General features: G+C 36.2%; 41 protein-coding genes, 1 rRNA gene, 1 pseudogene and 1 riboswitch (1 of these 44 running past the window's edge). Of the genes and pseudogenes, 20 read left to right on the top strand and 23 right to left on the bottom strand.

Translation table 11 applies throughout. The features are described 5' to 3' along the window. From DHW03_RS15170 to DHW03_RS15140, 5 genes are all read right to left on the bottom strand, one after another. On the bottom strand, window positions 1–230 hold the 5' end (the start) of the coding sequence (locus DHW03_RS15170; RefSeq protein ID WP_109926699.1) for a sensor histidine kinase. The gene continues 832 nt to the left of window position 1, outside the view; 230 of the gene's 1,062 nt are visible here — the first part of the coding sequence; its start codon is at window positions 228–230; the stop codon falls past the left edge of the window. Between the two features lie 523 nt (window positions 231–753). After that, window positions 754–1,434 carry an ATP-dependent Clp protease proteolytic subunit gene (locus DHW03_RS15165; protein WP_109926698.1) on the bottom strand — a complete coding sequence of 227 codons (681 nt, stop codon included), beginning with the start codon at window positions 1,432–1,434 and terminating at the stop codon, window positions 754–756. 333 nt (window positions 1,435–1,767) lie between these two features. Continuing rightward, window positions 1,768–2,331, bottom strand: coding sequence for a sigma-70 family RNA polymerase sigma factor (locus tag DHW03_RS15155; protein ID WP_109927209.1), 564 nt, complete (start codon window positions 2,329–2,331; stop codon window positions 1,768–1,770). A 146-nt stretch (window positions 2,332–2,477) separates the two neighbouring features. Continuing rightward, window positions 2,478–2,927: an NAD(+)--rifampin ADP-ribosyltransferase gene (arr, locus tag DHW03_RS15150; RefSeq protein WP_109926696.1), complete on the bottom strand. Its 450-nt coding sequence runs from the start codon at window positions 2,925–2,927 to the stop codon at window positions 2,478–2,480. A 926-nt stretch (window positions 2,928–3,853) separates the two neighbouring features. Then, window positions 3,854–4,330, bottom strand: a complete 477-nt coding sequence (locus tag DHW03_RS15140) for a GNAT family N-acetyltransferase (RefSeq protein WP_109926694.1) — start codon at window positions 4,328–4,330, stop codon at window positions 3,854–3,856. A gap of 1,770 nt (window positions 4,331–6,100) precedes the next feature. Here DHW03_RS15140 and DHW03_RS15125 point away from each other — a divergent pair. From DHW03_RS15125 to DHW03_RS15100, 6 genes are all read left to right on the top strand, one after another. Then, window positions 6,101–7,288 carry an aspartyl protease family protein gene (locus DHW03_RS15125; protein ID WP_165825436.1) on the top strand — a complete coding sequence of 396 codons (1,188 nt, stop codon included), beginning with the start codon at window positions 6,101–6,103 and terminating at the stop codon, window positions 7,286–7,288. A gap of 17 nt (window positions 7,289–7,305) precedes the next feature. Further along, window positions 7,306–8,055, top strand: a complete 750-nt coding sequence (locus tag DHW03_RS15120; RefSeq protein ID WP_109926690.1) for a hypothetical protein — start codon at window positions 7,306–7,308, stop codon at window positions 8,053–8,055. A gap of 107 nt (window positions 8,056–8,162) precedes the next feature. Beyond that, on the top strand, window positions 8,163–10,664 hold the full coding sequence (locus DHW03_RS15115) for a DUF5916 domain-containing protein (protein ID WP_109926689.1): 2,502 nt from the start codon (window positions 8,163–8,165) through the stop codon (window positions 10,662–10,664). 159 nt (window positions 10,665–10,823) lie between these two features. Next, the gene (locus tag DHW03_RS15110; RefSeq protein ID WP_109926688.1) at window positions 10,824–11,630 is read left to right on the top strand and encodes an AraC family transcriptional regulator; all 807 of its coding nucleotides are present in this window, start codon (window positions 10,824–10,826) and stop codon (window positions 11,628–11,630) included. Window positions 11,631–11,795: 165 nt separating this feature from the next. Then, window positions 11,796–12,359, top strand: coding sequence for a Crp/Fnr family transcriptional regulator (locus DHW03_RS15105; RefSeq protein WP_165825435.1), 564 nt, complete (start codon window positions 11,796–11,798; stop codon window positions 12,357–12,359). A gap of 52 nt (window positions 12,360–12,411) precedes the next feature. Next, window positions 12,412–12,978 (top strand): hypothetical protein, encoded by a 567-nt coding sequence (locus DHW03_RS15100; protein WP_165825434.1) that lies wholly within the window; start codon window positions 12,412–12,414, stop codon window positions 12,976–12,978. Between the two features lie 972 nt (window positions 12,979–13,950). Here the strand turns inward: DHW03_RS15100 and DHW03_RS19450 are convergent. The 12 genes and pseudogenes from DHW03_RS19450 to DHW03_RS15040 all read right to left on the bottom strand — a co-directional run. After that, window positions 13,951–14,271 (bottom strand): annotated as a pseudogene (locus DHW03_RS19450) (class I SAM-dependent methyltransferase); the annotation flags it as partial. A 173-nt stretch (window positions 14,272–14,444) separates the two neighbouring features. Next, window positions 14,445–17,060 (bottom strand): phosphoenolpyruvate synthase, encoded by a 2,616-nt coding sequence (gene ppsA / locus DHW03_RS15090; RefSeq protein ID WP_109926685.1) that lies wholly within the window; start codon window positions 17,058–17,060, stop codon window positions 14,445–14,447. Window positions 17,061–17,206: 146 nt separating this feature from the next. Further along, a complete protein-coding gene (locus DHW03_RS15085; RefSeq protein WP_109926684.1) occupies window positions 17,207–17,662 on the bottom strand; it encodes a MarR family winged helix-turn-helix transcriptional regulator in 456 nt (151 codons plus the stop codon). Between the two features lie 195 nt (window positions 17,663–17,857). Then, window positions 17,858–19,081, bottom strand: a complete 1,224-nt coding sequence (locus DHW03_RS15080) for an MFS transporter (protein ID WP_109926683.1) — start codon at window positions 19,079–19,081, stop codon at window positions 17,858–17,860. Window positions 19,082–19,253: 172 nt separating this feature from the next. Further along, a complete protein-coding gene (locus DHW03_RS15075) occupies window positions 19,254–19,808 on the bottom strand; it encodes a cupin domain-containing protein (RefSeq protein WP_109926682.1) in 555 nt (184 codons plus the stop codon). Between the two features lie 59 nt (window positions 19,809–19,867). After that, entirely contained in the window at window positions 19,868–21,538 is a 1,671-nt protein-coding gene (locus tag DHW03_RS15070; RefSeq protein WP_109926681.1) for a serine hydrolase domain-containing protein, read from the bottom strand. Window positions 21,539–21,651: 113 nt separating this feature from the next. Continuing rightward, window positions 21,652–21,924 carry a type 1 glutamine amidotransferase family protein gene (locus tag DHW03_RS15065; protein WP_109926680.1) on the bottom strand — a complete coding sequence of 91 codons (273 nt, stop codon included), beginning with the start codon at window positions 21,922–21,924 and terminating at the stop codon, window positions 21,652–21,654. A gap of 354 nt (window positions 21,925–22,278) precedes the next feature. Next, the gene (locus tag DHW03_RS15060) at window positions 22,279–22,482 is read right to left on the bottom strand and encodes a hypothetical protein (protein ID WP_109926679.1); all 204 of its coding nucleotides are present in this window, start codon (window positions 22,480–22,482) and stop codon (window positions 22,279–22,281) included. Between the two features lie 11 nt (window positions 22,483–22,493). Continuing rightward, on the bottom strand, window positions 22,494–23,519 hold the full coding sequence (locus DHW03_RS15055; RefSeq protein WP_109926678.1) for an aldo/keto reductase: 1,026 nt from the start codon (window positions 23,517–23,519) through the stop codon (window positions 22,494–22,496). Between the two features lie 117 nt (window positions 23,520–23,636). Beyond that, window positions 23,637–23,987 carry a YciI family protein gene (locus DHW03_RS15050; RefSeq protein WP_109926677.1) on the bottom strand — a complete coding sequence of 117 codons (351 nt, stop codon included), beginning with the start codon at window positions 23,985–23,987 and terminating at the stop codon, window positions 23,637–23,639. 56 nt (window positions 23,988–24,043) lie between these two features. After that, the gene (locus DHW03_RS15045) at window positions 24,044–25,012 is read right to left on the bottom strand and encodes an alpha/beta fold hydrolase (RefSeq protein ID WP_109926676.1); all 969 of its coding nucleotides are present in this window, start codon (window positions 25,010–25,012) and stop codon (window positions 24,044–24,046) included. A gap of 43 nt (window positions 25,013–25,055) precedes the next feature. Then, window positions 25,056–25,382, bottom strand: a complete 327-nt coding sequence (locus DHW03_RS15040) for a nuclear transport factor 2-like protein (RefSeq protein WP_205941017.1) — start codon at window positions 25,380–25,382, stop codon at window positions 25,056–25,058. 1,191 nt (window positions 25,383–26,573) lie between these two features. Here DHW03_RS15040 and DHW03_RS15035 point away from each other — a divergent pair. From DHW03_RS15035 to DHW03_RS15015, 5 genes are all read left to right on the top strand, one after another. Beyond that, the gene (locus DHW03_RS15035; protein ID WP_109926675.1) at window positions 26,574–28,022 is read left to right on the top strand and encodes a glycosyltransferase; all 1,449 of its coding nucleotides are present in this window, start codon (window positions 26,574–26,576) and stop codon (window positions 28,020–28,022) included. Between the two features lie 284 nt (window positions 28,023–28,306). Further along, window positions 28,307–28,591: a class I lanthipeptide gene (locus DHW03_RS19690; protein ID WP_109926674.1), complete on the top strand. Its 285-nt coding sequence runs from the start codon at window positions 28,307–28,309 to the stop codon at window positions 28,589–28,591. A 168-nt stretch (window positions 28,592–28,759) separates the two neighbouring features. Further along, entirely contained in the window at window positions 28,760–29,959 is a 1,200-nt protein-coding gene (locus DHW03_RS15025; RefSeq protein WP_109926673.1) for a lanthionine synthetase C family protein, read from the top strand. Window positions 29,960–29,963: 4 nt separating this feature from the next. Beyond that, window positions 29,964–33,047 (top strand): lantibiotic dehydratase, encoded by a 3,084-nt coding sequence (locus tag DHW03_RS15020; protein ID WP_109926672.1) that lies wholly within the window; start codon window positions 29,964–29,966, stop codon window positions 33,045–33,047. Between the two features lie 6 nt (window positions 33,048–33,053). After that, complete coding sequence (locus DHW03_RS15015; protein WP_109926671.1) at window positions 33,054–35,240, top strand: peptidase domain-containing ABC transporter; 2,187 nt, start codon at window positions 33,054–33,056, stop codon at window positions 35,238–35,240. Between the two features lie 600 nt (window positions 35,241–35,840). On the opposite strand, the gene DHW03_RS15010 is transcribed toward DHW03_RS15015, so the two are convergent. Beyond that, on the bottom strand, window positions 35,841–37,133 hold the full coding sequence (locus DHW03_RS15010; RefSeq protein WP_109926670.1) for an HlyD family secretion protein: 1,293 nt from the start codon (window positions 37,131–37,133) through the stop codon (window positions 35,841–35,843). Between the two features lie 103 nt (window positions 37,134–37,236). Between DHW03_RS15010 and DHW03_RS15005 the strand changes: the two genes are divergently transcribed. The 3 genes from DHW03_RS15005 to DHW03_RS14995 all read left to right on the top strand — a co-directional run bounded on the left by DHW03_RS15005 (window position 37,237) and on the right by DHW03_RS14995 (window position 42,207). Further along, window positions 37,237–38,505, top strand: coding sequence for a hypothetical protein (locus DHW03_RS15005; protein ID WP_165825433.1), 1,269 nt, complete (start codon window positions 37,237–37,239; stop codon window positions 38,503–38,505). Further along, a complete protein-coding gene (locus DHW03_RS15000) occupies window positions 38,498–39,286 on the top strand; it encodes a glycosyltransferase (protein ID WP_109926668.1) in 789 nt (262 codons plus the stop codon). The genes DHW03_RS15005 and DHW03_RS15000 overlap by 8 nt, the downstream gene beginning before the upstream one ends. A 1,691-nt stretch (window positions 39,287–40,977) precedes the next feature. After that, on the top strand, window positions 40,978–42,207 hold the full coding sequence (locus tag DHW03_RS14995; protein ID WP_109926667.1) for a cation:proton antiporter: 1,230 nt from the start codon (window positions 40,978–40,980) through the stop codon (window positions 42,205–42,207). Window positions 42,208–42,385: 178 nt separating this feature from the next. Here the strand turns inward: DHW03_RS14995 and DHW03_RS14990 are convergent, their stop codons facing one another. After that, window positions 42,386–43,954: a DEAD/DEAH box helicase gene (locus tag DHW03_RS14990; protein ID WP_240618554.1), complete on the bottom strand. Its 1,569-nt coding sequence runs from the start codon at window positions 43,952–43,954 to the stop codon at window positions 42,386–42,388. A gap of 148 nt (window positions 43,955–44,102) precedes the next feature. On the opposite strand from DHW03_RS14990, the gene DHW03_RS14985 reads away from it, so the two are divergent. Together DHW03_RS14985 and DHW03_RS14980 are read left to right on the top strand one after the other, a co-directional pair. After that, the gene (locus DHW03_RS14985; RefSeq protein WP_109926665.1) at window positions 44,103–44,423 is read left to right on the top strand and encodes a hypothetical protein; all 321 of its coding nucleotides are present in this window, start codon (window positions 44,103–44,105) and stop codon (window positions 44,421–44,423) included. Between the two features lie 80 nt (window positions 44,424–44,503). Continuing rightward, window positions 44,504–46,003: a DUF4394 domain-containing protein gene (locus tag DHW03_RS14980; protein ID WP_240618553.1), complete on the top strand. Its 1,500-nt coding sequence runs from the start codon at window positions 44,504–44,506 to the stop codon at window positions 46,001–46,003. 68 nt (window positions 46,004–46,071) lie between these two features. Here the strand turns inward: DHW03_RS14980 and DHW03_RS14975 are convergent, their stop codons facing one another. Both DHW03_RS14975 and DHW03_RS14970 read right to left on the bottom strand, forming a co-directional pair. Next, window positions 46,072–47,505: a SusD/RagB family nutrient-binding outer membrane lipoprotein gene (locus DHW03_RS14975; protein WP_109926663.1), complete on the bottom strand. Its 1,434-nt coding sequence runs from the start codon at window positions 47,503–47,505 to the stop codon at window positions 46,072–46,074. A 10-nt stretch (window positions 47,506–47,515) separates the two neighbouring features. After that, window positions 47,516–50,689 carry a SusC/RagA family TonB-linked outer membrane protein gene (locus DHW03_RS14970; protein WP_109926662.1) on the bottom strand — a complete coding sequence of 1,058 codons (3,174 nt, stop codon included), beginning with the start codon at window positions 50,687–50,689 and terminating at the stop codon, window positions 47,516–47,518. Between the two features lie 360 nt (window positions 50,690–51,049). Then, window positions 51,050–51,154, bottom strand: a riboswitch (SAM riboswitch). A 134-nt stretch (window positions 51,155–51,288) separates the two neighbouring features. Here DHW03_RS14970 and DHW03_RS14965 point away from each other — a divergent pair. The 4 genes from DHW03_RS14965 to DHW03_RS14950 all read left to right on the top strand — a co-directional run bounded on the left by DHW03_RS14965 (window position 51,289) and on the right by DHW03_RS14950 (window position 55,568). Continuing rightward, window positions 51,289–52,554: a peroxiredoxin family protein gene (locus tag DHW03_RS14965; protein WP_109926661.1), complete on the top strand. Its 1,266-nt coding sequence runs from the start codon at window positions 51,289–51,291 to the stop codon at window positions 52,552–52,554. A 127-nt stretch (window positions 52,555–52,681) separates the two neighbouring features. After that, on the top strand, window positions 52,682–53,866 hold the full coding sequence (locus tag DHW03_RS14960; RefSeq protein ID WP_109926660.1) for a glycosyltransferase family 87 protein: 1,185 nt from the start codon (window positions 52,682–52,684) through the stop codon (window positions 53,864–53,866). Further along, on the top strand, window positions 53,863–54,795 hold the full coding sequence (locus DHW03_RS14955) for a glycosyltransferase family 2 protein (RefSeq protein ID WP_109926659.1): 933 nt from the start codon (window positions 53,863–53,865) through the stop codon (window positions 54,793–54,795). The genes DHW03_RS14960 and DHW03_RS14955 overlap by 4 nt, the downstream gene beginning before the upstream one ends. Continuing rightward, window positions 54,795–55,568, top strand: coding sequence for a polysaccharide deacetylase family protein (locus DHW03_RS14950; RefSeq protein ID WP_109926658.1), 774 nt, complete (start codon window positions 54,795–54,797; stop codon window positions 55,566–55,568). Before DHW03_RS14955 ends, DHW03_RS14950 begins: the two co-directional genes overlap by 1 nt. Before the next feature lie 13 nt (window positions 55,569–55,581). Here DHW03_RS14950 and DHW03_RS14945 read toward each other — a convergent pair whose 3' ends face one another. Then, window positions 55,582–57,291: a S8 family peptidase gene (locus tag DHW03_RS14945; RefSeq protein ID WP_449577886.1), complete on the bottom strand. Its 1,710-nt coding sequence runs from the start codon at window positions 57,289–57,291 to the stop codon at window positions 55,582–55,584. Window positions 57,292–57,550: 259 nt separating this feature from the next. Continuing rightward, window positions 57,551–57,662, bottom strand: a 5S ribosomal RNA gene (gene rrf / locus DHW03_RS14940). Window positions 57,663–57,671: the final 9 nt, after the last annotated feature.

Raw genomic sequence — 57,671 nt, 5'->3', positions numbered from 1 at the left:
AGGCTAAACCTTTGAATTTTTAGCGCCTTCTCCACAAAAAGATACAACAATGAATAGGTAAGCACGAGCTTAACAGGCAGCAAAATCAAGGTTACCCTGATGGCTTCAAGCACAACTTCGCCCTGTCCAATTTCTGGTAGCAGGGGCTTAATCCATGTATATTCTAAAAGGCTACTGTGAATTATATAAACAATCCAAAAGGCTAAATGCCTGTAAATCCGACTTTTCACACTCGTAAATTCGGTTTTTTTAAGTTAAAGTTAAAATTAAAATACCAATGACAGCTTTAAGTGTACAAACAACGTGTTAAAACGTTTAAATGAAAATAATTTACTAGCCCGTGCTTGTAAATAGGATAAAACAAAATCTTTCCAAGATTATATACATCTCTCAGGTCATCTCAATTTGCAGATTCAAGGCCATATGGATTATCATTTCGTTATTGCTATACTAAGGATTTGAGATATGGCGATAATAAATGCGCTTTACCCACCCTACCCTAATTTAGTTGAAATGGGCCTTATTCCAACCAAATAGAAAATCAAAGGACCTATCCAATGGATAATGTGCGGGAGAATGGCCAAACTGATACCATCAAGTTTGTTATTGATACTGGATAGTGACATGCATTTTCTATGCAAATGAAAGGTGATAAAACTATCCGTAAAAAAACGATTAAAGTAAATTTGAGAAATGCACCTATGAAGCTAAATAGAGATCCATATTGGGAGACAATCATTTTATAGGCTGAGATTATTTCGACAGAATCTCGTCAATCATACCGAAGTGCTTGGCTTCTGTTGAGTTCATCCAATAATCCCGGCTAGCCGCATCATTTATTTTCTCATATGTCTGTCCGCTATGGTTGGCGATGATTTCGTAAAGTTCTTTTTGAAGCTGGAGAACCTGTCTTACGGAAATCTCCATGTCCATTGCCGTGCCTTGGGTTCCACTGGAAGTCTGATGGATCATCACCCGTGAGTGTTGCAAGGCTGACCGCTTGGTTGCTGCACCAGCGCAGAGCAATACAGCCCCCATGGACAATGCAATTCCCGTACAAATCGTAGCCACATCGGGTACTATATACTGCATGGTATCATAAATCCCAAGTCCGGCATAGACAGACCCACCTGGGGAGTTTATGTAAAATTGTATATCTTTTTCGGGATCAACTGACTGTAAAAATAGCAACTGTGCCTGGATCACGTTGGCATTGCGTTCGTCCACGGCTTCACCTAAAAAAATTATCCGGTCCATCATCAAGCGGGAAAATACATCCATCTGCGCTACATTCAATTGCCTTTCCTCTGTGATGTATGGGGTCATAGCTACAGGTAGTGCCAAGGTACTATTGCGGGATATGTAAGCTTCTGTATACAAGCTGTTGATATTGTGATGTTTTAACGCATATTTGCGAAATTCGTTCTTTTCCATATGGTTATAGAAGTTAAAAAATAGGCATGGGTGTCCCATACCGTAGAATAGTTTAAATGAATGTACAGTGGTTTTTAACTTATTTACTTCGTGAAGATCCTCATAATCCAATTACGGAAATTTCGGTGTCTTTTATATGAGAAGAGTTGCTGATGTATCTGTTGGATTTCCTTTCTCAACTTTTCCCTTCCGTAAACATTGACAAGCTCATACGACTTTTCCTGCCAATAGATGCTTTCATCCAGTTCTGGCTGCAGTATAACCCTTGCCTGCATCAGGATCTTTTCCGCTTCACCCGGATTTGATAAGAGGAACTGTTCTATGATTATTAGTTCATTCAAGGATGTCTGCATAGTGGATAGATTTTTTCTTTACGGTGTGTTTCACCTTTTCTAAGCACTTGAATTTTTGGGCTGTAGCAGACCGTGCTCCGGAAAACCCAAATTCCAGGGCTAATTTGTCCATTGGCATTTTTTCGTAGTAAAATGCGTTAAGTAGATCCATGCATTTTTTACCAGAACTTTGGAGTAACTTAAACAAGCTTGAAGAGCATATCTGTTTATCATCAGGACTGCCAAAAGAGATATTCTCCTCGAATTCCGCATCTAGGGCATCGATTGAAGCTGTGGCCAAATACTTGCGAAGCCGTTTGTTCCAAAGATATCTTGTTATGCCGAAAACATACGTCTTTTCGCTGTACTGTAAAATCAGTTGCCCCTCCATTCGCTTTTCATAATAGATTATAAGTGCATCCTGAAAGACATCACGAGCTTCCTCAATTGAGCCGCCCGTTTTAGCAACATATTTTGCAACAAGTGGAAATGCATCCTTATACAATGCCTTAAGCCAGGCATCACGATTGTTCCCTGGCAACTCTGTTTTTTTTGCTATGGCCATACTAACCTGTTTTTTAATAGTATGTGGGAGTTTTAGTGCAAATATCACCATTTATTTTTTTTATTCATTTAAATATTGATGAACAGCATAATGAGCGATCGAGTAGTAGAACTTTCATCTCTTTTTCGCTACCCATGCCTGATCGTTTACTCATCGTTTAATGAGTCAATACCCTGCTCCCTTAACTTGTCCAAAGTTTGTTTCATGCCCTCAACCTGTTCCCTAGGATGTCCATGCCAATGCTTGACCTCACCAACCACCCTGAACGGATATTGTGAACGATAGGATTTTGTTGGGTTACCAGGAAACTTTTTGTCGGTTAGGTCAGGATCATCCTCAATCGCTCCCGTTGGCTCTACAAGGTAAATTCTTTCAGATCCTTCGGCCAGGGCAAGTTCCGCACCCCAGATGGCAGCATCCAGAGTTGCCGAAAGGAAAATATACTTTGCTCTTTTTTGTTTTCCAAAGTTCGAGAAAAAACCGGGTTCAATTAAATCCCCAATGTCCCTGTGGATCTTTGTGCCATGAAAGTAAGTTTGTGAAAAAGGGGTTGGGCCCTGACTTTTTTGGTTGTTAATTTCTTTTTTCTTTTCCATTGTTCTTGTTTTTTGATTTGAATCTTATCTTTTTCAATTAAGGGTCTTAGGTATTGATAATCTGGTTTGCGAAAGAATCTTATTTTATTTTCCCAATCCATGAAAGTTTCATTTGGCTCATCCGGTCCGAAAGATAGCTGATTCTACTTTACCTGGAGCGATCCCAATAACATAAGTAAGGTGATTTGATGATCGCTCAAAAATGAAGTATTCCAGAACCAAAAAAACCTAGGATGCATTCAAATTTTATGGTTATGGGAGCAATGGAAAGCATACCCGTTTAATAAAGATGAAATATGCTTTTCTTCCAATTTTATTGTGACCTTAAGATCAACTGACTGCAGTCTGACTACCGCAGCCAGCAGGAAAATCATGGTCTGTAAGTCACAAAAAGAACTTTTATTCATTTTAGTTCAGATTTTTTAAGCAAAAATATAGTTGTTAACTTTATTTATATTGTATAAAATCGCCAGATCCTCACCATCGCTTTTGAAAAAAAAATGTTCTGTCTAATCCTGAGCGTATCTTCAAAGGTAAATTTTTTGCTGTCAATTTGTTCCATGGAAACCCAGGTCATTAGTATAAAAAATGCACTAAGACCGTTTATCACTACTATTTCCTTATTGAAAACCGCTCTATGGGCCAGTCTACAGACCTTCATCCCAGGTATTATTCGGGTAAACGACACGTCCTGTTGAGTTGAAATTGAATGGATCCATTAAGGCGCTTTGGTTCTGTTTTCATCTCCATGCCAATGGCTCCCTGTTCATGCTGGATTTAGAAACCCTGACTAATTCCTGCTTGGGCCCGGAAGAAAATTAAGACTTGAATGGAGTATTGTATGCTACAATTCCGAGTATAATCTGTTATCTTCTGGGAGTAGGATATAAATCTAAGTGGAAACGCTTTTGAAGTCGGATTGCTGATCATATTTCTTTGCGCAGAATTGTGTCAGAATCGTCAATGTGATATTTTTCAAAACCCATTTTTTCCACCACCCTTATTGCCCGCAGATTTCTTGTTTTTGTATGCCCTATTATTGTTTTTATTCCTAAATCATCCTTAGCAATTTTAACCAATAAGTTAAAGGCAAATCTCATGATCCCTTTACCCCAGTAACCAGGGTATAGAGAACCTCCAATAGAAATTTCTTTTAACTCCATATTCCAGTGATGAAGTGCACAATCACCAATAATAGATTCTGGTTTATCTTTTAATCTTATTGTAAAGATAAATTCACACGCATCGATGACTCGCTTTGTAAACTCTTCTGGGGTTTCGTCTGGTCGAAATGGACTTTCAGAAAAATTCGCCTTCAATTCGAGTTGTCTATAGATACCTGAAAAAGCAATTGCATCACTTAGTGTTAATGGTTTAAGTACGATATGTTCTTCGTTATACATTCAGTAAAATAATAATGCTATATATTTGATCCCAGTTTTAATGGCATCATCGAAAGCTATGTTTTTCATCACCATAAATATAAATACAATTTAAAATATCTTGTTCTGAAAGTAGGTTTTTATATCTCTTAGCAAATGCACGCTCACAACTGAGGAGTGTTCGCGTTTGGGTTTTATATTTAGTCCTCGATTCTAGTCTTGACTTATTTTTCTAACAAAGTCAAAGGAACTTTTAGCTCCCTAATCTATTCGTCAGCAAGCTTTGCTGAAAGCCGCTCCCAGTTATGTTTTTAAATGATTTTTCGCATTTTTGGGTTAGTGATACAAGCACGCATAACCTTGGGTTAATTGTAATTCTGAATAATTTCCCATTATATTGTGATCGGACTTCTAGGTTCATGCGCTCATCTAAAACAATGTACTTTATTATTAATTTGAATAAGTGCACTAAAAAAGTACTTGAAATTGGCATAATGCCCAAATTGTTCATTGTAGCTTTAGTTAATTACTTTTGTATCCTGATCATGTACCAACTTCCATATTCTTTCCACTTTAAAAAATTAAAACCAAATAAGCATTTGTTAAAAAGATTACTGTTCATCTGTTTTAAACTTAGCGTACCTATACTTTACATTGGCCTAACCAACCATACATTCTGAATAGTATTGAGAACCTCCAAATGTATTTGCCATAAACTATCTTGAAACCAGATTTTGTGCATTTTTTTAACTTGGCCTTTTGATTTAGAAACTAACCATCTGGAAAAGTCAAGATAACACTGTCACCGACAGTTTCCAATATTCCGTTTAGATCCCTATCCAACACAGCTTTTTGATGCTTATTTAAAGTTAATATGAAACCGGGATTTTTTTTATCGACTTTCAGCATGAAGGCAAATCAAAATCATCAGGAACAAAATTAGGAGACCTTTTATTATCTTAAAATTTATCACTTCAAAAATAGGCCTTTCGATTAATGGCGGATTGTAAAAAACCGCCATGTTCCAAAGAAATGACATATACAGATGATACCTCACCTTAAATACATTTCAATCATTTCACTACGCAAGGAGAAATACCGAATTTTCTTTGAACGTTGAAAAATATTGGTCAGAAGAATTTCCAATATCCTCTGAGAATTGTTTCATGATAAACCTTTTTTCATAAGCATGTTTTTTGGCCTGATTTATCTTGTAATCATGTAGAAAGCCAAAAACTGAATTATTGAATACCTCCTTGCACCCATTTTTAGTTTGTTGGTATTTGCAGCTGAGACCTCTGGCCAGTTCGCTAAGCGAGGACGGATTGTTAGCTTGCATGAGCAAATAGTCTAGGCATAATGAAGGCCTCAAACAAACGCAGTTTTGCAATTTAGTTTTCTTTCAAGCGGTGATGTCTGATGGGATTCCACCTATAAAGCCAAAGGTTCAAAACATTTAACCTACAGGTGAGGTAATTTTAGAGCACTGGTAAACTTGCAGCTCTTAATGCTATTTAAACATTGGTGCATCTCAAAAGTGATACTCCGGTTTGCTGCAACCCAAGGGAATAAACCAATAAGATTTTGGAAGAGCATTCCAGTATTGTACTTAATATTGACAATGAACAAGAAGAGATTTAAATCATCGTCGGTTTTCTACAATTATTGTAAAAAACAACGCGCTAACTTCGTATTGGTATTCAAATAACATCTAGCCAAACCTGTTTAAATCGACAACCATCAATAATTATTAAAATGCTCAGGCTCCTGCAAATAATCTTTCTTTCCTTTATGGTGATCAGTTCAGAGCAGAAATTATTTTGCCAGAATTTTACGTTCCCTGGAAATAGAGAAAAGCAGTCCATAGATTTCAAGCTAGTAAAAAATCTAATTATCATACCTGTTAAAATTAATGGAAAAGGTCCTTTCAACTTTATTCTTGATACCGGCGTTGGCCCAACCATTATTACCGATCCAACCATTATTGACAGCGCAGATTTTAAAGGCATGAGAAAAACAAGTATCTCTGGTCTAGGAAATAGCGATATTCCCGGATTCCTTTCTCAAAACATTTCTTGCAGAATTGGTCAAGCAACACTTCAGAATATGCCTACGGCTATTTTAGAGCGAGATTATTTTAATCTGTCAGGTTATCTCGGTATGCAGGTTCAAGGTATTATAGGTTATCATTTCTTAAATAGTTTTATTGTCGATGTAAGGTATGGTAACAATAGAATTGTTTTTTACCAACCCTATGCTAAAGTACGCTGGAAAGGTGATGTTATACCAATCAAAATTGAAAACCAAAAAGCATATTTAATGGCTACAACCATGCTTGAGAATGGCCAAATTGATACCAGCAAATTCATTATCGATACTGGTGCGAGCCATGCGCTCTCTATGGAAATGAAAGATGATAAGGCCTACCCGCTACCAAAAAAAGCAATTAACGCAAATTTGGGAATGAGCCTGAGCGGACAGATCAGGGGCTATGTGGGCCGTACTTTTTCTTTTACGCTGGGAAAGTATGTTTTTAGCAACGTGCTCTCTGGATACCCTGATTTTGACAGTATCGAAGAGAAAATTAAATCAAGTAAGAGAAACGGGAATCTAGGGGCAGACATTTTAAGGCGATTCAACATCCAGATCAACTATAAGGATGGATATATTCGCATTAATCCGAACCGCTTTTATAAAGATCCTTTTGATTATGATATGGTTGGAATGGTTGTGTATCTGGATCAATCTTCCTTTAGCCGGTTTTTTATAGGTGAAATAGATGCCGATTCCCCCGCAGAAAAGGCCGGATTGCTTCCTTCTGATGAAATTTTAGGCATAAATCTAGTTCCAATTACACAATATACAATGCAACAGCTAAACCATTTATTTACATCGGGACAAGAAAGAAGCCTGATTGTAGAAGTTTATCGAGCGCCATCGATTTTATATAAAGTAGTAAAAATGAAAAAAAGAATCTAAACCAAAGCAGAACTCAAATGAAGGCTATTAACCAAATTTTAAATCTGATTTCAATCCTTATTTTTTCAATTGCCATTTCAGGAATCGGATTTGTACACCTGCTTTCAGATCACTTTCCTATCGGACTTCTTCCAGTATCAAAATCCATTTTCACAGGTATTGTTTGTTATACCGTTGGCGTAACCATGATTATGGCATCAGTTCTTTTGAACTTTCAAAAGACAAGCAGAATTGCATCAATTTTACTTTCTATTCTACTTTTAATTTTAACCCTAGCCATTTCTATTCCAGATTTAATTGGCCATTTTTATAATGCAAACAACTGGACAGGTACATTTGAAATGATTTCTCTATTTAGTATTTCCCTGATCATATCTGGATTCATACTTAAGAATACAACTGTTTTAAGATGGGGAAACTATCTTTTAGCATCTGGCTTAATTGTATTTGCTGTACTGCATTACCGCTATGCAAAATTTATTATTTTTTTAATGCCTGGTTGGGTTCCAGAAAAAGAATTGTTAAACGGGATGATCATGGCTGTTTTCTTATGCTCTGCTTTTAGTTTAATTTCCTCAAAACTGAGCAAAATTACCATGCCCGTGTTGGGTAGCATGTTTCTAATCTGGGTGTTAATCCTGCATCTTCCCAGAGTAATGGAAAAACCATTAATCGAAGCCGAGTGGACGAGTCTATTTATAGCCTTGGCAATGGGCTCAGTCGCCTTTTTTCGTTTCCTACCGCTTGTACAAACCGAAAATCCTTAATCAATTTATTTCAGTAGTAAAACGTCGGTTTTTTACAATGTATATTTCTACGGTGCATATATTTTTGTGCTGATTCACATTGGAATTGGAGCAAACTAAGGCACAAAATGAAACAGGTATTTTTATTGATCATCTTTATTATATCCACTAAAAATGGTTTTGCTCAACAGGTAGTGTCAACGTCCGCGAATAAGAATAAAACCCCGAAGGAAATACCGGCTAATAAAACACAACAAATTGTTGTCTTAGATGGAATTCCGGATGAAGATGCCTGGAAGGATGCCGGTATGGCCACAAATTTTGTAGAATTCAGGCCAAGAGTTGGCCGAGCTGAAGACTACGCCTCCAGAACGGTTACTTACATTATGTATAATGAGGAAGGTATTTATTTTGGCGGTTACTGTTTTGAGCGATGTAGAGATAGCGTTGCTACTGAACTCAAAGGGAGAGATAAAACTGGAAATACGGACTATGTCTGCTTAATCTTAGATACTTACAGAGACAATTTAAACGGCTTTGAATATGTTTTAACCCCATTAAACGAGCAAATAGACGCCAAAGTGATCTTGGTAAATAATACCGTTAACGAAGATAACAGCTGGAACGCTGTTTGGCAAAGTGCAACAAATATTAGCGATAAAGGCTGGAGCTTTGAAATGTTTATACCATTTAGCGCCACAAGATTTAGCAAAAAAAACATTCAGGACTGGGGTTTGAACATGTTGCGAAAACGCCAGAAAAAACCAGCGCAATATTCATGGAATCCGATTAACCCAAGCCTTGTAAATAACTTTATGACCCAAGAAGGTTATTGGATGGGACTAAAGAACGTTAGTCCGCCCTTAAGGCTTCAGTTTTCTCCCTATCTTTCCACTAATTTAAACCATTACCCCACAAATATCACCGGAACGCGGAATTATAAAGCTCAGTTTAGTGGAGGGATGGATGTGAAGTATGGAATAAATTCTGCCTTCACCCTTGATGCCACATTGGTTCCTGACTTTGGCCAGGTGCAGAGCGATAACTTAGTGCTGAACACAACCCCTTTTGAAGTACGGAATAATGAATACAGAAGCTTTTTTACAGAAGGAACAGAATTATTTACCAAAGGAGACTTTTTTTATTCACGTAGAATTGGTGGGTTTCCCATTAAATATAATGAAGTTTCAGGCACTTTATCGCCTCAGGAAAAAATTTCCGAAAATCCATTAGAATCAAAGCTTTTAAACGCAATAAAGATTTCAGGCAGAACAAACAAAGGTCTTGGGATAGGCATTTTAAATGCCATAACCCAGACTCAATTTGCAACCGTCCGAGATACTATTTCGGGAACAGAAAGAAAGGTAGAAACAGATCCGTTAACCAATTATTCGGTAATTGTACTTGATAAAACTTTAAAAAACAATTCAAGCATCTCGCTATTAAATACCAATGTTTTACGGCGGGCAGGAAATTACGATGCCAATGTTATTGCTTTGCTTTTCGATCTTAATGACCACAAAAATATCTGGAATTTTGGTGGTAAGCTTGCCATGAGCAATCTGATTGATCATCTACCTGATGGAGAATCGAAAAATGGTTACAGCCATTTAATTTATCTGGGCAAAATTGCCGGTCGCTTTACTTATAATCTTTCGCAAACGCTTTTCGACAAAAAATATACCAATGCCGATTTAGGGTATTTCACAAATAATAACACTTTAGATCATAAGTTCCAATTTGGATATAAGTGGGTAGAACCTAAGCATTGGTACAATAATATGGCGCTTAATTTTACCGGAGTTTACAGTATGCTTTATGCTCCAATGGATAAGCAAAGCCAAAAAAATCAAAGAACCGATTTGCAGTTAACTTTTGATGCCCAAACCAAAAGCTTTTACAACTTAAAGGCCATAATCGGTTTCACCCCCGCTCGTAATGATTTCTACGAACCACGCCGGATAGGTTATTATTTCAAGAGAGAAAATATCTTTGATTTGAATGCCTCTGTTACCAGCAATCAAACCAAAAAATATACTTTCCGCGTAGGGGCAGATGTAAAACGCTATCAGGATTTTGACCATACGGAAATGATCAATCTTCAGCTAAAAAACGGGTATATTTTTAACAATAAGTTTTCGCTCGCACACGAACTTTATTACGATACCAGACACAATGATTACGGTTACACCACAATTGCAGCAAATTCGGAAATCATATTTGCAAAGCGGGATCAGCTCACCATAGAAAACATTTTAAATTTAAAGTACAGTTTTACGAATATGATGGGCATAACTTTTAGAGCGAGGCATTATATGAGTAAAATTACCAACCACCAGTACTATAGTCTTTTAACGGATGGCTGTCTTCGAGTTAATGTTTTTAATAGAGATTTAAATCGAAATGTAAATTTCTTCAATATAGATATGGTGTATACCTGGCAGTTTGCGCAAGGCAGTTTTATTAACCTAAGTTGGAAAAATTCTATTTCTACACTTTCTGATTTAACAGAGGATGATTACTTCTTCAACTTTGGAAATACACTTCGATCTAACCAAAACAATAATATCTCGCTAAAAGTTATTTACTTTTTGGATTATCTAACCTTCAAGAAAGCCAAGGGTAAATAGAAACCATTTTTGAGCATAATCTGTAACATGCTTATTTTCTTTTAGTCTTTAAAAGACCGAAGTGGTGCAAACCGAAGGGCTTGTCGGTTTTGTTCTATTTGATTTGGAGTAGGTTTATTAAGTTGGGTTCAGAAGAGTATGATATAATATGAAAGAATTATGAGTTATCAGCAAATTGCACCGCCAGCTAAAATTGCCAAATACATAAAATCTTTGTGGGTTTACCAATCAGAAGAATTAGGAGAGAACAATTTATTTCGACTCAGTGCTGATGGTTGCCCGGGACTTATTTTCCAGCACGATGATGCAGGTTTTTTTTATAAAGAAAATAAAAAATTACCAACAGCATTTTTGTATGGACAGGCAACTAAATTTTCTGAAATTCAACTGTATGGTAAATTCAATACAATCGGCATATATTTTCATCCTAACGCATTAAAATCTATTTTTGGTTTGGATGCACAGGAGCTTACGGATTCCTGTACAGCTATTTCTCAAATTAACTCGAAAAACCAAAATACATCAGAGCTGTTTCTAAATGCAAAATCAGTTAACAATCAGATCGAAATTGTCTGTAAATACCTTTCTCAACAGATTGATCAAAATAAGTTTAATAGGGCTTGCAGTACGGACTATGCCCTACAAGCGTTTGCCAGCGATGTTCAATCTAATTCATATCAACAAGTATTAAATAAACTTGCATTGACACAAAGAACCTTTGAGCGTAAATTTTTGCAACGGATCGGCATCTCTCCTCAATTATTTCTTAGAATCAGCCGCTTTCAGAAAAGTGTAGGAGAGCTAAAAAGCAAGCGTTATGAAAAACTTTCCGATATCGCATTTCGTAACGGATATTCGGATCAATCCCATTTCATTAGAAATTTTAAAGAATTTGCCGGAATATCCCCTAACCGTTTTAGGCAAGAACAAGAAATAGTTAAAAATCTATCTATATCAAAATATTAATGGTGGATGAGTTCATTTTAGACATTGTCGGTTTTTTACAATCCAAATTCAGGGTAGCTAAATACCTTTGAAGGTTAATTATTGTTCGCTTTTATATAAAGTTTACAATATCAAATAGCTATGGTAGCAGGGAATAGTCATTTCGGAAATATAAAAGACCTGGTTATGAGGTGCGTAATCCTAAACATTTCTGAATGGGAAGCATTTAAAGAGTCCTTTACCCTTATAAAAGTTCCGGCAAAAAAAATATTGCTGAAAAAGGGGCAAGTTGCCCATCATCTCTATTTTGTAAATCATGGGATCTTAAGGCTATATTATATCAATTCTAGAGGCGAAGATATAACCGCATTTTTTTTCAAAGAAAAACTTTTTGCAGGTAGTTATGAAAGTTTTATTTTACAAAAACCGAGTTTACAGCAAATAGAGGCCTTGGAAGATACCGAGTTGCTTAGCATAAGTTTCGATAAACTTCAGGAACTGTACAAGGAAATTCCAAAAATAAATATTTTAACGCGGGTAATAACCGAACAGCGGTTTATAACAGGACAAGAGATATTTTCCTCATTTATACTTAAAACGGCGGAGGAGAGATATGTTCTTTTTAGCGAAAAACATCCAGACCTGCTTTTAAGGGTTCCACTTCAATATGTTGCATCTTTTCTTGGGATGACTGCCGTTTCGTTAAGCAGGATTAGAAGGAGATTAATAAAGTCTAGTCTAATTTCTTAACAATTGTAAAGCAGTGCATAAATTTCTAAAGCTAATTTTACAGAAAAAAGCGATGAAAAAAATCAGAATTACAGCACTATTGCTAACATTGACATTTTGCACTATGACCAACTTAAAAGCCCAGCAAAAAAGCAAGCCGCATTTCGAAATAGAAGTCGATCCGATTGCGTATATCTTTAACGGTTATTCTGTTCATATAGGTTACCAAATTAATAAGCTGAGATTCGATGCAGGCTTTTTTGGGATTGACCAGCCTGATTTTGTTACCAGAAATGAAATTTTTAAAGATCGTTCGCAAGGATTTGGAATAAAGGCTGATTATTTTTTTAAGCCAAGAAAAGGTTTTTTCGCCGGCATTCAGGCTGACTATTCTACAGATAAAATTATTAAAAAAGATACCAAGACGAGTGTTATATCAAAAGGGGTTGTTGCAGGTTTGAGGGGTGGTTATCGATTTACTTTTACAGGGGTTGAAAAAGATCGTACAGGTTTCTACTTCAGTCCATGGCTTGCCGTTTTATATACTCCAAATGCGAAGGATATAAAGATAGAAGGCGAAACATTTAAACGGCCAAAAATATCGCTGTTTCCTACTGTACATTTCGGTTATAGCTTTTAAGGATAGCATTCATTTATATGTAGTTGTTTATCGATTTATGCGGATCAGGCGATTGCCGTTAATTAGAACAAGATAGTACGTGATTTTTATATCCTCTAAAATCTTCCAAAAACGTCCACAAAAGTGTTTTTGCGGGCTCTCGTTGAAAATTGTATGTATGGATACACTTAGCAGTTTGCCAACGCAAGGACAAGTTCAACGTGATCCAGTTGAGTATACCGGTAGGCATTCATTAATTCTTTAAACCAAGGTAGACTTAATAGATTATCCCAGTTGTTCCGCTGCGGTCGTTATCATAAAAAAATGTAGTAGTCGGACTGGGCAGTAAGCAGCGTGATCTATCAGCGCTACCCTGCCCTTTCTCCAGGAAGGCATCTTGATCTGGGATATTTCATCAAAGTATACCCTTTCCCATCTGTCCATTGTTTCTAAAATTTTCGGGACCTCCCATCCACTGACCGCAAATGTCCCACGATATTTTTTGTTCGTTAAGGTGTCCGCTAAGTATAGACCAGCCTATGGATCTGAACTTTAGCAACGAATTTCGTGTCGCTAAATGTGGTCATTTTATGAGCCCAGCTATATCAATCCCCGAATCAGCTCCTGCCGGGTATCCCCTCCCCTAAGCACGGCAAAATAGAACCCAAAATAATGGTAAAAACTGTGCTCCCGACAAAATCAGTTTTGAACACCGGAATGTACATCATCTGCACCAAATCAGATCAAAATCAAGGTGTGCCCAGTTTTCAAAAAAAATTGCATACCTGATACTCATCCAGTGCTATGGATTATTGTTAATTTTTAATCTTTAAAAGAATTTATATTTATCGCATTTCTTTCTGAACAACGGCGATAGTATCCTTGGAATAGATACCTGATCGTTATCATCAAAAAACTTTTTTAGAGAAACTAATTCAAAATCAAAACTTGATTGAAGATTTATAAAATCTGATATAAGATGATTAAAACACGTCACAATCTGCATTCTTCCGCGGAACTAAACCTAGCTTTTGAATCATTGTATTGTTTAAATGGATGCAATTCGTCTATGTAAACGTGGCTTTCTGCTTTAGTGCATTTGTTTATTTCTCTAAAAACTTCATCTAGGTTCTCAATATGTTCTAGCACAAGACTGAATGTTATTAAATCATATTTCTGAGTAGCAAAATCCCATCTGTTTGTGATATCTGAATGTTCAAAAACAACATTATTGCTTAGAATTTTACTTTTTGCATTTTCCAGCATTTCTTTTGAAAAATCAACTGACAAAATATGATTACAATTATCCTGAAGCCAAACTGTGTTTTTTCAAGTACCGCACCCGATTTCTAAGCAGTTTTCAAACTTTATATCTTTAAAATTTCCTTTAAGGCTAATCCTTCTAAATCTCTGGTTTTGTTTTCATCAGACTCATACTGGTTTGCACATGGTCATATGCTTGTTTTACTTTCATTTTTTTAATAGACTTATTCATGTAATATTTCTATATACCCTTCAGTTCCATTTAGACGTATTTTTTGACCCTCCTTAATGATTTTAGTAGCGTCATCAACTCCAACAACAGCGGGTAAACCGTACTCACGGGCGATAACTGCCCCGTGGGTCATCACTCCTCCTACCTCAGTAACCACTCCCTTTACGGATAGAAATAACGGTGTCCAACTTGGATCTGTAAACGTAGTAATTAAAATATCGCCTTCTTCTAAATCTGCATCTTCCATTTTCATTATCACACGAGCCCTTCCCTCAATTATTCCTGAAGAAACAGCCAAACCTACGATGGCTCCAATTGGGAGGTTTTCCCTATTGTAATTTCCGTTAATAATTTCGCCATCCGAAGTAATTACCCTTGGTGGACTTAATTTTTGAAATGCTTTATACTCTTCTTTGCGTTTGATGATAACTTCATAATTTAGTTTTTTGGCTAGAACTACTCCTTTCAATTCTTCAAAATTCAAATAGTAAACATCTTCTTTTTCATGAATAATCCTTTCTTGTAGAAGCTTCTCAGCTTCTCTTAAAATAGCCTGTTTGTAAATCATGTAACGACTAATTATGGCATACTTAGGATATTCACGATAACCGGCGTAATGCCGAACTAAATCTATCATTTGTTTTGTTTCCTTTGCTTTTTGCTCGCCTTCAGACATTAACCTTAATTTTTTTAGGAGGTCTTGTTCTTTTTTAAAAGATTCTTGACGTCCTTTCTCAAATTTTTCAATGCCCACATTATCCTTGAAATTCTTGATATTGTTAAGAATAAGAGGAACAAGAATTATTGGTTTTTCCGCCCATCGATTGTTTGTAATGTCTATTTCACCAGCACACCTCATTCCATATTTTTCGAGATAAGAATTTATTGCTTCATAAGCTTCGATTCCTCCGTTTAAATGCACTATTTCGTCTAAGAAATTATCTTTTTTAGTATTTTGTAAATACTTAATCACTTCTGGGTAAGGACGAATTACATCCGCAACTTCTAATAAATCTATGCCCATTTCAGAGGTAATATTGTTTGGGACAGATTGGGAAATAACGTCTGCTACATTTTTCTCACCCAGCCATTCATACATTTTTTCGTTAATCCAGGCTGATGCATTCATCCCGGTCATAATTACCTCAAAACTTTGTGGGTTAGTTGTATCCTTCTTTAATTGTACAATATCATCCAATATAAAATCAAATAAATCTGAACCCGATTTCTCAAGAATATTTTGCTTTAATGCTCTTAATGAAGATTCACAAACCTTAATTAAATCTGAAACGATTGTAGGATGATAATTGTTAAGAGCTTGGTAATTGGGAAGCGAAACAGGCTTTTGATCTGAGGCTGATTCGGGCTTACTATCGGGCAATAATTCTATGAAATCTCCGCGATTGATAATGGTTATAAGCGCATCTTTAAATAGTGGATCAAATTTTCCTAAAGTATTTAATACAGTGTCTCTGCTACTGGGCGAAGCGAGCATAGGTGTAACATCAACAAATAATCTCCCACCTGCTACACGAGTGTTTTGAGGTGTCATTAATAACCAAAAAGATGACCCTAATGGTTTCATAGCATCTGTCATCATCTGCTGATGACCAACAGAGATATAGATATGATTCTTTTGATCGATAGCTTGAGGGACTGGATATAGTGTAGTGATTGGCCGACTTTGAACTATATAAAAAGTATCGTCTGCGAAACACCATTCAATATCTTGTGGACATCCAAAGTGTTTTTCTATAGTTCTGCCAAGAGAAGCTAACTTCAAAACCTGTGTCTCTGTTAGCACTTGAATATCCTGTCGTTCAGCTTCCACATTAAATTTCTCTACACCACCATTTTTTAAGGGATAAATTTCAACTTTTTTACTGGAAATGCTCCTATCAATTAACTCTCCATCCCTTATTTTGTAATTGTCAGCATTAACTAACCCAGAAACCAGCGCCTCACCCAATCCAAAACTAGCATCAATAGATATAATTTTTCTATTTGAATTGATAGGATCGGCAGTGAACATGATTCCAGCCACATCTGAAAAAATCATTTTCTGAACAATAACAGACAAATGCACTTTTCGATGGTCAAATCCATTTTTAATCCGATAGATGACAGCTCTCTCAGTAAACAGAGATGCCCAACAATCACTTATACGCTTTAATATTTTGTCAATTCCTATTACATTTAAGTAGGTATCTTGTTGCCCTGCAAAAGAAGCGGTAGGTAAATCTTCTGCCGTAGCACTAGAACGTACTGCGTAAGCATTTTCTTTACCGAGATTTTCAACTTGTATTGTAACTTCTTCAATTATATCTTTTGGTAAGAATTTGATACTGAAAGCCCTACGAATATCACTGCTAAGTTCCCTAATTTTGTCCCGGTCTTCGGTTTTTAGAAGACATAAATCCTCAATAAATTCTTTAATTAAAGGAGTTTCCTTGATAATTTTTCTAAATGCTTCTGTTGAAACACAGAAACCATCCGGCACAAGCACACCCTTAATTTTTTTTAGTTCTCCCAAGTTGGCGCCTTTACCGCCTACTTTTTCGATATAATTTTTATTTACTTTTTTGAGATCAAGAATGTATGTATTCATTTGATGTATGTAATAAAATGATTAACTTTTGATAATTATTGATTCTGATACAATTAATAATTACCGTTGCCTATTGTCAACTTCAGTTGAGTATTTTTATGTATATGCGATTTGGTATTTATACCATAGAATGAATAGAAATATTATTATCCTCTGTTAATATTTCCTATTACTCTTTTGCTGATTTCAATACTTTTTAAAAAGTAAGTCTCAATAACTTTAACTTCATCTTCAGAAAATGAGGTAATTAATTTTTCAGACTCAATCCGGAATTCTTGATAAAGTGGTTGAAATAACAACATTATTTTTTCTATGTCTGGAACTATAACAACTTTCCGTCTGTCATTCTTTTCAAACTGTCGTTTTACCAATTCTCTTTTTTCAAACCTGTCTATCAAACCAGTAGTTGCTCCTGTTGTAAGCCCGGTAATAGTTGCCAATTCTCCTGCTGTCATCTTGCCTTTTTCAATAAAAAAACCTAAGTATTTACTATCCGTTCCTGATAACCCAGCTTTTTTTGCAATAGTTTCATGCATTTGTAATGAAGTGTAAGCATAGTTTTGAATAAGCTTCCTTATGTTATTAATGAGTTCTTTATTCATTTAAATATCTTATTTACTAATTATCTTAGTTACAAAGATAAATAATTTTTGCTAATTTTGGAACAAAGTTTTAAAAAACGAATAAAAATAAGTTAACCTTATATTAGAATATTGTAAAAAACCACCATTTTAACACCTTGATAATGAGATGTTTTATAGCTCTAATCTATTTCAGTTTATACAATTCAATAAAAATCATTGTTTTTTTGTAAGTTCACTTACTTTGTAAACTAAAACAACAGCGAAGGCAGAGATTCCTATAACTAAATAGCCCAGTATATCAAAATTTTGAAGAGGACTTTTAGTTGTAGATTGAAATACTACGGTACTCGCTAAAACTACTCCTAATCCTCCTGCCATTTGTTGCAATGATGTAGAGACACTCATGTATGCCCCACGATTTTCTTGTTTAGGTATCATAGAGTTAATTGCCTGAAATGGCCCCATCCTGCTCATTATAGCAGCAAATATGAAAACATTCATAATTAACACAACCCAAAGAGGAACAATCGGCAATTGAGTATAAATAGGAACTATGATGATGGTCAAAAAAGAACCTATTAAGAAAATTTTAAACTTATCAAATCTGTCGGATAATTTACCCACCAATGGCATAATAAAAAAAGCTGATGTACCAGTAACTAAGAATATGATTGGCACATCATCATTACTGAGATGAATATTATTTATCAAAAAAATACTGATAAAAGGCTGGAGCATCATTCCCATTCCGAGCAATATGGTTGCTGAGAATCCAATTTGATGTCGTCGAACCTTTAATATATGCCATAAATGCAAGAACGGCTGTGCGTTCGATTCTTTATTTAGGTGTCCTTTAAGTGGTTTCAGTTTGAAAAAAACTGCTATTTGCACTAAGATTGAAAGAATTACAATCAAATAAAACGTGTACTGCCATCCTAACCTATTTGCTATAAATAACCCTAAGGGAATTCCTAAAATTTGACTTGCTGCAAATGCCATTTGGACAGTGCTCATGGCTCTACCTCTTTGATTTGGAGTAAATATATCCGAAATAATGGTCATTATTATAGACCCTATTACCCCGCCAAACCCGCCGGTAATTATTCGAGCTATTAATAATGTGTTGTAAGAATATGCACAGGCACAAAATATAGTTCCAATAATAAAACCCGTAGAGAAAAAAAGCAATGTTTTTTTCCTGTCAAACTTGTCAATAAATCCAGCTGAAATAATTCCGGATGTAGCTGCACTGAATATATATGAAGAAACTACCAATCCAAATTCCTTTGTGGTAATTCCTAGACTTTTTGTTAGGATATATCCTATGGGCGAGATTATCATAAAATCTAAAATCACCGTAAATTGTAATAGAGCCAACACTATTAAAATACTTCTTTGATAACTGGTGAATTTTTCTAACGTAGATTGTTTTTTCATTATTGTTGAAGGAGATTTAGTACTTATTTTTGCAATTTGAGTGGACGATATTTTTTCGGTAAAAAGAAAGAAATTTCTCACGGCAGTTTTTAACACTCATTTCCACCATCATCTTTAAAAGATTTTCATGTATCATATTATGGGTACATTAAATACCAATTAAGATTTAGTTTTATTCCTTCACATATCTAGCGTAATTAGATTTGTATCCCAATAAATAACCAAATGGGGCAAGTAATAAAAATAAAAACTGCTGTATTATGAAAGGTGGATTTTTAAGCCGAAATACTTTATTGTATCTATTTGCTATTAAAGCTACCTGCAGAATATTTGGTAATATCTTTTTATTTATTTTTCCCTCCGCTACAAGACCAAAAGTTGTTTCAAGTAAGTGTTCGGTATTCATCGCAGGTTCGACTTTCCAATTAACTATCGCTATTTCATTAGTATCATTCCACATTGCATGAACTTTATTTCTAGGGATATTTAATTTATCCCCCTTTTTGAGATCAAGTAAATGTCCTTCTAACTGTACCTTAAGGTTGCCTGATAAAATGATAAAGGTTTCCTCTTGGAAGGGATGGAAATGTCTGGCAGGTACTTTTGAATGAGCAGTATAGGTCGCTTCCATTTCCAGGAATTGACCATTTGTATCCCTCATTGTCTGAAGAAATCTTATAGTTTGACCAGAAATGGGATTTACTATTATTTTATCCCTAAATGCCATGGTCTATAAGGTCTATTGGTCTAGTTCCGTATTTAAATTCAGCCATACTTTACGCCCCTTTATTCCTTTAAAAATCTTCTATTCCCTATATAAAGTTCATCATCTTTTATAATTAATGACTCACCATCTGTTGTGAAAAAAATTCCCGGTTGATATTCGGTTACCTTTGTCATTCCTCCAAAGTCAGTATATAAAAATCCATTCTTGGTCAACACCTTAATCTCTTCTTTTTGCCCATTATTGTAACCCTTATAAAGACCACAGAATGATTCCCATTTAGGCTTTATTTTTCCCTTATTTTCATTTTTTTTGTCATTGAAAATGTAAAAGTCTGGATTGTTCCCATTTAGATTAATAAAGTATTTCGGATCTCCTCTTTCATCTAAAGAAAAAACATACTGGTCCCCCTCTTTGGAAAAAAATTCGGTTTTGCTCTTCGCGAACAATCTGACTATATAACCATTGAAGTCTATCGACAATCCTCTTTTTTCGTTGATAACACTAATCAATCTCCGATTTGTCTTGTAAGTGCCTTCTAGTTTGCTAAGATAGTCCGCTGGTAGCTTTAGGGTATCAATCTGTTTATCAATGTAGGAAGCAGGCAACTTTCCTAATCTGAGTTTTATCATTTCATTCATAGCGGTAGAAAAGATTTCATCAGAGAATGATGAGCCAAAACCATCATTTGTCAATATCACTACACCTATTTTGTATTGCGGAATCCATCCCTGTATTGCTCTGTATCCGTATCCTCCGCCTGCATGTTGAACTAATGTAGCGCCATGATATGGCTTGACTCTAACACCCAAACCATAACCACTGCTTTGATTCTTCAACGGATATTGAACGGAATACATTTGGGAGTGAAGCTCAGACGAAATTAAGGGGTCCTTTCCCAGTTTACAGTCATTAAGATGAAATGAAATAAATTTCGCCATTTCGTTCACATTTGAATATAATCCACCACCAGCAAGATCGGCTATATAGGTTTTGGGAAGCTCCTCACTCTCAATATATCCCTTGGCAAAATTTCCCGTGTTGTAAACCTGCTGTTGGTCATACGTACTATTTTTCATTCCAAGAGGTGTAAATAGTGTTTTGTTCATATAATCTGGAAAGGTCATGTTAGATTGCTTGGAAAGCACGTAGCCAACAAGATCGAAACCCATGTTGGAGTAACTGTAAAATTTACCAACCGGAAACCTTAACCACGAGTCATTCATACTTTCGACATGTTTCTCAAAAGAGTAATGGACCGTATCATAATTGTTTCCCAGTGGAGCTTCCTGAAGAAGACCTGCCCTATGGCTTAATAAGTGCCTAAAGGTAATTTTTGGTACTTCTTGAGTTTTATACCTTGATTTTATCCTAAATGATGGATAATATTCTAAAAGTGGGTCATCAAGATTAATTCTATTATTTTCCACCGCTATTAAAAAGGCTGTCGCTGTAAACATTTTTGATATGGACTGAATGCTAAACATAGTCTCAGCATTAACTTTCCTCATTTTGCCCAAATCAGCATAACCAAATCCACTTGACCAAAGAACAGACTGGTCATCTACCAATGCAATAGCAGCCCCAACAACGTGGCTTTCTTCCATCTTCTTAATTATCAATGACTGCAAACCTTTAATCATTTCTTGGGAATTACCATTGCTCTTTGTGTCTTGGCAATATCCTAAAATTTTAAAGTGAAGTAATAGGAGCATAATTATCGTTGATTTCATTCTAACTCAGTATTTATAACTATTAAATTCAATTTCTTAATTATTTCTTATCATATTCTGAACAATCGTAGACTACTGTCATTCTTTAGCTCTAGAGAAATTATAATTTTTTTTTATTCTGTCCATATACCATGTTTGAATAATTGAAACCATTTTTCAATTTCTATTTTATCATATAGCTTTAAAGTTTTAAAAATTTCACGTGGGAATTCAATGGGCGCTATGCCGTTTGCAGTAATAATATTGTTGTCTGTAACTGCGAGCTCATCTTTATAATTGTTCGACCCACTGTAATTTACAGCGAAATTTTGAAGATAAAACAAAGCGTTACTTGTGTGTTCTGAATGATCCAAAAAGCCTTTACGAGCTACACGTTTATTAATCATTGGGTTTAAGATAAATTGATATTGAACGAATTTTTTTTTTTGCCAAACCTTTTACTAAGAAGTATCAATCCCGTTAAAGTTTTAATTTTTTCAAGTTTTCCTCAAAGAATTAATTAGTGCTGGGAGTCTGTCCAATTCCAGAGAGACACGAAGTGCATCACCATAATCGCGGGTGTGAATAAATTTTCCGTTTCCGAATCTTAATATAAGTAAAAAATTAAGGTTAAATATTCTACCAGTTTTTGATAATTTAACAATAGCCTTTTGCTCGGCTACGACTACTTCTGGATCATTGGTTTCAAAGTCTACAACATCTTTAATCTTTTCTCTAGTTACTGGAGCATTATCCCAAGCTTATTGGAAACCATTTCGAATTTGCATTTGTCCCATATATCGTTCAGGCCTTCCTGTAGTTAGCAGTGCGAATTCATAAATTGCATCAGTCGCATGTAAATTTGCTAAGTCATTTGCTGACAGGGTGATCATAGCAGAATGAAAATCTTTTAACGCCATGTGAACGCTATGAGCATTTTCTATATTTTTATTATCATTTTCCATGGTTACAATGCTTATAAATTATATCTCTTCCTATTACCCCGACTATATTCTATAACCCAACCAGGATACTCAGGCGACAGTTTACTTATTTCATTTATCTTCTTTAATTCAGAATCAGTTAAGTTAAGACTTGAAGATTTTATATTATCTTCAAGCTGTACTTTATTTTTTGCACCAATGATAATACTAGTAACTGCTTTTTGCTGTAACAACCAGGCTAGTGAAACTTGCGCTACTGATACGTTATGTGCATCAGCAATAGGTTTTAATACGTCAAGTATCATAAAGAGTTTCTCAAGATTTACAGGAGGATAATCAACTGTATTGCGACGACCTACATTTTTATCTAATTCTCTTTTATATTTACCGCTTAATAAACCACCGGCAAGCGGAGACCAAATTAATAATCCGAGCTGTTGATTATCTAATAATGGTATAATTTCTCTCTCAAGATCTCTTGCTGCTACTGTATAGTAGGCTTGTAATGCAACAAATTTTTCTAAATTTTTAAATTCTGAAAAAGATAATGCCATACTTAATCTCCAAGCAGGAAAATTGCTGGCTCCAATGTACCTGACCTTTCCACTTCTCACTAAATCATCCAAAACTCTTAAGGTTTCTTCTAAAGAGGTTGATGGATCGTGAGCATGAATTTGATAAAGATCAATATAATCGGTTTTAAGCCTTTTTAAACTTTTTTCAACTTCTACCAGAATATGTTTCCTTGATAACCCACAGTCATTTGGTCCTTTTCCCACACTCATTCTTACTTTTGTTGCAATAATTAATGAATCTCTTTGTAATCCTAAATTCTTTATCGATTTACCCAACATTTCCTCTGAACGGCCGTCTGAATAAGAATTGGCAGAGTCAAAAAAATTGATTCCAAAATCAACCGCAATTTTCACGAGGTTTTCAGCATCTAGTTCATTTAATCCACCAATACCTTTAAACTTAGTATGATCACCAAAAGTCATTGTACCTAAGCAAAACTCAGATACAAGTAAACCTGTTTGCCCCAATAAATTATACTCCATGCTCTTGTAGTTTATCTACTTTATTCCTTTTAAATAAAAGGAAGTTGCGTTTCGTTAAAGTACATGCCAAATATCCCGAAGCCTTAAATATTATATGGACATATTCTTCTCAAGAAACTAATTTTGTTTTTGATTTTGAAGTTCTCTGATTTCCGCATAACCGTCAAATTCATAAATGGGGCAAGTCCTCATAATTTCCACTGCATTTTCAAAATCAATTGAATTCAATAGCAAATACCCACCTACTATTTCTGTCCCATTCTTATAAATTTCGATCGTAACTATATCACCTTTTCCTTTGATCAACCTTCCCTCAAGTGTTAAACTACTGCCTCCACTCAAATGTCCTTTTTCTCCCAAAACAGAAAACCAACTTTTCCAATTCTCCTGATGTTTGGTGACGTCATCATTACCGTGTCTAATGCTCCTTCCATCAGGCTCTCTAAAAATTACAATGAATTTTTTCATTACTTTAACTTATTTTTCGATCGTTCCAACTTTATTTAAACATATATAACAACATATTACTGATGTACTCTTTTTGCATTTTCTACAATATCATCTCCTAATTCATCAATAAACTTCATGGATATGTGATGCCCCATTCCTTTTATGATGCGCAGTTCGGAATTAGCGATGCTTTTTGCAACATCTTCTCCTGCTATTAATGGAACCAAAGGGTCATCATCCCCATGAATTACCATTACAGGTAACTTAATCTTTGCCAACTCCGCTCTTCTATCACAGCGATCTGTAATTAAAATTGCTGCTGCTTGTCTAGCCGTTCCTTCGGGATACCAAGAGCGATGAATATGTTGCAAAGCTTCCTTCCTCAATGTTTGGTCATTATCAGTGCTTCCAAGGGATTTGTTTATAAAAACAAGATAGTTAGTGATACTATCAATATTATTGTTTGATGGAGGTGGTGTGCCCAAAGCTTTCAGCGTTGATTCATTTCCCCATGGCAAGGATGGATTCCCTGAAGTGGCAGCTATGCTAGTAAGCGTATATACCCTTTTTGGATAATCTACCGCAATCAATTGTGCAATAGCTCCTCCCATAGATACACCCGCAATATGGGCTTTATTAATCTTTAAAGCATCCATCAATCCAATAACATCGGTACACATATCTCGGATGGTATATGGTAATTGGGCAGGATTACATGTTGTAACAAAAGGGCCTATTTTAGCCCAATCTGGTTGACCAAGGGAATCCAAATGAGTTGATTTGCCACTATCCCTATTGTCGAACCTGATGACCCTATATCCGTTATGAACTAACTTTTGACATAATTCAACAGGCCAGTCAGTCATAGGTGCACCGGTTCCTTGGATGAGTATTATCGTCTCTTTATTTTTTTTCCCGAATGATTCATAGGCAATGGTAATCCCGTTGGTTTTTACAGATTTATCTTGTGCAGAACTATCAAAGTAACCTATTGCTAAACATCCTAATACAAATAATTTAATTGAAAATGTGCTCTTTCTCATTTTATCTTTTTATGATTCAAATTTAAAAACGAACGATATATCATCAGCTAGTATAAAAAGCAAACATTTTGTTTACTTTACCTTCATTGTCAAAAAACATAACTTCGATTGCTTTTCCGCCCATAACTGATTTGTAGAATACAGCAACAGAATTCACACCAGTAGTCACTTCATACAAATCAAAATTAAAGTCTGGAATTCTATCTAACGCCTCAGTCCAATAAGTTCTAACATTTTCTTTGCCTTCTATTGACCCAGTATCAATATCAGCAGCTAATTTCAACATGGGTGTAGTTATCTCAATATCATCAGAATAATGGAAAGGATGTCTTCTAAATTGTGGGAATTCTACGTTGTTCTTTGAATCCACGGCTTGTGCTTTAACAACCTAACCCCACATTACCATTATAACTATTAATTAAAGTCTAAGCCTATTTTTCATATTAAGTCAAATTTTTTCTCAAAAATATGCCTCTATATTTTGCCTGTATTGTAGAAAACCGACAAAACTTTAGAAATTTTAAAATTTTAAGAATTGTCGGTTTTATTGTAGTGAAATTGTATATGAGGGTTTTGCTAAAAATGGTTCTCCGTAATATATAGTGGGGATTATTCCAAAAGTGGCCACTTGTTTTTCTGCAAAGTGGCCACTTTTTTCGGTTCAAAATGACCACTGTTTTCGCTTAAAAGTGGCCACTCGGCTCATTTTAAGCGGTTTTAAGGCTTATTTAAAGCCAACTTGATTCAATGGTTGTTTTTGTGCTCAAGGCCGCTTCAGCGGAGCGCTAAAGTGCTTAAAAATGGTTTTTTTAGAAAGAGTGTTGCTGAAGTTTTTTGTCTGTCGGTTTTTGGATGTAATCTTTCCCCAGAACAGCTTTATTGACTGGATAATCATATCCGGGATGCCGTGGAGTGAAGTTTTTTGCGGATGGGAGGCAGAGCATTGACAAAATTTCTTTTGCGGTGGTTCTAATAGGAATGGATATATTTGGGACTCTTCTCAAGATGTCCTGCTCAAAGTCGGGCTTATCTACGGGTGTACAGTTTGGAACGGAATCCTCTGTCTACTATTGCCGAAATCCCCAGATAGTTCATCGCCCGTAAAAAAATAAAAGATAAAGATAATTAGAGTATTTATTGGTATCGATGTAAATAGTTTTGATGCAATTCCTGAAGTGATATCAATGAAGATACACTCAATTGGGCTTTCCAATAGCTCTTCCCCTTAAGCAACCTTTTGGAGGCAAAATCAATGCTTTTTCCGTCAAAGCCTTGATCCAAAGAAGCCTTTTAAGTTGTCTTTAATTGGAAGTATCGTTTTAGATGTGAAAGTTCTTACAAACTGCTGAAACACCCAATTAAAACTTTATATTTATTTTTCAGATTTTTTTTGAAGACAATAATGCAAGGGCAAGCGCAAAGCCCAATATCTTGTTAGTTTTCTATCAAACTAATTCTGGGAATTAGATAATTAATTATTAAAAGCAAATGGCTGTAATGACATTAAGTTTAACTTGTATGCTATGATTTATTTGCATTATAATGAAAAATTCACATTGATATGAACCAAATTCATCAAGATTTAACTGTTGTTATTCATTATACGGGATTGAATTATAAGATTGTAGAAAATTTCCTGAATAACAGCCTACCTTCGCTACAGGAGAATGGATTGGAAATCTTATTGGTTTTTAAACAAAAAGAAATTTTACCATTAATTTCTACATATATCAAAAGCTTTCCTTTTTATAATTGGAAGCTGCTTCATGCGTCCCTAGAGAATGGATCAGAGATTTATGAACTTGCATTAAAGTTTTGTAGCTTCAACAGGTATATTTTTCTTGATGCAACTTACCTCCTAAAGCCATCTATTTTGTCAGAGTTTTTAAAATTAAATTTTTTTTACTCGGCCTCGATTATAATAGGGGAGGTAAGTTCACCTTTTGCTAATTTTAATCAAAATCCTTATCAAAAAGATCCAATAATATTTTTCTTAGGTAATTACGACCTTTTAAGGACAATGAAATGCAACAATGTCCTCATACCTAGTTTAACACAAGTTGATTCAATCCGGCTTATGCAGCATGATGGAGCTAAGATCATGGTTGTGAAAAATGCTTTTGAAACGTTGATCGATAACTCTGTAAAAGAGGATAATTGCGAGAAATATAATGAGAATAAAACTGGAATAACTTGGTATTACGACTATCAGGAAAAGAATTATTTACGAGCAGCCGCCTTGAATTACTTTAAAAGCTTTGATTATTTTCATTTGAAGTCTGAAAGAATTTTTAATGAAAAGTTTAATATTCTTGCTGTGGCTTCTATACATAACGAAAAAAAACATTTAAAAGATTTTCTTAACAATCTGTCACAAAATTGCGACGCCATCATCATACTTGATGATGGCAGTAACGATGGCAGCTATGAACAAATCAATGAGGAAAAAGTTATACTAAAAGTAAAAAAACAGAGGAATGGCTTTGATGACTTAGAAAACAGAAATACGTTATTGAAACTATCGTTCTTTTTTAATGTCGATTGGATATTGTTTATGGATGCTGATGAACGAATCTGTAATAAATTTGAAAGCCTTGAAAGTTTAACTCACGAAGAGACTCCCACTGCATATCTAATAAATTTTATAAACTTATGGGATAGTCCTGAATTCTTCAGGCAAGACATGGAAGGCGAAAGAAACAATGTTAAGGGAATTTATCAACGGTACCGTTTATTTAAAAACATTGGCTATACCCAAATTAAATTAGGGGATAATAGAAAGCTCCATTTCCCAACTGTACCTTATTTCAACAACAGCCGAAATAGCAGGGTATTAATTTATCATTTAGGCGTAATGAACCTATCTGATAGGTTAATTAAATACAATTTTTACAAACAAGATGGTCATTGTGTCACTAGAAATAATTACCACTACCTTCTTGATCAGCAACCCATATTAAAAAGCGTGGATTCATTAACAACTGAAGATTTGCAGGCTGATAAAATTTAGGTTTATTGAACCCCCACATTTATTTTAGATTTTGATTTAAGAGAATAAATAGTATCTTTAACTAAAGTTAAGATCCTAGAGTATTGTAGGTTAATTACCATATGATGCTTGCCTGGAACGTAATGAATTCAACTTTGTAGACCCTTAAATCTAAATCGAGCACATGAACCATAGCACAACCTAACCTAACTTGAAGTAGAGTGCGCTTATGCAAGGTGTAGGTGCAAGAATTCGTAATTTATTCTTTATTTATAATATCTCAATAAGATTCAACCTGAAACATTATGAAAAAAAAATTAAGCCTAAACAAACTACAAATAACTTCCATGGACGCCCAAGCCTTAAGGGCTGTGCGAGGGGGTGATACTTTTGACACCTGGAGCACATATGAAAGCGGTTGTACCGTGAATACCAATGAGGCAGGTTGTAATGAGAATAATACAGACGGCCAATGTTCCAATGAACAATGTCCATCATATCCAGATGGATGCGTTGGTGAAACTTTAAATCCTAGGTGTCCAACAGAGGGCTGTATGCCTGCAACTCTGGTTTTGGGGTGCAATGTATAGATGCTAAATAGCAACCGATTCCTGATTGTATGCCTTTCAAGACGTAAATTTTCGATTAATAATTGATTAAGAATATCATATAATGGTGAGCATTTAAAAAATGCTTACCATTTTTTCATCCCTTAATTTCTCCGAAATCCTTATACTTAGTAACAATAACTCGGTTTTATGAACGAAAAAATGTATCAAAAGATACATAAAATTGCTGACGAATTAAAATCACTTCCAACAACTACTAGTGGAGGGGGATTACTATCGGGCAAGATTGGAATTGCACTTTTTTTTGTACATTATGCTAAATACACCAATTTACAGAAAGATGAAGACTTCGCTTTTGAGTTTATTCAATCCCTTCTAGCGCACAATTATTGTGGTAAACATCAGCTTACTTATTCAGGCGGAATTTCTGGATTGGGTTGGTTTTTAGAACATCTGAATGCCATCGGCTTCGCTGATGTAGATACGGAAGAAACTTTAGGTGATTTTGATTCCTATATGGGTGCAAAAATGTGCGAGGAAATTGCTTCATATAATTTTGATTTTCTACATGGCGGCCTTGGCGTTTTTTTTTATTTTACCTATCGAAAACAAAGTATCACAATTCAACAATCATTAATATCTGCCCTTACTTTCCTTGAGGAAATTGCCATTAAAAACAAAAATAAAATCTCCTGGCTCGCCCTAAATTACAGAACAAAACTTCCGATGCCCGGTGAGCATAATTTAGGCCTCGCTCACGGAGTTCCAGGTATTTTATCTGTGCTTTGCTGTGCTTTTAATAAGGTACCATCTTTAAGGGGAAAATTAAAGTCTTTGATAAGCAGAGCTACAAATTTTATCCTCTGGTGCTTCGAAAGTAGTCCATCTGATGATGTGTATACTTCTTATTTTCCATATGCATATAAAGAAACTGAACCTTTTACTAACTCGCGTTTGGGATGGTGCTACGGTGATTTGGGAGTTGTTCTTTCGCTACGGTCAGCTAACTTAATTTTAAATGAGCCACAGATTGATTTGGTTATACAAAAAATTCTTCAACGATCTGCTAAAAGGAAATCTTTGGATGAAACCAAAATATTCGATGCTGGTTTGTGTCATGGATCGGCTGGCGTGGCCCACATTTACAATTCTTTTTATCAGCAACTAAGATTGCCATACCTAAAGGAAGCAGCAGATTATTGGTATTTAATAAGTTTGGAAAATGCTAATTTCATAAACGGACCGGCTGGCTATAAAAGTTATCAGGCAGACAAAGGTTTCATAAATTCTTATGGTTTTTTAGAAGGAATTGCCGGAGTTGGTCTGGCATATATTTCTTATCTTAACAATGATTTCTCATGGGATAAATCACTTCTGATATCCGTTTAATTACATGACTTACGAATCCAATTTTTTCCTAATCAGAACTCCATTATTACCATTTCATGATGGGCTGAAAATATTTGATCCTGCTATTGACCGAAGTGATTATTTAGCTAAAATATTTGCCGATCCTTTGATGCAGGAATCGATATTCCTAGCGTCAAGCGAATTACATCAACAGCTACTAAGGTATTTAAGGAAAGAACTCGAAAATCCTAAAAAAATTGCGGCATTAGAAGAAAGCTTGATAGAATATGTCTTGAGAATGAGCACGAGATGCACGCCTTTTGGATTATTTGCAGGGATTACGGTTGGGCATTTCGATAAATCAAATGTAATAAGACTGGCCCCTAGTTCTCAGTCAGGTGCACTGAAGCGTAAATTACGTTTAGATCATGCAGTACTCACAGAGTTGGTAAGATATTACGATAAAATTCCCGCTTTCAGACGCAAAACAAAATATATGGTTAACTCCAGCCTCTACCGGGTTGGCAACAAATATAGATATCATGAATATACGATAATTAATGGTCGAAGAAATTATATATTGAGCGAGATTGATTATCTACCTGTTCTCGCCAGGTTGATCAAACAGGCTTCGGGAGGCATTTCTTTAGAAAGTATAGTTAAAATATTAGTCGCAGATGGCTTTGACCAAGCCGATTCCGAAGCCTACGCTGAAGAGTTAATAGATGCCCAGATTTTAGTAAGTGAAATAGAACCCACTATAATTGGAACTGATTTCTTCGATTATTTTGTTGGTAAGGTTAATGCCTATGATTTGGAGAATAAGAACGAGCTTAATGAGCTTCAATGTTTAATACAAAATATTAATAACGATGCCGCCGGAACTGAGATCTACGAACGATTATCAAATACTCTGCGTATTTTTGGACTTGAAGACAAGAAAAAAGGTTTATTTCAAGTTGACCTCAATAAAACTGCTGAAGTTGCATCACTGAGTTGTGGTGTCAGGGAGAATTTATTTAAATCAGCTCAGCTATTAATTGCACTCAATCTTGCAGATCTTAGCAGATTAAATTTAGAAACCTTCAAAAAAGCGTTTATAGAGCGTTATGATCGTGCCGCTGTAAGCTTAATGGATGTGATGGATGTGGAAAATGGCATCAATTACAAAAAATTGCTGGAGCATACTTTTCCTATCTTTCCAACAGTCAACACCAGGCTGGAAACTCTTAAAAGATACAAAGGAGATAAACTTAAAAATGCCCTCTTTAAGGGTGAAGTTGTCATTGATATAACCGATGAAGAACTTGAAAAAATTGGAATCTTTCCTAATGCGACAGATCTGCATCAATCATTCAGCATTATGGCAAAAGTACTTGATGATAAGGGAGAAGTTTTTCAATTAGAAAGTATAACCGGGCCTTCATTTGCAAAATTACTTGGAAGGTTTTGTAATTCAAATGATGAACTGAAAATGGAAGTAGAGAAACTTGCTAAAAAAGAGCGGGAGCTATATCCTGATCAAACAATTGCGGAGATTGTCCATTTACCAGAAGATCGAGTGGGAAACGTTTTAAACAGACCTCATTTATCAACTTTTGAAATTACTTACCTTGGTAAGTCCAAGCTACCATTATCGAAACAAATCAAAGTAACGGACCTCTATCTGAGAATGGATCAACATAGGCTCACCCTGTTTTCAAAGAAACTTGGTAAAGAAGTAGTTCCCAGACTTACCTCTGCACACAACTATGTCGGTAATTCCCTACCTATTTATCATTTTCTTAGTGAGATGCAGATGCAGGATAAACAGGGTGGAGTAAAGTGGTTTTGGGACGAAGGTGAAAACAGATCGTTTTTACCTCGAGTAAAATACAAAGATATTGTCCTATCTCCTGCAACATGGAATGTTCACCTACAAGATTTTTTAGTGAACAAAAATGACTGGAAAAATCTACCGAAAATCATCGAGGCATTACCTAGCTATTTTATTGAAGTAAAGATAGCAAGATATGTTTACTATACAATGCAGGACAACAAACTACTTATAGATACCAGTTCTGATTTTGGAGTTAGGTATTTAGCGAAGAAATTCCTGAGAGGTTTAGGTATGAATTTAGAAGAAGCTTTATTTAATCCTCAAAGTTTATTTGTTAAATCACAAAAAAAAGGTTTTACTAATGAGATAATCATTCCTTTTGTACAGCATCCAAACGAAAAAATTAGAATTGTACAATCTGAATCAATTCTAATACCTAAGTTAAGACGCGAATTCGAGCCTGGTAGTGAATGGGTTTACTACAAAATATATACAGGGGCGAAAACGGCCAGCCAACTTTTATACAAAACTATTTTTCCTTTAATAAAACAATTATTAAAGGAGAACTTGATTAAGCAATGGTTTTTTATAAGATATGCAGATCCTAAAAGGCACCTCCGTCTGAGGCTACTGTTAAATGATGAAAAAAGCCTAGGTTTGGTATTTTCAAAGATTTACAAGAAATTAAATTATTATTTAAAAAATTCCATTATCACCAACTTGCAGGTTGACACTTACACTAGGGAGATTGAAAGATATGAAGAACATACTATGGAACTTTCAGAAGAATATTTTTTTGTTAATAGCAACTTTATATGTAATATCTTCCAGGTGTTAGATTGGAACGATCAACAATTCAAGGGGCATTTAGCTTTTAAGTTAATAGATGACCTTCTTACTTGTGTGTATCCGAACATCAGGGAGAGATACCTCTTTATAAACGGTGAGGTAGAAAAACGCGGATTGGGAAAGGTTCCGATTCAAAAAGGTAAGAAAGAAGATTACAATAAAAGATATCGATCCTTCAGTGTGTCTATTGACAGATTTCAGAATGATTTTCAACAAAATCTAATCGTAAAAAAAGCCTTCATTCAGCACAAAAATTTTATAGCTCAAAATTTGACCTTTCTGTCGGCACAAAAAAATGATGAGCCCATCAAAAGAATCATTGCGAGTTACATTCACATGTTTGCCAACAGAATCTTTGAAGAACATCAAAATGAGATGGAAGGATTGCTATATTTTCATTTGGAAAAGTACTACAGATCTATTTTGGCCAGACACAAAAATCATGGAATTAATAATTGAATTGCAATGTCTTTAAGTTTCCCTAATTATAAGCAAAAGGATAAGAAAGATTGTGGCGCTACCTGCCTTAAGATTATTCTAAAGTATTACAAAATCTCTTATAGCTCCCACCTCTTAAACGAGATGTGTGAAACTACGAGGGAGGGAACAACCTTTTTTCATTTAAGTGAGGCTGCGGAAAAGATAGGCTTTAGAACAGCTGGATTAGAGTTGAAGTTTGATCAGTTAAAAGATGAAGTAAATTTGCCCTGTATATGCCACTGGAACAGACATCATTTTATTGTAGTTTATAAAATAACAAATAAAAAAGTATATACGTCCGATCCTGCTCATGGGTTGATTAATTATTCTAAGGAAGATTTCCTTGACGGATGGAAACGTTATATCTCTATTAAAAAAGAGGTAGTGGGAAATGTCCTTTTATGCGAACCTACACCAGAATTAGGAAGTTCAATCAATGAATATCATCAGCCAACTAAACTAAGCTTGACCTATTATTTCAAGCATGCTTTGTTCAATAAAAAATTGTTGTATCAAATTGGTCTAAGTTTGTTAATTACGGCCATTTTAGGGTTGATCTCACCACTGATTAGTAAGAACATGGTGGATATTGGTATACTCAACAAAGATATCAAGTTCATTTATATTCTTTTAATTTTTCAGGTCGTATTATTTCTAATAAGCAGTATCATTGAAATGTTTCGAAGTTGGATGTTACTCTACCTTGGGTCATCGTTAAGTATCAATATTTTATCAAGCTTTTTTATAAAATTGATGAGCCTACCCATTTCCTACTTCGAGAATAGAATGAAAGGAGATATCCTGCAAAGGATCAGAGATAATTCAAGAATCCAGTCACTGATTAGTACCACGCCAATTTCTATCCTCCTTGCTACATTTAACTTCATTGTTTTTAGCATTATCCTCATTCTATATAACTACAAAATATTTTTTATTAATATAATCGGGACGCTCATCTATATTGGATGGGTCGTAATTTTCTTAAAAAAAAGAAAAGATCTTGATTACAAAAATTTTAACAGAAGCAAAGAAGAGCAGTCTTCACTGATAGACATTGTTACCGGTATGCAAGAAATCAAACTTTTTAACGCTGAACGGAAAAAAAGGTGGAAGTGGGAAAGGCTCCAGGCAAAACTTTTCACCATAAGAAGAGAATCCTTGTACTATGATCAGATTCAGGTAACTGGATCTAACCTAATCAATCAAATCAAAAATATTTCATTAAGCGTTACTTCAGCCACATTAGTTGTTAAAGGTGAGATGACTTTGGGCATGATGATGGCAGTTACTTACATGCTCGCTCAGGTGAACTCACCTTTGATGCAGTATGTAAGTTTAATCAGAATGCTTCAGGAGTCAAAAATTAGTATCGATCGGTTGAGCGAGGTGCACGATAAAGAATCTGAGGATAATGGTTCACCAACAATTATTGAAGCCCGAGCCGACATTAAATTGTCCAATATCAGTTTTAGATATGTAGGTGGAGAGGAAAATGTTTTAGAGAACGTTACGTTAACGATTCCCAATGGTAAGGTTACAGCAATTGTTGGCGAAAGTGGAGGTGGCAAAACTACACTGTTAAAGCTTATCTTGGGCTATTATACACCGCAAAAGGGAAAAATCTTTATCGGAGATATTAACCTGAGCGATCTCTCCATCCGATCCTGGCGTAAAATTTGCGGGGCGGTTATGCAGAATGGTTATTTATTTAATGATTCTGTAGAGAATAACATTGCAATGAGTGATGACCTTCCAAATAAAGAAAAACTCAAAAAAGCCGCATCTGCAGCAAATATTCTAGATTTCATCAATAAAATGCCAAATAAATTCAAGACAAATATTGGTATGGATGGAGTTGGAATTAGTGGCGGTCAACAGCAGAGAATTTTAATTGCCAGGGCCCTATACGATTTACCAAGTTACCTTTTTTTGGATGAAGCAACCAGTTCATTAGATGCAAATAACGAGAGTGAGATTTCTGGCAATCTAAGGAATATTTTTAACGGTAAAACTGTACTCGTTATCGCACATAGATTGAGTACAATTAAAAATGCAGATCAAATTGTAGTAATGAGCAAGGGTAAAATTCTGGAGGTTGGAACGCATCATGAACTTTTAGGTTTAAAAGGAAACTATTGTCAACTAATCAGCAATCAAATCGGAAATGCTTAGTTTAATGTTGGTCCTGTAAAGAAACTATTTAGCAAAGCCCATAAGATCTCTTTCTTAAGAAAGATCTTAAATTTTGAGGGAAGTATACTGAATGCTGTGTAAGGAAAAAAGATGTGTGTAATTCTAAAGTGAGTTGAGAAAGTCAGAACTTTGATGCGAGAATTGTAGGTGAATAATTAATTTCAAAGAACTGTTTTCCTAGTGCTCTCGGTAATGTTTAATATCTCGTTCAGTACCTGTTCATGGGATAACTCTACAATCATCAAGCCCATGAAGAAGAAAAGGTTCAGAGGAGCTGCCCATTTTCTATCAGATCGGTAACTATGTATATTGAAAATATCATGGTGTTCAGCGCTGGCATGAGCATATTGATACTACTTTAAGAGAAATGTGGACATGGAAATTTAAATGCTTTAAAAAAAAAGATGTGACGAGCCACATAGCATATGCCACCATTGGGTGGCTAATAGTTGTCATGTTTATAAGCTTCCTTGATGTTCCATCGGAAATTCACGAAATTATTTACCCGCAAGTATCATCAAAGATATAACCAGTGGGCATAAATCTTCAATGCATCATTTTTACAAAAAGCTAAGTTTCCTACTTTTCAAAAGTTTGATAGATATTCATAAATAATCTATCAAATAGAGTGTATTCTTTTGTAATTATTTCTACTTCACCAACGGCTTCCTGTTCGTCCTTCAACTTTTCCTCCAACTTTTTTAGTTCAACACTTTCGATAGCTATGGTCAATTTATAGAGATTGTTATTGGTTACAACACTTATTTTCCCGACACTTCCTTCAAGAAAACCGTACTCATAGTAAGGATATTTTTTGAGGTTTACTCTAGCTCTTTGCCCTATTTCAATATTTCCGGCGCCCTCGATTGAAATATTTGCAATACCAACTATACCTTGATTGGGAGTTAAGATTGCAAGCAACTCATCCCCGGTTCTAAAATATTGTCCCTCATTGATAAGATTTAAAAAACTGATTTTACCGCTTTTAAGTGCTTTAATTACATATTTTTGATCCCAATTTCTGATGAATACCTCGATATTTCTAATATTCGCATATATCTCATGGTATAGTCTTTCTTTTTCTGTAGATAAGTGATGAATATAATCATTGACATCCTGAATGGCCCTTAACGTGCCCAAGTTTTGTTGTACAATTTCCTTGTCATTATTATCGACTTGCGTCCTTGAGCTGAATTGATTGGCAACTGCATTATAATATTCATGCTTAGAGATGACACCAGATTCAAAAAGTTTTGTATAATCCTTCAATCTTTGTGATTCTTTGGAAAATTCGTTCAAATTGGCTATTGAGTGAAGACGCAAAATTTTATTGATACTATCATTCCGTTTTTTAATACTGTAAAGATTGTTAAGTTTAATTTTATTTATTGGGTTTGTCAGTTCTTTAAAGCTTACCAGATTATTTATTAACGCATTATATTCGGATTGCATTTCACCGAAAGATAAAGGAATGTTATCATTTGCGATAATAGCATCAATGTTTTTAAACACATAACTGTAATTACTACTCATCTTTTTAAGATAGACAACGCTTTCATGACTTGTCGCATTATCAATTAAAGCAAGTGGCTCTCCTGCGTTCACGTATTCTCCGTCACGTACGAATATTTTAGCAATTTGACCATTTTCTTGGCAAATGATTTTTAGGGGTCGCGATGAATTGAAAACAGTGATATCGCCCGACATTTTTTGAGGATACTGAATGAAATATGCGGATATAAGGAAAAGAATTAGGATAACTAAAACGAAATAAGTTGTACGCGCGAAAACCCTATTTGGTATTTTGCCAATAATTTCATTTATTTCTTCAGAAACTTCATTGACATCTTCGTTATCTCTTTTTTCTGGCATTGTAAGTCTCTGCTGATTAAAATATTAAAAAATTGTTTATTTTTATATAGATTGGGGGAATAAATAGGAACTGTAATTTAAGCTTTTTGGCACTAATATGAAAATGATATCTATATTAATTATTGCAAATGAAAACTCGATAGAATATGCCAATGATTTCTATAACCTTTTTATTAGTCCGATCTATCACTCAGACTATAATTTTAGCTTTAATTTTGAAACTATTAGCTCATTGAACACAGGTCTACACCAATCGACAGCTAGTATAATGATCGTTTTTAACCCTGAAACCTTATTTCAGCTTCATCGTAAGATAAAGATCAATCAATCAATAATTTATATTTGCAACGATGAAAATGGCAGGAATCTTCCTCCAACTCTCCCGTATCTAAACAAAATTATAATGGTTAATGGGAATGTTGAAAGCCATTCTTTTTGGGGTACCCCAATAGAATTAATCAGTGTTATTCCTTTGAATTTTATTCATAAAACTTCAGGTCTAAAACATGCTCAAACCAGTGATAAGGTTATGAAAATTCGATATGATATTGGGAATGAAGAATTATTAACGGCAAAAAAAGTTATTAAAATATTCAACCATAACCCCTCATATCAGTTAGATATTTTTACAAAAGAATTAAATGAATTCATGTTAAAAGGCTTTTATAATGAAAACATTAACTTCTATCCCCTCAATTCGAATGAGAGCCAAAATATTACAGATTATGATCTGTTTATCGGCAGTGATAATGGTATTGCTCGGGCAATCGTCATGCATGTTCCCGCATTTGTGGTGGGGAGTCATGGATTAGGCGGCATAGTTGAGTCGGAAAATCTTGAACATTATTATAGAACAGGATTTAAAGGCCGAATTGGGGGTATATTAGGCGAGGAAGTTCCTGTTAAGCTACTAGAAATTTTGTTCTCGGATGCTATTGAGAAAATAGAATTACATAATAAGAATGGATTAGCACTGGTGAATCCAGATAAAGTTGAAGAGTTATTTGGAGATTCTAATGAAATAAGCATAAAGAAAATTTTAGATGTATTAGACTATACGATTCGAAAGAGGCATTCAATCCTAGATCCCGTTATTTTTGATTCACTTTCAATAAAAGTCAACAGTTATATTAAAAGCATATGTTACGGTCAGGAACATATTATTATTAATAATATTACAGGCAGGTTAATTGGGACCTTAAATGACGACGAATATCAGATCTTTTCAAAGTGTGGCCAATCAATTACAGTAGCAAAATTGCATGAGTTGACACCCGATTTCGAAAGGGAAGATATAAATGATTTTTTAATCCAATTATGGGAGAACAGTATAGTTGATTTGACGCCAAATACCCTTTTTAAATATGGGTAAGTATTTCACTGACATTCTTAAGGATTTTAATCTGAGCATTATTATGCCTTTTTATAGGAAATTTGATGCATTCTCAAGAATACTTCCTTTAAATGCAAATTTGTTTAGCAGGAATGGTATCGAAGTGATTATTGTCCTTGATGAACCCAGTCAAAAAAAGCAGGTACTGGACTTGATAAAATGCTATCCCTTGATTAACTGGATAATTATCTTAAACAGAAATGAGCATCCTTGGAGAAATCCTTCGCGAGCAATAAATGTTGGAATTAAAAATGCATCAAAGAAATATACTATGGTATGTAGCCCGGAAAGTTATTTTGAAACAGATGCCATTTTCAGGCTAAGAGTTGTAGTTGAATTCTATGAGGCATCATTTGCCGTAGGAAAAGTTTATTTTAATACCTATGGTGACTTTTCCTTAAATAGTAACATGGGCTTATCCTATGGGAGCATTATGGTTAAAAAATCTCACCTTATCAACGTGGGATGCTACCAGGAGGAATTTGATAATTGGGGAGGTGAGGATGATCAAATCAGGCATAAGCTTGAATTCTATGGATATAAGAAAATATATGTTGATGATGCGATCTTGATTCATTTCGATGGATCCCCTTCAGAAATTGTTAATAGAAATCAAAAATCTAGAGAAATTCCTGATTACACTTACCAATATTCACAAAGGCCAAGTTCCAAAAATTTAGAACAACGTAACTGGGGGAAAGATTTCGACGAGATAATCTTTGACTATAGAAAAAAAAAACTCGATTTGGAAATTGATTAGTCCCTACCCATTTAATTATAAGGTGGATTACCCAAAATACTTGACCTGAATCGTCCTGATTTTACTTGTCGTTTTTGAGTTATAATACTAGAATTTTAGGTTAGTTTTCCATTTTTTTGCTCTTTGCCATTAGCGTAGAGGCGAAAATTGGCTTAACCAAACTTAAATTTATTGTAAGAAGCTTTTTAACAATATTTTACCAAAATCGTGTACCAATATATCTTAGACAAGCCATAATCAATAGAATTAAAATTAAAAGAATTATCATTCTACAAATATGAACAAAGGGTAATTAGGTGGGGATTCGCATCAAGTTATCAATTCTTACGCAATTTGAGTGAATGTGTTTCGAGCAAGATTGGCAAAACTAAAAGTGAAGAAATTAAAGAGATGATTTCAATTTTTACAATCTATCAATTTGCTCCAAAATGAATTGATGCAACCAATAAAAATGACAATATCGAATGCTTTCATTTTCCCTTTAATTATACACAGGAATTGCAGTATTATATTAGAGATTTTTTTCGTCAGATATTTTTAAGATACATTAATTAAGATTCCGGTAATATGAAAATAGCCTTCATATTACTGGCAATTGTTAAGACAAAAAATTTGAATTGATATTGATTATTTCGGTTGAGCATTTCTCTTTTTTCTATACTGCCGCTCAATCTTATTATTGACCACTTTTTCAAAATTTACTATTGCCTCACAATGTTCATAAAAGTTCGATTTTCTGCCGATTGACTCTACAGCAAGGTACTAAGTCGAGTGGCAGTTTCGTCAAACATGTCTCTCATGTAACATATCAAATGGCTTAATTTTGAGTTCGAAAATTGTCCAGTATGCTACCTTTAAATTTTAAAATGATTTGCAACTTTCGTTAATTCCTGCAAATCAGACAAGAAAAAGTTCGAAATTTGTCCAGTAAGGGCTACTAGTTAAAAGCTCATCGAAAGATGGGCTTTTTTTGTTTAATTAGCCTTACTTATCGCAAGTTCCCCCGCATTCGTTTTTGATTGATTTTAAAAAAATTTAACATTCAAAAAAAATGGCTGGTCAAAATGTCAAATCCATTTGTTCATAAAACAACAGCAAGGTTGCACACGCGACACTTGCGCCCAGCGAGGGGCAAAATAACGTGGGTACATATTGGCTGTAATCACAACGACGAATGACATTACACCGTACAGGATGAAAAAAGAATGGCTAGCAAAGCTCGGAAGTTTTGTAACTTTTTGGCCTTTATGATAAGCCTTTTATCCAAAGCAGATATATTTCAAACAGTTTATCAATGTAAATGTTTACAACATGGCCAGTCATCGCTCCAAGTTTAGCGCAAATTTCATTTGAAGAATATGCAGAAAGAGAAAATTTTGACTGGAAAATGGATATAGAATAGTAACGGAAACAATTAAGCTCAGCCAAAGATACAGGCAATAGAAAACGACAATGTGCCAGGTACACTTTGTGCTCATTTTCACCATCATCATTCCTCCCATTGGGCTGAATTTTACGCAGACGCAGTAATTATCGAATCTATGCTGATCTATCCACAGGCAACTTTTTACGGTAAGTTTGTTTTGAATGGACTCGGCAAGTTTTATTTGTCATAGCTAAGACCAAGACACAATAGCTGTTCGCATGTGTCGCAAGATGTCGCGGTTTTATAAATTAAAAGAATTCTAAAGATGAACCAATATATCGTTTTAATGCTAATTGCGGGAATTGCCAGTATTGGTATGGGCTTCATCCCCTCCATGGCCAAAAAAATTGGAATATCCTATTCGATTATCTATGTTGGCATTGGCGTGTTAATCTACCTAATATGGCCAACAGCCCTGCCCGCTCCCCTCCCACAAAAAGATAACAGCTTGGTGCTTCACCTCACCGAATTAATCGTGATCATTTCGTTGATGGGTACAGCCATAAAGATTGACAGAAGTTTCTCGTTCAGGAGGTGGGCTACCCCACTTAGGCTAATTCTCATTGCAATGATCCTGGCGATACTCGTTTCTGCATTGCTGGGTGTTTTTATTTTAGGACTTCCCCTTGCGGCTGCCCTATTGCTTGCGGCGGTTCTTGCACCCACAGATCCCGTTCTTGCTGCCGATGTACAGGTTGGGCCACCCAATGAACGTGGTAAGTCGGAACCCCGTTTTGCACTAACTTCGGAGGCTGGCCTTAATGACGGAATGGCATTTCCATTTACATGGTTGGCCATAGTTGTGGCATCTCAGGGTATCAGCACTTCCACCATGTGGCACTGGACCTGGTATTACCTTTTTTATAAAATTGCGGGAGGCCTAATCATAGGATGGCTTTGTGGCAAGCTTGTGGGATATCTGGTATTCTCAATTTCTGAAAAATATCGCTTGTTAAAGGCTTCGGATGGTTTTCTTGCGGTTTCCCTTACACTTATTGCCTATGCCATCGCCGAATCATTTCATGCCTATGGTTTCATTGCGGTATTTGTTGCGGGACTAACATTAAGACATTATGAAAAAGGCCATGAGTATCATCAGCAACTCCATTCCTTTACCGATCAAATGGAAAGAATGCTTTTGGCCGTACTGCTCATCTTTTTTGGAGGCTCATTGGTTGGTGGTGTACTTGCTCCCCTCACCCTAAAAATGGCGCTTGTATCGGTAGCATTTGTTGTTTTGGTAAGACCTTTGACCTCATATTTGTCCCTTTTAGGAAGTTCAACGCCTTTAAAAGAGAAACTTGCAATCAGTTTTTTCGGCATTCGCGGCATGGGGTCGATATATTATTTAGCCTTTGCATTTGGCGAAGTAAGATTTGATCAGCAGGATGTACTGTGGGCAGTTGTATCACTAACAATCTTGATTTCAATCGTTCTCCATGGGTTAACCGCAACGAGTATAATGGAGCGTCTTAGCAGCAATAAGAATAATTGAGACATATATCAAATGAGCAAACCGCATATAGCAGGTGATTATACTGGTATCAACTCGCCATTGAATAAGCCATGCGGAGAATAGAACGCTTATTCTCTGCATATCGTGCGGAGAATATAACGCTTATTTAGGATCAAAGAATTCCTAAAGCTTACTTGTAATGAATTGCAGCCAATCACTATACCGCTGTACGCAGTACCATCCTTTTAGCCATAACTTTGCTAATCATGGTTTTTACACGGCTCCGGTAATCTTCTCCTAACCATTGTAAATAGTTCTTGGTTACCGAACCTAGGCACTTGCCATACTGTTTTATACGCCAATTAATTTCTTTGTCTAATTCTTCTAGCAAATCGATTGCATGGCCAACTGAATCCGCATTGTCAATACACATCAATGCATGCTGGCGTATCGAATCACTCAATACTGTTTTCGCTTTTTTGCCCATTTCCATCGCCGACTGATAAGCTGATGGCACATCAAAGGATATTCGAGAACTATTTGAAAACCTGGTCCGCATTTCTACAGGCATTTGGTGGATGTCTTCCGCAGCTTTATGTAAAGTTTGATGATAGATGTCTGGATTTTCAAAAATATGTTGCCAATCAATTGGCTCATCCCATCCACCAAATCGCTCAGCATTATTTCCAAGATCGATGATGTTAAATCTTTTTTTGCCTGGCAACTTTCTCGCTCCTCTGCCAATCATTTGATGATATAGCGTAAGTGAGGTTGTGGCACGATTGAGAATGATGGATTGCACCGAAGGCTCGTCGAAACCTGTTGTAAGGATGGATACAGATGTAAGTATGGCGCCTTTGGTCTTCTTAAACCACCGCAATATTTCCTCCCGCTCCGCAGCATCTGTTTTATTATCAAGGTGCCGAATGGGGAAACCCGCAGCCGAAAAAGAATCATGCACTTTTCTGGATGTAAATATCCCATTGTTAAATATGAGCGTTTTTTTTCCCAACGAGTGTTCCCGATAAGCATGAAGCAGAAGATCAAGCATGGCTGGGGAGGAATAAAGTTCGTCTGAACTTCTTACCGTAAAGTCGCCATGGATTCCTCTGGTCAAGGTATTGAGTTCAACATCATAACTATAGGCTTTTGGTTTTGCTAAAAATCCTTGCTCAATGAGGGCTCCTATAGGCTCACCTACCACAAGTTCATGATAGAACTGCTTCATTGGAAGATTTACGTCTGCTGAGAAAGGCGTTGCAGTAACCCCGATAACTGATGCATTGGGAAATTTACCCAGCAATTTATGAAAAGAATTGTGGTGCGCTTCATCAATAATCACTAGGCCAACACTCTCGGTATCAATAAGGCCATCATTTATGCGGTTTTTTAAGGTTTCTACCATGGCCACATAACATGCAAATAGCTCTTTTTTTGGAACCCTTTTTACAGCACTATTAATCACCTTATTATTTAAACCCGTACCCTTAAGCGCATTTGACGTTTGCTTACAAAGTTCGCGCCTGTGCGTAAGTACAATCACCTTTTTACCGTAGGCTGCAACGTAGCGTTCTGCAATTTCGGAGAAGATAATTGTCTTTCCCCCACCTGTAGGCAGTTGATAGAGCAAACGATAATTGGCGCCGCCACTTCTTAGTTTTTCAAAGATGGTTTGAATATCATTTTCCTGATAAGGATAAAGTTTATTCTTTTGGATCGGCGCTGATGATTGGGATGTGACCTGCATATTCCTATAACCTTGCAAACCACGGAAAGTTTTGCGCACACTCAAAATCCTTTTAGTAAAATCTGGAGAGATTTGGGTTTTGCATAGCACGTTTTAAAACTCCACAATAAAAAAAACGTAATTAAAAATCTAATCATCACCAATTTCCGTAGGTGCAAATAATATCCATTTAAAGAGTGGAAAACATATGGCGCTTAATTACCAAAAGTTTTTTATAGTATTTATCCTGCTCATTTCTTTTGGGAGCAGAGTTGTTGCCTATGCCGTTCCATTCCATAAATCAGCGATAGAGGTTTTAAAGCAAAGTGACAATGATGAGGCTGATCAATCTGATACTCCAGATGAAGAAGATCAAGTTGGAGAAAAGCTTAAACTGACCGATTTATTAATTCCGAAATTCTCAAATTTCGAATTTGCAGATTTATCAGATTCCAAAGCCAAACTATTTGAAGGTCATTTCAACCTAACTTATTGCCACCTCACCGTTCAAGAGCAACCGCCCAAATAGGCCGTAACGAGCGCTCCATCACCATTTCAATTTCTTACATAATTTTAAAAACCATGATAAAAACTAAACATTTTATTATAATGGCTTTATTCGCCCTTATAACTCCAATTTTGTTTTCTGCCTGCAAAAAAGACAGAAATTTGCCTGAACAAGAAGTACTTACACCAGGACCAGATGTAGATTTTTATGCTTTAACATCTGATGGTAAATTATTACTCATCAACGCTAAAAATCCATCAACCATTAAATCCACCATCAGCCTTTCTGGCTTACAAAGTGGTGAAACAATTTTAGGAATCGATTTCCGACCTGCTACCGGACAACTTTATGGTATCGGAAGCTCAAGTCGTTTGTATGTAATTGATTATAAAACTGGTGCTGCGAGATCAATTTCTGCTGCCCCATTTACGCCTGCATTAAACGGAACATCAGTTGGCTTTGATTTTAATCCCACAGTAGATCGGATTCGTTTGGTTACCAGCGCAGGCCAAAACCTTCGACTAAATCCTGAAACTGGAACCGTAGCAGCAACAGATGGCAGCATCAATGGCGTTGCAAACGCTAGGGTGTCATCAGTTGCTTACACACAGAATAAAGCCGGTGCAACAACAACCGTACTTTTTGATGTTGATGCGGCTAACGATAAATTGCACAAACAAGATCCGCCTAATGATGGCAAACTTGTAGAGGTGGGTAATCTTGGCTACGACGTTGATGAAGTTGGTGGTTTTGATATTAATCCTGACGGAACAGCTGCACTTGCCGCACTTACCACAGGTGGAACTTCCGCTTTGTTTACAATCGACTTAAACTCAGGTAAGGCATCAAAAATTGGAAATTTAAGCACTCAAATCGTTGGTGTGGCTATTCCAACAGAACCAGTAGCTTATGCCGTTTCGAACAACAATGAATTGTTAATTTTTAATCCGGCTTCTAGTAACCCAACGCTAATTTCAAAAGCCATTACAGGCATTCAAGTTGGAGAAAGCATTTTAGGTATAGACATGAGACCATTAAACGGACAACTGTTTGCCTTCGGCAGCACTAGCCGTATTTACAGCATTAATGCATCGTCTGGCTTGGCTACAATGGTTGGAACTGGACCACTAACTACCTTATTAAGCGCTACACAGATTGGCTTTGATTTTAATCCAACTGTAGATAGAATAAGAATAGTTGGAAATAATGGTCAGAACTTTAGGGTAAATCCTGCTGATGGTGTTTTAACTGTAGATGGAAACATTTCCTTAACTACTGCAACAGTTTCTGGTTCGGCTTATACCAACAATTTTGCAGGTGCTACCACAACGGTACTGTTTGATATAGATGATCTTGGTAACCGCCTATACAAACAAGACCCACCAAACATGGGAACTCTAGTAGATGTTGGCCCGCTTGGAATAAATGTTGAAGCAAATAGTGGCTTTGATATTGGTGGAACAAGCGGAACCGCATACGGCATATTCACCGTAGCTGGTGTGCAAAGATTATACACCGTTAATTTAACAAGTGGCGCTGCAACAGCTGGCGCAACCATAACAACCGCAGTACGTGGGTTTACCCTCGGCTTAGGTTTCTAAAATCATTAAAAAAATAAGCTATGGCTTAAGGGCCATAGCTTATTTCAATACGAATTACGAATGCAGCCCTAATTTACATCAAACCAAAGTTTTGTAGTCAACAAATCTGCACCTTGGTTGGCAACAGCATTTTTGTAGCTCTGTAAATTTAAAGATTGCTCCGTTCCTGGATAAATAAAACGCACCGGGATCTGCCCATTCAACACCGTATTAACAGATGCTGTAAGTTGAGGAAAATCCAATCGACGCCTTTCTGCCCAGGCTTCTAAACCTTGCCCAAAAAGTGCAAGCCACTTTTGCTCACCAATTGATTTTTTATAATTTGTTGCATCATACTGAACCGAAGCTTGCGCGGCGTAAGTGTTCGTTGCAGCATCAGAAATGCCATATTGTTTTAAAGATGCTTTAACGGCCTGTTGATACAGATCTGCCGCATCTTCAGTTGTTAAACCTCTTGCCGCCGCCTCTGCACGATCAAATAAAAGTTCGGCATAACTGAAAATCACAGCTGGTGCCTGTGGCAAAAGAAAGTAAGCTCCTGGCTTTGATGTTCGTGCAAAACCCAAATTACTGGCTTCAGAGTTTGTTAAACCATTCGGCAAACCAACATATTCCTGTGGTGTAACTGTTTGAGTTTTGCTTGCATAGATGGCCAAACGTGGGTCGTTAAGGCTAAACAACTTATCTACAATAGTTTTACTGATTCGGTAATCATCCCTCGTATCAAATTGTGCACTCACTGGATTTTGTTGAGGAGAGATTTGATAAATTAATTGGGCAATATCTGTATTGTCGCTAATGTAAACATCTCCATCTGCCTTAATTTCATCCAAAACTTGCTTGGCCTTTGCTGGCTCTCTATCCGCAATGCGTAGTGCAATTCTAAGCCTTAAGGAGTTGGCCAGTTTTTTCCACCGTGCAATGTTTCCATTATAAATAATATCGCCACCAATGGTTTTTCCTGCTGGATCAAGTGTGGTCTTAGCTGTTTTTAAATCTGCAAGCAAGCCATAATAAACATCTTTTTGCTTATCATAGGCAGGCGTAATATACTGGTTTAATTTTCCTGCTTGGCTGTATGGAATATCCCCATAAGCATCTGTCAGCAATAAAAAAGTCCACGATCTCAAAGTTAAGCCTACCCCTGTATAATTCGGATTACTCGTGGCAGTACCAATTTCGATAATTTTATTGAAACTGGTGATACTCTGAGAGAAAGCCGTTGACCAAAGTGATGTAAAGCTGCTGTTTGAATATATAAAACGATCTTCTTCGGTATATTGAACTTTTGCCCATTGTTGGGTAAAAAGCAAGCTCGAATTCATATTATTTGTTGTACCCCAATAGGCATCTACGGTGTTTTTGATTGCACCCGTCAACAAATAATCGGGCTGGGCATTTTCTGTAGCATTCGGATTGATGTTTACTTGATCAAGCTCTTTACTGCAAGATGCAAATGACAATGCTAAAACTGCGATTAAATATATGCTATTCTTTTTCATGATTGGAATGTTAAAATTTGACGTTTAAGTTGATGCCGTAAGTTCTAGTGGTTGGGTTAGAAAGACTTTCCAATCCTTGTCCGTTGCCCGTATTAAATGCAACTTCCGGATCGATGTCTGTTACGTTTCTGTGGATGATCCAAAGATTACGGCCAACCAACGAAACCGAAACCCCTTGAAGACTTAAAGAGCGAATCCATTTTGATGGAAGATTGTAACTGAGTTTTACCTCACGCAATTTCACATAAGAAGCATCAAAAATATTGGCTTCATCGATTGTTCTGAAAGACTTATAATAGGTTTGAGCCGGAAGAATTTTCTCATTACGCTTGCCATCAGCAGTTACGCCATCAAAAATAATCCCATCATCATACACCGTTACCCCGGCTGGTGCAGCTGCACCATTTGCAAGCCTAACCGTTCCATTTGCCTTTACGTTACCAGGATAGTAGTACGATATTCCCCCGTACTCTGCACCTCTACCCGGTAGTGTAGAGGCTAAAACGCCAGTGTATGTTCCTGTTGCGTAAGTTCCATTGTAGATAGAACCTCCAAAACTTGCATCAACTAAAACGCCTAGGCTAATGCCCTTGTAGCTGAAGGTATTTGAAATTCCACCAATCCAATCTGGCGTGTATTTTCCCAATACTTTTTTATTTGGATCAGTTTGCGGTGCCCCTGTAGCATTAACTACAATATTGCCGTTTCCATCTCTTAAAAAGGCATTACCAAAAAGCGCACCGTAAGGCTGACCTACAGCCGCAATTACCTGTGCCGAACTTGTAGCCACTACGTAGTTTTGTAAAAGTCCTGCTTGATCAAGCTCAATCACCTTACTTCTATTGGCAGCATAATTTACATCAATGTCCCATGTAAACTGTTTCTTTATCGGTGTAACCCCCAATTGAACCTCAATTCCTTTATTGTTGATTTTGCCTGCGTTAAGCAATTTCGAACGAAATCCCGTACTCTGACTTACATCTACACTTAAAATCTGATTGTAACTATTGGTGTTATACACACTTAAATCAAAACGAAGTCTTTTATTAAACAGAACCGCTTCTGCCCCAAGTTCCGAAGATGTAGTGGTTTCTGGTTTTAAATCTGGATTCAAATCTGTAGTGGAGGCGCTTAGTTGTGGATTTGTTCCAAAAGGTGCACCAAAAACGTAGGTATTTTGTAATCGGTAAGGATCGGCATCTTTACCCACCTTAGACCAACCTCCTCTAATTTTTGCATAATCTAACACCTCACCTTTGATATCAAAAGCTTCAGTAAGTACCAAACTTCCATTAAATGATGGATAAAAATACGACCTATTTTGAGCAGGTAAAGTAGATGACCAATCGTTACGTGCGGTAATATTTGCAAACAAGTAATTTCTGAAACCTATCTGCGCCGAAGCGTATCCACTGTAAGATTTTAATTTACTGTAATTGTTGGAAGAAGTTAGCGGATCTCTAGAATTACTTAAGGTATATAAACCTGCTACAGCCAAACGTGGTGCACTTTGATCGTTTTGCTCAATGTAACGAGAACGGATATTGCTTCCTAATAATGCCTCTAAGCTAAAATCTTGATTCAGTTGCTTGTTATAGGTTAAGGTTGCATCGGTATTATTTTCGTTTACAGTAAAAGCACTTTCGGTATAAGAACCAAATGGCGAACCATTGGTACCATAGGCAATTTTAATTTTACGGCGATCATTATAATAATCCGTTCCCGATCGAAAATTAAATTCCAAGCCATCAACAATTTTGTAATTTAACCCTATGCTTCCAATTAAGCGGTTTCTGTTTTGAGCAACTGTATTCTCGTAAGCTACCCAATATGGATTGCTGTAGTAGCTATTATTCCAGTTAAAGGTGTTGCCATTCTCATCTAAGTAATTCTTTAACTGATTGATATCGACTTGCCTACCAAACCAAGTAAATTGCAACATGGTACTGGTTGATCTTGAACCCCCTGTGCCGGGTAAATTATCCGAACTCAGTTTGCTATAATTTGCATTAGCTAAAATGGTTAACTTTGGTGTTAGCCTTAAAGTAGTATTTAGAGCAAAGGAATTTTTACCCTGACCAGAATTTGGGATAATGCCCACCTGTTTCAAATTGTTATAAGATAATCTATAGTCAATTTTATCACTGGCATCTTCAATGGAAACACCATTGGTTAAGGCGTAACCGGTTTCGAAAAAATCTCTAACATTATCTGGATGCGCAATGAATGGAACCGCAACACCTTTTGAGTAAAACTGAGGAATCAATCTTCCATCCAATCTCGGCCCCCAACTTTCATCCACACCATCATTTATACCCGCACCTTTACCATCTACATAACTAAATTTACCTTCAGAACCCTGTCCGAAAGCATTTTGATATTTCGGCAGCGTAAGTAAGGTTTCTAGAACCGCATTCGAGTTTAAAGTAACACCCACACCTTTTTTAGATTTACCCGATTTTGTTTTTATAATGATTACCCCTGCAGCCGCTCTAGATCCGTAAAGCGCAGCAGCGTTCGGTCCTTTTAAAACGCTAATCGATTCAATATCATTTGGATTAATATCAGAAATTGTATTGGCGTAATCTCTTGCACCTGCCGAGTTGAGTTGCGAGTTATCAACTGGTATCCCATCTACAACAAAAAGTGGCTGGTTGTTACCAGAAATGGAAGTTTCTCCCCGAATCACCACTCTAGAAGAACCCATATCGCCCTGGCTATTCGTAACCCTAACACCAGCAATTTTACCAGCTAAGGCATTTACCAGGTTCGTTTCTTTAGCTTCAGCTAGGCTTTCTCCCTTAAGCTCTTGCACGGCATAGCCCAAAGATTTTTTCTGTCTAGAAATTCCGAGTGCCGTAACCACAACCTCGTCCAAGGCATTTTCGCCGTCCTTCAACACAATCTCTAAAGCATTAGAGCTTCTATCAACTTCAATTTCTCTAGAGGGAAATCCAATGTAGGAGAACACGAGCGTACCTTTACCCGCTAGGGAAATTGAAAAAGCCCCTCTTCCATCAGTAACTACGGCTTGTTTAGTTCCTTTTACCAATACAGAAACACCTGGGAGGGTTTCTCCAGTAGATGATTTTACCGCTCCAGAAACAACAATGTTTTGAGCCTGCACAATTTGAGTAAGCAACAACAATATTAAAATTGCAGGGAGCTTGAATTTTTTAAGCATGTTTAAATGTTTAATGAATGATGAATGATTTCGCACGTATAAAATCAAGGCATAGCAATTCCATGTCGCTACTTTTAGGCGATTTTATAAATACATAAATTGAGTTTAATTTTGGGCTAAGAAAGCCCGAGATACTTATCCAACTTTTTGAATAAATAATCTACACATCAGCTTCTCGTGATGAAATTTTTGACTCTTCAAAGGGCATGATTTTGGCTCGTTAGTTTTTTCCATGGGATGTACATTTAATTTTCAACTAATAACTCATCAATCAGGTTTCTGGCGAAGCTCTATGTAAAAAAGCACCCCTTAAATCAGAAGTGCTTGCAGATATTAACATAAATGTTATTGCATTCAACTGACTTAACTACCCCAAAAAATTTGGGATGGAATTAGCACCATTTCTATTTAAAGACGGTTGCTAAGGTTTCATAGGGCCATTCCCTCCACCTTTCTTGATAAGTATTTTAAAATAACTGGCGCAAAGATAGTATAAAATATATATAGTCTATAATTTTAGTAGATTTTATTCAAAATATTTTTTGTTGCCATTAATGATGCGTAAATTTGACGACTAATTTAGTAGATTAATCATCCCCATGAACATAAAATTCTTATTGCCAATTGTCGCCTTAAGCCTATTCTTTCAAAATAGCCAAGCCCAAACAAAAAACAAACAAGTGTCTAACTATGGTGTCAACGATAAAAAATTTGTTGCCGCGGGTAATTGGCGTGGAGCGTTTAAAATAAAACCAGGGGTTGAAGTTCCCTTTAATTTTGATATTGCCGGAAAAGATGCCAACAACCTAAACTTGGTGTTCCTCAATGCCGAGGAACGTTTCCTTGGAGGCCAGGTGACTCAAACTGCCGACTCGCTTTTTGTTAAGTTAGACCAGTTTGATAACGAGCTTGCCTTTAAAATAGCAGGCGATTCACTCGTAGGGGTACTCAGAAAACAAGATCAATCTGGCAGACCACTCGCTGTTGTTGCAGAACGTGGCAAAACTTACAGATTTAAACCAGAAGGCATTGCACCCGCAGGAGATTTCTCTGGAACCTATGATGTGGTTTTCAAATCTCAAACCGGCAATGATGAAAAAGCTGTGGGTGTATTTAAACAAGTCGGAAATAAAATAACCGGAACGTTTTTAAGAATTACGGGCGATTCTCGTTATTTAGAAGGAAGCGTAGAAGGCAATAACTTTTCACTCTCTAGTTTTATTGGTTCTTCTCCATCATACTACAAGGGTACATTTTCAAAAGATGGAACATTGAACGGCGAAGTAGTTTCGGCAAGGGGAAACCAACCCTTCACTGGTACACAAAATAAAAATGCCGCGCTTCCAGATGCCAACAAACTCACATTCTTAAAGGAGGGATACAAAACTTTAGACTTTTCTTTTCCTGATGTTAACGGAAAGAAAATAGCGCTAAGCGATGAAAAATTTAAAAACAAGGTTGTAATTCTAACCATAACAGGCACATGGTGCCCCAACTGTGTTGATGAAGCTTCTTTCATAGCACCTTGGTACAAAGAAAACCGAAATCGAGGCGTAGAAGTTATTGGCATTCATTATGAAAGGCAAACGGATTCTGCTTACGTAAAAAAGGTTTTGACAAGATTTAGAGAAAAATTCGGTATTGAATACGATCAGGTTATTGCAGGTACTCCAGATAAGCAATTGGTGGCTAAATCTCTGCCAGCACTTAGCAATTTTCTATCCTTCCCAACCACCATCATCATTAATAAAAAGGGTGAGGTGGCACGAATTCATACCGGATATAGCGGTCCGGCAACCGGAAAATATTATACCGATTTTGTAAAAGAATTTAATGATGAAATTGATGGCTTATTGAAACAGTAAGTTTATCCCTTAACTAAGTGGATTGAAAATGCCTCGAAATGAATTTTTCGGGGCATATTTAGTTGATGCGGATTTTATTGTCTTCTGTATCCGATTGTAAAAATTGCTATCTTGCGGCACTAATTTCATGCGTATTTTTAACAACCCTACAGTCAAGAAAATCTCTAACTTCCTTCTAAAAAAAGAGGTTGTTATTGGCTTGTACATTTTATTGGCCCTTATAGCTGGAGCCAAACAATACACGCATCACAGTTTTAATAACTACCTCATTTACAAATACGTTTACTGGCATACGGTCGATAGTCAAAATCTATACCTTAATTACTCCGAATATTTAGATAGCAATCATTATGGTCCAGTTTTTTCATTATTCGTTGCACCCTTCGCGCTCCTGCCCGATGGTTTAGGAATGATCCTATGGAACGTGGCCAATGTTGCTGTTTTACTTTGGGGCATTTTTAGCTTGCCACTTAGCTTAAGAAAACAAATTTTAATGGCTTGGATCTGCGCCCATGAAGCACTAACAGCACTGTTTAGTTTTCAATTTAACATCGCCCTAACCGGAACCATACTGCTTGGCTTTTCCTATCTTATCAAGAAAAAAGAAGTCCAGTCGGCATTCTTCATCGCCTTTGGCACATTGGTTAAACTCTATGGAATTGTTGGGTTGGCTTTTTTCTTCTTTACCAAGAATAAGATAAAGTTCATTTTAGGCGGAGTGTTGGCATTTGCCGTTTTGTTTGCTTTACCCATGCTGATTTCCTCGCCCAACTTCGTCATGCAGTCTTACTACGATTGGTACAGCTCACTATCACACAAAAACGACTTAAATGCTTCGCTAACCTCCTTTCAAGACATTTCATTAATGGGAATTGTTAGGCGGGTAACTGCAGATGTCACCATCCCAAACACACCATTTTTACTCTTGGGAATTGTGTTGTTTGGTTTACCTTACATAAGAATCAAGCAATATCAACATATCGGCTTCAGATTAATGTTATTGGCCTCAACCTTAATTTTCACCGTAATCTTCAGTAGTGGGTCAGAATCTCCAACCTACATCATCGCTTTCGCAGGTGTAGCCATTTGGTTTCTGGTTCAATCCTCCCCAAAAAATGGATGGATTATCGGGTTGCTGGTTTTCGCTTTTGTACTCACCAGCTTATCCCCAACGGATATTTTCCCGGGGCAGGTTAAAGAATTTATTCGTCTATATTCGCTTAAAGCCCTACCTTGCACAATCATTTGGTTAACCCTTATTTATCAAATGATGACAGTTGATTTTCAGCGCCATTTGATTGCCGATAAATGAAAAAATTAGTCTCCATAGTTATTCCCGCCTACAACGAAGCCGATAATATTTTCGTTATTGCCGAAAGCATTAAAAAAGTGTTTTCAACAATTCACTATGATTACGAAATCATTTTGGTGGATGATGGTAGTGCAGATCATACCCTCGAAAAAATAAAAGAATACGCCAATACAAGTGAAAATATTTTCTTTCTTGAATTTTCTAAAAATTTCGGTCACCAGTTAGCGGTTAAAGCAGGCATGGATCATGCTTATGGTGATTGTGTAATTTCGATGGATTGCGACATGCAACATCCTCCAGAATTGATTCCAGAAATGTTATTGAAATGGGAAGAAGGTTTTGAGGTGGTTTACACCATTCGCGAGGAGGATAAAGCATTGTCCAAAGGTAAAAGGAGTTCTTCAAGTCTATTTTACAAGCTTCTAAACTGGCTCTCTGACATTGATTTGGAACCAGGTGCCGCAGATTTCAGACTATTAGATCAAAAGGTAGTTAATATTTTTAGAAACTTTCACGAGAATGAACCCTTTCTCCGTGGCTTGGTAAAATGGCTTGGCTTTAAACAATATGCCATAAAATATAACCCAGCCGCCCGCTTTTCTGGCAAAAGCAAATACACAGTTAAGAAAATGTTTCGCCTTGCGCTACATGGTGTTACATCGTTTAGCATAAAACCCTTATATTCTGCGGTTTACTTGGGCTTCATTTTTTCTTTTGCGTCTGTACTTTACATCCCTTATGTAATTTATGCATTTGTAAATAATGTTGAAGTTTCTGGCTGGGCATCTATGCTAATGACAATCGTTTTCTTCGGAGGATTGCAATTAATTATTTTAGGGATAATTGGCATATATGTGGGCAAAATGTTCATGCAAGCGAAAAACAGACCTAATTACATCATCCGTTCCACCAACATTCAAAATAAATAATGGTTCTGCTAAGTTTTGATATTGAAGAATTCGACATGCCTTTTGAATATGGAAAAGAAATTTCCTTTTCAGATCAGATTGCAATTTCTAGGGCGGGCACCATTGCGATTTTGAATCTCCTAGACAAATATGAAGTAAAGGCTACTTTTTTTTGCACCGTAACCTTCGCAGAGAACATTCCAGATCTGATTAAGCGAATAACAGATTCGTGCCATGAACTCGCCTCTCACGGATATTACCACTCAGATTTTAAGCCAGAACATTTGTTGCAATCGAAAATTAAACTCGAAGAACTTTCAGGCAAAGAAATTTTAGGATATAGGATGGCCAGAATGATGCCTGTTGATGAGAAAGAAGTGGCCAAGGCCGGATACGCCTATAACACCTCCATCAACCCAACCTACTTACCAGGCCGATATAATAACTTTAACGTTTCCAGAACATTTTTTAAAAAAGAAAATGTATTGCAGATTCCTGCTTCCGTAAGCCCACTCGTGCGATTCCCATTATTTTGGCTATCGTTCCATAACTTACCACTTGTTGCTTACAAAGCCCTTGCAAGCTGGACTTACAAGAAAGACCACTACCTAAATATTTACTTTCACCCATGGGAGTTTACCGATTTGGATAATTTTGAAAGGTTTGGCTTCCCTGGATATGTAAGAAAAAATACTGGCGATAAAATGATTCAAAGGATGGATAAGCTCATCTCATGGATGAAATCTAAAAAATACCCCTTCGGAACTTTTAGAGATTTCATCAAAACCATTTAACCGAATTGTATTACTAATACGTTTCCGCAAGCTTTAGGGCATTATAGGCATTTACGATTCCACCGCTTACACAAAGTTCAGAAAACGGCACTCTAATCGTCTCATTGCGTTCATTTTTGTATTTAACTTTATGTAAAACTTTGGAAACAGATTTCATGATAATCTCTCTAACTTGATTTGGTTTCAGTGTTGGGTAATAACTTAAAATTAACGCAGCTAAACCCGATACAACAGGCGATGCCATACTTGTACCATCCAAATCTTCGTATTTACCATCAGGAACAGTAGAATTAATTAAAAATCCGGGAGCAAAAACATCAACATTATACTTTCCATAGTTCGAGAAGTCAGCTTTCAAATTATCGTCATCTTTATAGGAGCTTGCTCCAACTTCAATCCAATTACTAGCATGGGGCAAATTAAACTTAGCTGAATCAAGAGGAATAGGCTTCAAATTTGACGATCCGCCCGCAGTAGAACGCATACCCATACCATTTTGCATCGGCCTAGGTGGAGTGAAATCTGGTTTTACAGGCTTTTTATGATCCAATTTGTATGCTTCGGCTTCTGGGCTATCAAAATATTTATTTGGATAATTTTCTTCAATGTCATTATTTTGATTGTCATTTCCGGCAGCATGAACCAGCAATACGCCTTTAGATTCTGCATATTTGACGGCCTCATCAACCACCTTTTTATCCCACTTATACGCCTTGCCGAAACTCATGTTAATTACTTTCGCACCATTGTCAACAGCATAACGAATGCCATTTGCAACGTCTTTATCACGCTCATCGCCTGTTGGTACCACACGAATCGCCATAATACTCACATGATTTGCTACCCCCATAATACCTAAATTATTTGACCGATCGGCCCCAATGATGCCAGAAACGTGCGTTCCATGCAGTGCATCGGGTCCTTTTACATCTCCATTTCCATAGTTTTTCTGATTAGGATCGGAATAATCATCTCCTACAAGCTCCGCACGTAAATCATACTTGGGGTTCAGATTGTATTTCAACATGGCGTCATACTGTTCGTAGGCATCTTTAATGTTCTTATAAAACTTCTCGAAACTCCCATCTTCTCTAGCGCCTTTTTTGATGATTGTTTTTACTTGTTCTTCGGTTTCATCATCTGCTTTATAATTGTCTAGGTCATCTAGGCTTGGCATTTTTTTATTATTGATTTTTGCTACAGAATCTAATACTTTATTAATGGCAATAAGTACTGAAAATGTATTGCTGGCATCCTCATATTTTTTACCAAAGTCACCTACCATCTTCTTGTATAGTCTAAATTCCTCTTTCTGAGTGCTATCAAGAGGCGTTAAATTTGTAGTTGATTGGTACTTTGGCGTATAGATTCTAAGCAGTCTTACCAACTCTAAATTGTCAAACTGCAAGTTGCCTTTCTTTGATCCAATAAAGTTCCAGCCGTGCACATCATCAACATATCCATTCCCATCATCATCAATACCATTGCCAGGGATTTCCTTTTTGTTGGTCCAAAGCACTTCTTTTAAATCTGGATGATCGATATCTACACCTCCATCGATCACGGCAACAATAATATTTTGTTTGGGTTTTTTATCTTTCAACAAATCTCGATAGGCTTTTTCGGTACTGATGCCGAAGAAGCCATTTTCAACCATATCAAGATTAAACCAATTTGCGGGCAACTTTACATCCTTGCTTTGGGCAAATGTTAAAGTGTGCAAACAAAGAAGAAAGCTTAGAGCTATTATTTTTTTAAAATTCACATTAATCATAACGATATCTACGTAATAGTGCAATTATACGGTTTTATTGTATTCAGCTAGAATGATTTAGCACAATTTAACAAACACTGGTGACAATCTATCGCTAGGATGATAAAGATCTGGTTGAATTTAAGATATGATAGAGTAGCTGTATGGAATAAAAAAAGGGTATAAAACAAGAAAACCCTGCAACGTTAGTTACAGGGTTTCTTTTAAGATCTGGCACCGACCTACTCTCCCACGTGTTACCGCAGTACCATCGGCTCTGGCGGGCTTAACTTCTCTGTTCGGAATGGGAAGAGGTGGACACCGCCGATATAGGCACCTGAATGCTTTTA

It is taken from the genome of Pedobacter yonginensis, from assembly GCF_003173595.1.
Lineage (GTDB): Bacteria > Bacteroidota > Bacteroidia > Sphingobacteriales > Sphingobacteriaceae > Pedobacter > Pedobacter yonginense.
Note: the sequence above shows the minus strand (reverse complement) of the source record. Positions and strands in the feature narration are given on the sequence as shown.

Excerpts from the sequence above, each read along its gene's own strand:
- DHW03_RS14970 (WP_109926662.1), bottom strand. The coding sequence starts at position 50,689 with ATGCTTAAAAAATTCAAGCTCCCTGCAATTTTAATATTGTTGTTGCTT.
- DHW03_RS14960 (WP_109926660.1), top strand. The coding sequence starts at position 52,682 with ATGCGTATTTTTAACAACCCTACAGTCAAGAAAATCTCTAACTTCCTT.
- DHW03_RS15010 (WP_109926670.1), bottom strand. The coding sequence starts at position 37,133 with ATGCCAGAAAAAAGAGATAACGAAGATGTCAATGAAGTTTCTGAAGAA.
- DHW03_RS15110 (WP_109926688.1), top strand. The coding sequence starts at position 10,824 with ATGAGTTATCAGCAAATTGCACCGCCAGCTAAAATTGCCAAATACATA.
- arr (WP_109926696.1), bottom strand. The coding sequence starts at position 2,927 with ATGGAAAAGAAAAAAGAAATTAACAACCAAAAAAGTCAGGGCCCAACC.
- DHW03_RS14985 (WP_109926665.1), top strand. The coding sequence starts at position 44,103 with ATGGCGCTTAATTACCAAAAGTTTTTTATAGTATTTATCCTGCTCATT.
- ppsA (WP_109926685.1), bottom strand. The coding sequence starts at position 17,060 with ATGAATACATACATTCTTGATCTCAAAAAAGTAAATAAAAATTATATC.
- DHW03_RS15060 (WP_109926679.1), bottom strand. The coding sequence starts at position 22,482 with ATGGAAAATGATAATAAAAATATAGAAAATGCTCATAGCGTTCACATG.
- DHW03_RS15125 (WP_165825436.1), top strand. The coding sequence starts at position 6,101 with ATGGTGATCAGTTCAGAGCAGAAATTATTTTGCCAGAATTTTACGTTC.
- DHW03_RS14975 (WP_109926663.1), bottom strand. The coding sequence starts at position 47,505 with ATGAAAAAGAATAGCATATATTTAATCGCAGTTTTAGCATTGTCATTT.
- DHW03_RS15165 (WP_109926698.1), bottom strand. The coding sequence starts at position 1,434 with ATGGAAAAGAACGAATTTCGCAAATATGCGTTAAAACATCACAATATC.
- DHW03_RS15115 (WP_109926689.1), top strand. The coding sequence starts at position 8,163 with ATGAAACAGGTATTTTTATTGATCATCTTTATTATATCCACTAAAAAT.
- DHW03_RS14995 (WP_109926667.1), top strand. The coding sequence starts at position 40,978 with ATGAACCAATATATCGTTTTAATGCTAATTGCGGGAATTGCCAGTATT.
- DHW03_RS15100 (WP_165825434.1), top strand. The coding sequence starts at position 12,412 with ATGAAAAAAATCAGAATTACAGCACTATTGCTAACATTGACATTTTGC.
- DHW03_RS15050 (WP_109926677.1), bottom strand. The coding sequence starts at position 23,987 with ATGAAAAAATTCATTGTAATTTTTAGAGAGCCTGATGGAAGGAGCATT.
- DHW03_RS15035 (WP_109926675.1), top strand. The coding sequence starts at position 26,574 with ATGAACCAAATTCATCAAGATTTAACTGTTGTTATTCATTATACGGGA.
- DHW03_RS15080 (WP_109926683.1), bottom strand. The coding sequence starts at position 19,081 with ATGAAAAAACAATCTACGTTAGAAAAATTCACCAGTTATCAAAGAAGT.
- DHW03_RS15075 (WP_109926682.1), bottom strand. The coding sequence starts at position 19,808 with ATGGCATTTAGGGATAAAATAATAGTAAATCCCATTTCTGGTCAAACT.
- DHW03_RS15070 (WP_109926681.1), bottom strand. The coding sequence starts at position 21,538 with ATGAAATCAACGATAATTATGCTCCTATTACTTCACTTTAAAATTTTA.
- DHW03_RS15045 (WP_109926676.1), bottom strand. The coding sequence starts at position 25,012 with ATGAGAAAGAGCACATTTTCAATTAAATTATTTGTATTAGGATGTTTA.
- DHW03_RS15140 (WP_109926694.1), bottom strand. The coding sequence starts at position 4,330 with ATGTATAACGAAGAACATATCGTACTTAAACCATTAACACTAAGTGAT.
- DHW03_RS15065 (WP_109926680.1), bottom strand. The coding sequence starts at position 21,924 with ATGATTAATAAACGTGTAGCTCGTAAAGGCTTTTTGGATCATTCAGAA.
- DHW03_RS15015 (WP_109926671.1), top strand. The coding sequence starts at position 33,054 with ATGTCTTTAAGTTTCCCTAATTATAAGCAAAAGGATAAGAAAGATTGT.
- DHW03_RS15025 (WP_109926673.1), top strand. The coding sequence starts at position 28,760 with ATGAACGAAAAAATGTATCAAAAGATACATAAAATTGCTGACGAATTA.
- DHW03_RS15085 (WP_109926684.1), bottom strand. The coding sequence starts at position 17,662 with ATGAATAAAGAACTCATTAATAACATAAGGAAGCTTATTCAAAACTAT.
- DHW03_RS15020 (WP_109926672.1), top strand. The coding sequence starts at position 29,964 with ATGACTTACGAATCCAATTTTTTCCTAATCAGAACTCCATTATTACCA.
- DHW03_RS15005 (WP_165825433.1), top strand. The coding sequence starts at position 37,237 with ATGATATCTATATTAATTATTGCAAATGAAAACTCGATAGAATATGCC.
- DHW03_RS14950 (WP_109926658.1), top strand. The coding sequence starts at position 54,795 with ATGGTTCTGCTAAGTTTTGATATTGAAGAATTCGACATGCCTTTTGAA.
- DHW03_RS15105 (WP_165825435.1), top strand. The coding sequence starts at position 11,796 with ATGAGGTGCGTAATCCTAAACATTTCTGAATGGGAAGCATTTAAAGAG.
- DHW03_RS14980 (WP_240618553.1), top strand. The coding sequence starts at position 44,504 with ATGGCTTTATTCGCCCTTATAACTCCAATTTTGTTTTCTGCCTGCAAA.
- DHW03_RS14965 (WP_109926661.1), top strand. The coding sequence starts at position 51,289 with ATGAACATAAAATTCTTATTGCCAATTGTCGCCTTAAGCCTATTCTTT.
- DHW03_RS15155 (WP_109927209.1), bottom strand. The coding sequence starts at position 2,331 with ATGGCCATAGCAAAAAAAACAGAGTTGCCAGGGAACAATCGTGATGCC.
- DHW03_RS14955 (WP_109926659.1), top strand. The coding sequence starts at position 53,863 with ATGAAAAAATTAGTCTCCATAGTTATTCCCGCCTACAACGAAGCCGAT.
- DHW03_RS15055 (WP_109926678.1), bottom strand. The coding sequence starts at position 23,519 with ATGGAGTATAATTTATTGGGGCAAACAGGTTTACTTGTATCTGAGTTT.
- DHW03_RS15000 (WP_109926668.1), top strand. The coding sequence starts at position 38,498 with ATGGGTAAGTATTTCACTGACATTCTTAAGGATTTTAATCTGAGCATT.
- DHW03_RS19690 (WP_109926674.1), top strand. The coding sequence starts at position 28,307 with ATGAAAAAAAAATTAAGCCTAAACAAACTACAAATAACTTCCATGGAC.
- DHW03_RS15120 (WP_109926690.1), top strand. The coding sequence starts at position 7,306 with ATGAAGGCTATTAACCAAATTTTAAATCTGATTTCAATCCTTATTTTT.